The sequence below is a fragment of the Aquamicrobium ahrensii genome (genome assembly GCF_040545755.1).
Classification (GTDB): domain Bacteria; phylum Pseudomonadota; class Alphaproteobacteria; order Rhizobiales; family Rhizobiaceae; genus Mesorhizobium; species Mesorhizobium ahrensii.
Window position 1 is genome coordinate 56,337 of sequence record NZ_JBEPMN010000010.1, and the last position, 56,691, is coordinate 113,027.

Genomic DNA, 56,691 nt, shown 5'->3' on the forward strand with positions numbered 1-56,691 from the left:
TCAGCCAGGCGAGCGCCACAGAAAGCACGGCGCAGGCGGGGACGGCCAGCAATTCGAGCATGATCGTGTTGGCCAGAAGCTCGCCGACACGCGGGCGGAAAACGAGAGCGATGGCGGTTTGCCAGCCGGTCTGCGCGGTCACCCAAAAAATGAAGCCCAGCGGAACGAGCGCCAGCAGCGTGACCAATATGGCGGCGAGCCCGATCCATGACAGACGCAGCCGGGCCGTTATCCGCCGGCCCGGCTGCGATGCGGAAATCAGGGTGCTGTCGGCCGACGCCTGCATGGCCGCTTACAGGAGGCCGGCGTCGGTCATCAGATCGGTCACCTTGCGGGAGTTCAACGTCTGCGGATCGATCTGCGGAGCCTGAAGGTCTTCAAGAGGCACGAGGTCTGGGTTGGACGCCTCGTCCCTGCCCACCGTGTATTCGTATGAAGCGCCGTCGCGCAACACCTGCTGCCCTGCCTCGCCGACGATCCATTTCAGGAAGGCCTGCGCTTCCTGCGGATGCTTGCTGGAAGCCAGCACGCCGCCGCCGGAAATGGAGACGAACGCACCCGGATCGCGATTCCTGAAATAGTGCAATTCGACCTCGTTGCTGTTCTCGGCCGTGCGGGCGCGGTCGCCGAACCAGTAGTAGTGATAGATGATGCCGCCATCGATCTCGCCGGTGTTCACCGCCTTCAGAACCGTGTTGTTGCCGCGATAGGCCTTGAAACCGGCTTTCATGGCTTTGAGCCAGTCAGCCGTGACCTCTTCGCCCTTCAATTGCAGCAGGGCGCTGACGATGGCCTGAAAGTCCGGTCCCGAAGGCGACGCGCCCCAGCGGCCCTTCCATTGCGGATCGGCCAGATCGAGAAGCGATTTCGGCAACTGGTCCTGCGCCAGCTTCGTCTTGTTATAGGCGAAGACGGTGCTGCGCGCGGCAATGCCGATCCATTGGCCGCTGGAAGGGCGATATTGTTCCTCGACCAGCGCCAGCGTGTCGGCGTCGACCGGCGCGAACAGGCCGGCCTGCCCGACCTGCGTCATGGCTGGCGAATTCTCGGTCAGGAACACGTCGGCGGGCGAAGCCTTGCCTTCGGCCACGATCTGGTTGGAAAACTCGCTGTCCGATCCATTGCGCAGCGTCACCCTGATGCCGGTGTCGCGGGTGAAGCCGGCCGCCCATTCCTTCGCCAGGCTTTCGTGCTGGGCGTTATAGACGATGATTTGCTTGTCCTGAGCCATGGCGGGCGTCGCCAAAAGCATGCCGGCAATCAGGCAAAAGAGGGGAGCGGTGACAAGGGACTTCATGAATGGCCTCTCAAGCGGAGCATTCCCGGACGAACCACCGAAAGCTCATACATGATCCTACCAGTCAACATTCAAGCCGGAAAGAACCCCGACGCATCGGTTTTTTTGAATCAGACGGGCTGGCCTTGGAGGCGGCGTCGCCTATATTGCACTGCACCATTTTTCGTCACCGACAGACAAGAGGATCCGTCATGAACGCCCAGCGGACTGCAATCGTCACCGGCTCGACCTCCGGAATAGGGCTCGCCGTCGCCCAGGCGCTGGCGGCGCAGGGCTGCAACGTCGTCGTCAATTCCTTCTCCGACAGGCCAGAGGATCATGAAGTGGCGGCGGCCATCGCCCGCGATCACAAGGTCGAGGCCGTCTATATCAAGGCGGACATGTCGAAGCCCGCCGAATGCCGCGATCTGGTGGCGGGGGCTGCCGAACGTTTCGGCGCGGTCGACATCCTCGTCAACAATGCCGGCATCCAGCATGTCGCGCCGGTCGAGGAATTCCCGGTCGAGAAGTGGGACGCCATCATCGCCATCAACCTGTCCTCGGCATTCCACACCATCGCCGCAGCGCTTCCGTTGATGAAGCGGCAGGGTGGCGGGCGCATCGTCAATATCGCCTCGGCCCACGGGCTGGTCGCCTCGCCGTTCAAGTCGGCCTATGTGTCGGCCAAGCATGGCGTGATGGGGCTGACCAAGACGGTGGCGCTGGAAGTGGCGCAGGATCATGTCACCTGCAACGCCGTCTGCCCCGGCTATGTGCTCACCCCGCTGGTGGAGGCGCAGATCCCCGACCAGATGAAGGTGCACAACATGGACCGTGATACGGTTGTGCGCGAGGTGATGCTGGAACGGCAGCCGACCGGGGAGTTCGTCACCGTCGAGCAGGTGGCGGCCACGGTCGTGTTCCTGTGCTCGCAAGCCGCCGCGCAGATCAATGGCGCGCATATCTCCGTCGATGGCGGCTGGGTTGCACAATAAGCGCCCCCTGCTTTCCATCCTCACATCCTGAAAGAACCGCTCATGCCGGCCAACGGTGAGACTTTGCAGCGCAAGAAGATCAACATCGCGCTGCAGGGCGGCGGTTCCCACGGGGCTTTCACCTGGGGCGTGCTCGACCGCTTGCTGGAAGACGGGCGGCTCGACATCGCCGCTGTTTCGGGCACCAGCGCGGGGGCCATGAACGCGGTGGCGCTGGCCGACGGCTTCGTGCGCGGCGGCGCGGAAGGCGCGCGCGCCAAGCTGGGGGAGTTCTGGCGCGCGGTGGCGCGCAAGGGGCGCTTCAGCCCGGTGCAGCGCACACCATGGGACGTGTTGTGGGGCAACTGGTCGATCGAGAACTCGCCGGGCTATATCTGGTTCGACACCATGTCGCGGGTGGTGTCTCCCTATCTGGCCAATCCGCTCGGGCTCAATCCGCTGCGTGACGTCCTCGAAAACGAAATCGACTTCGACAATGTGCGCTCCTGCAAGGCCATGCAGGTGTTCATCTCCGCCACCAATGTCGAGACCGGTCAGATCCGCGTCTTCTCCGACGGCGAGATCGGCCCCGACAGCGTGATGGCCTCCGCCTGCCTGCCGCAATTGTTCCGGGCCGTGGAGATCGACGGCGTGCCCTATTGGGATGGCGGCTATGGCGGCAATCCGGCGCTGTTCCCCTTCTTCAAGGCGACGCAGACCGAGGACGTGCTGCTGGTTCAGATCAATCCGGTGCAGCGCGAAGGCGTGCCGACCAGCGCCGGCGAGATTCAAAACCGCATGGACGAGATCGCCTTCAACGCCGCCCTGCTGCGCGAATTCCGGGCGATCGCCTTCGTCAAGGACCTGATCGCGGCCGGCCGTCTGCCGCATGGCGAATATCGCGACATCCGCATGCATCGCATCGATGCCGACGAGGCGTTCAAGGGCCTGTCCGCGTCCTCCAAGATCAATGCCGAATGGGCTTTCCTCGAATATCTTCGCGATCTCGGACGCGATGCGGCAAGCGATTGGCTGGAACAGCATTTCGACGCCGTGGGCGAGCGGCCGACGCTCGATCTTTCAGGTCAGCTTGAGGACGGCATGAGGCCGCAGGCGGCGACGCCTCCCGGCAGCCGCGTGAGCCGCTTCCTCGCCACCCGCAAGCGCCCGCCGGGCGCGACACGAATGCCGAACTGATCAGCCCGGCGTCGCCAGATCGAGCGGGTGGACGATCGGCGCGCCATGCGCTTCGCCGAAAAAGGCGTCGACGCCATAGATGGCGCGCAGATTTTCGGGCGTGAGAACGGTTGATGGGAGGCCGTCCGCCACGATGCGGCCCTTGTCGAGCAGGATCAGGCGCGAGCACCAGCGCGCCGCCAGACCCAGATCATGCAGCGAGGCGACCACGCTCTTCCCATCTGCGGCGAGGGAAGAAAACAGGCGCATCAGGGCAATCTGGTGGGCGGGGTCGAGACCGGCCGTGGGCTCGTCGGCGAGCAACAGCGGCGTGTCTTGCGCAAGCGCCCGCGCCACCAGAACGCGCGCCTTCTCACCGCCGGAAAGTTCGGTGGCAATGCGATTGCGGAACGCTTCGATGTCCATGCGCCGCATGGCGGCGTCGACGGCGGCGCGGTCTTTTTCGGTGAGCGCCGCGAGGCCCGGCCGGTGCGGGGAGCGGCCGAGCGCCACCACCATTTCCACCGGCACGGCCCAGGCGATTTCGCGCTCCTGCGCCAGATAGGCGGCGCGGGTCGCTCGCAAGCGGGCGCTCGTCGCGGCCGCCTCCTCGCCTGAAAGGCGCACTTCGCCACGCGCGGGCACAAGGCCCAGAACGGATCGCAGCAGAGTGGATTTTCCGGCTCCGTTGGGGCCGATCAGCCCCACGAATTCCCCGGGCCTGACGGCGAAATCCAGCCCGTTCAGCACCGGCCTGAGCCCGAGTTCCACGACAAGGTTTTTGACGGAAAGCAGCGTCACAGCAGGCTCCTGCGGGTGCGGAAGACCAGCCACAGGAAGAAGGGCGCGCCGACGATGGCCGTCAGAACGCCGAGCTTGAGGTCGCGCTCCGGGGCGAGAATACGCACCAGCGTATCGGCTGCAAGCACCATCGACGCTCCTCCAAGCGCGCTGGCCGGAAGCAGGCGCGACGGCCGCGCACCCACCAGCGGGCGCAGGATGTGGGGCACGACCAGCCCGACGAAGCCTATGGCTCCGGCCACGGCGGTCGCCGCCCCGACCCCGGCGGCGGTGCCGAAAACGGCGAGGAACTGCACCTTCCGCAGTTCGACGCCCATCGTTGCGGCGGTCTCCGAGCCGAGGGTTAGGGCATCGAGCGCACGGCCGAGCGAACCCAGCATCGCCCAGCCGACCAGCATGAAGGGTGCGGCCAGCCATACATGGGTCATGGAACGGTCGGTGAGGGAACCCAGCATCCAGAACATGATCTCGACGGCGGCGAAAGGATTTGGCGACAGATTGAGCGCAAGCGACGTCATCGCACCGGCGAAGCTGGAGATGGCGATGCCGGCAAGGATGACGAGGAGCGCGCCGCCGCGCTGGCCGGCAATCGCCTGCACCACAAGCACCGCGGCCACCGCGCCGGCGAGGGCGGCGAGCGGCAGGGCCAGCAGGAAGGCTGCCGACAGGCCGGTGTAGATGGCGAGCACCGCGCCCAGCGAAGCCGAGGCGCTGATGCCGAGCAGGCCGGGTTCGGCCAGAGGATTGCGCAGATAGCCTTGCAGCACGGCCCCGGACAGGCCGAGCGTCGCGCCGATCATCAGGCCGAGCAGGGCGCGCGGCAACCTGATCTCGCGCATGATCAGGGCAACGCCGTCGGCCTTGTCGGAGAACAACGCCTTCATGCTTTCCGCAAACGCGATGCCGGCCGGGCCTATGGTCAAGGACAGCAGGAACAGCGCCAGCGTGAGGACGGCAAGCAGGGCGATCAACACAGGATAACGGCGACCGGCGTTCATGGCTGGTTCCGCCTTCCGGCGGCATCCTGCAAAAGGAAGGCGGCGTCGAGCGTGAAGGGAGCGCCGCAGATCATCTTCGCCACCGGCAGGTCGATCATCTCCCGCTTCGCGAGGGCGCGGAAAGCGGGATGAACGAGGTTCTCCTGCGCCAGCGCCGGTGCGCCGTAGTCGCTGCTGGAGCGGCCGATCAGATTAGGCCTGGCCATTATGAGCTGTTCCAGCGGAAGGCGGGTCGAGCCGGTGACGCCGAGTTCTTCGGCGACATTGATGAGCCCCGCCGCCCTGAAAATCTCGCTGGCCAGCGTGCCTCCGCCGGCGGTGTAACTGTTCGGCTCATAGAGCGCGATGGTGCGGCCGGAATGCGGACCGGCCCGGAGGCGCGCCAGCCCGTCGTCCATTTCCGCAACCAGTTCGGCGGCGCGCCGCCGCCGGTGCAGGAGTTCGCCGATGCGCACGATGTTGTCGCGTATGTCGCTGAAGGAACGGGCCGGCGCGAACGTCTCCACCCGGAACCCGAGACGGCGCACCAGCCCGATCGTGGCGCGCGCGGAAAATGTTCCGGCAAGCACGAGGTCGGGCTCCATGAGGAAGATTTCCTCGGCCAGCGCGTGATTGGCCGGAAACGCTTTCGCCTCAACGGCCATGGCCGAGGTGCGCGGATCGCTGGCCAGCACGGAGACCGAATGAAGCTGGTCCTTTCCGGCGATCAGCATGGCGAGCTGATCGGTGCAGACATTCATGGACACGACGCGGCGAGGCGCGGGTTCTGCGGCGAGGGCGGGCTGCCCGAAGACGAAAAACGCGACCGCGCCCAGCAGGAAAGCGGCGGCGAAACACGACAATGCTGTTTGCAAGGCTCTCATCGACCACATTTCGCCGCTGGGGACATCGCTTAGAAGGACCGGGTGAAGCTCAGGTTGAGCGTTCGGCCGGGCGCACGGAAAGTTTCCTTCGTTTCATACTTCTTGTCGAAGATATTCTGGGCGGAGAATTTGAGCTGCGACTTCTCGTCGATCGTGTAAATGGCCGAAAAATCGGCGGTTATGTAGGAAGGAAGCCGCCTTGCGTTGAGCTCGTCGGCGTAACGCGACGAGACATAGAGCAGGTCGGCCGACAGGCTGAGGTCTTGCGTCGGGGTATAGGTGAAGCCGGTGCTGCCACGAAAACGCTCCCCATAGGCGATGTATTTGCCGTGCGTGCCGGGGCTCCTGTTCAGGGGCTCACGTATGTCCACCATCGCCCGTACGCTCCATTGCGGGTCGAAGCGATGCTCCAGGCTGGCCTCGAAGCCGGTGATGCGCGCGCGGTTGATGTTGGAAGGTTGCCACAAACCGTCGGGATCGCTCGGGTCGATCGGCGCCCATGCGATCATGTCGTCTATGTCGTTGCGATACAGCGCCATGTCGAGCGTCGTGCTATCGGTCAGCCGCCAGTTCAGGCCGATTTCGTAGGAGCGCGATTCCTCCGGATTGAGGTCCGGATTGCCGCTGAAGGGGTAGTAGAGATCGTTGAAGGTCGGGGCCCGGAAACCCGTGGCGTAGGAAGCGCGCGTAACCAGATTGTCGGTCAGCTCGTAGCTCGCCCCGGCATTGTATGTGGTGACGTCGCCGAATTGCTCGTTGTCGTCATGGCGAAGGCCGGTATCGACGGTGAGGCGTTCATATTCGAACGAATACTGGCCGAATACCGCGACAAGGTCCCGTTTCGACTCGTCATATGGGCTTCCGGAAACGGCGCTGTTCTTCACCGAGTCGCGATAGGCTTCGATGCCGCCCTGGACGACGTGATGCGTTGCGCCGAGATCAAACTGTTTCTGCGTCGTCGCAAGCAGGCCGTAGCGAAGCGTGTCGAAGTCGTCGCCGCGGACACTATCCTGCGAAAGGGCAGAGTAGTCGAGGGCCGTCGACAGCTCGATATTCGAGGTCCAGCTCTCCGAGTGGTCCAGCCGTGCGCCGAGGCGGCCGGAGAAATTATCCGTGTGGGAGATGTTCCCGTACGGATCGTCGTCGTATTCGTTGCGTCCACGCGTATAGAGGCCATCGGTGTAAATCGCGCCGAGCGCCGTTTCCTTCGACAAGGAGAAGTTGACCGAGCCTCTGGTGAAGCCGTCCTTGTCGGGGTCGTGGCCGGGCGAGAGGCGGTAGTCGTAGCCTTGCGTGCCGAGAATGCTGGCGCCGAAGGAATAACTCAGGCCGTCTTGCGTGCTGCCGCCGACATTGCCGGACAACGTGCCGCCCCAAGGATGCATGACACCGGCCGTCACGCTGCCGCAGGCGTTTGTGCCCTCAGGGCAGGAGCCGCCCTGCTTGGTGATGATGTTGATGATGCCGCCGATGGAGTCGGCGCCATACTGGGCCGAGTGGCCGCCTTTGGCGATCTCGATGCGCTCGATGGAATCGAGCGGGATGCTGGAAAGGTTGAGGGTGCCAGCCGTGGCGGATGCCGCCCGCACGCCGTTGACCAGTATGAGCGTCTGGGCCGCGCTGGTTCCGCGCAGCGACAGGCTGGCGTCGGCGCCCAGACCGCCATTCGAAGTCGCGGTGATGCCCGGCTGCGTCTTCAGCAGCGAGAGAAGGTCGATCGCCGGCGATTTCCTGATGTCCTCCTCGTCGATCACGGCGACCGACGAGGTCGAGCGCTCCAGCGACGACGCGCGCCGCAGCGGCGTGGTCACCACGATCGTGTCAAGTTGAATGACGTTGTCGTCGAAATCTGTCGACTGCTGCGCCCAGCCGGTGCCGGTCAGCGCCAGCGAGCATACGCCTGCCGCCAGAATTTTCTTTCTCATGGTCTTGCCCCCGAATGCCGGACGGTCTTCGCCGGCGGTTTCCATTTCAACCGCGGACCGGCAGGGCAGGGGGATCGGTTCCACCCGGCAGCCGTGAGGCACGCGGCAACACTCTGTGGTGTCACCGCAACGGAGCGCCGCGCCTGATCACACCCCGTGACCCGGCATGGGTGACCAGAACCGGCAGGTCTCCTGACTTCCGCTTCGTCGCCTCCCGCCGCCTTCCCGGACCGTTGCGATCCAGTGGCTCATCGGGGGAGGCTCGGCGGTTACAGTTGCGGGGGCAGTCGCGGCTTGGCCGATCGATCGGCTGACCGTGTTCCCTTTTCATCCGTACTCGGAACCGATTCCACCTGCGACGCTAAGCACTGGCGGTCAGGGCTGTCAATTCCGGCTGCGCTGCCCTGTGGTCCGATTGCGGCGCGGTGCGTCCTTGCGGGGGCGCGAAAATTCCGCTACGTCGCCGCTTTGCTGACGGGAGCAGGGCCTTGACCGACCGACAAGCCGATGTCGCCATCATCATGGGCAGCCAGTCCGACTGGACGACCATGCGCCACGCCGCCGATACGCTGGCCGAGCTTGGCGTCTCCCACAAAAGCCTGATCGTTTCGGCCCACCGCACGCCGCAGCGTCTCTACGATTTCGCCACCGGCGCGAAGGCCGCCGGTTACAAGGTGGTGGTCGCCGGCGCCGGCGGGGCAGCCCATCTGCCGGGCATGGCGGCGGCGATGACCTCCTTGCCGGTGTTCGGCGTGCCGGTGGAATCGAAAGCGCTGTCGGGGCAGGACTCGCTTTTGTCGATCGTGCAGATGCCGGCCGGCGTTCCGGTCGGAACGCTCGCCATCGGCAAGGCGGGCGCAATCAACGCCGCGCTTATCGCGGCCGCCGTGCTGGCGCTTACCGATGCGGAACTTGCCGGGCGGCTTGAGGCCTGGCGAGCGGCGCAGACGGACAAGGTCGCCCTCGAACCGAAGGATGAAGGCTGATGCTGGCTCCCGGATCGACCATCGGCATCGTCGGCGGCGGCCAGCTTGGCCGCATGCTGGCCATGGCCGCCGCGCGCCTCGGCTATCGCATCGCCATTCTCGAACCGCAGGCCGATTGTCCGGCCGCGCAGGTGGCCAACCGGCAGATCGTCGCCGCCTATGACGATCCGGCCGCGCTGGCGGAACTCGCCTCGATCAGCGCTGTCGTCACCTATGAATTCGAGAACGTGCCGGTGGAAGCGGCAGAGGCGCTCGCCGTCCGCGTGCCGGTGCTGCCGCCGCCGCGTGCGCTGGAGGTGTCGCAGGACCGGCTGATCGAGAAACAGTTCCTCAACGGCATCGGCATCGACACCGCGCCGTTTCTGGCCGTCGACAGCGATGCAGGTCTCGCCTCCGCCTTGCAGGCCTTCGGGGGAAACGGCGTCCTGAAGACGCGCCGCATGGGCTATGACGGCAAGGGCCAGCGCGTCTTCCGCAACATGGAAAGCGGCAGCTATGCCGGCGTGTTCGAGGCGATGGGATCGACGCCGCTGATCCTTGAGGGCCTGATCTCCTTCGCGCGTGAAATATCGGTGATCGGCGCGCGTGGCGCCGATGGCGAGGTCGTGACCTATACGCCTGCCGAGAACGTGCATCGCGACGGCATATTGCACACTTCCACGACGCCGGCGGCGATTTCGGCGACGACGGTGGATATGGCGCGCGCCGCCGCCGCTTCGATCCTCGACGCGCTTGGCTATGTCGGCGTCATCGGTGTCGAGTTCTTCGTTCTCGACGACGGTTCGCTGCTGGTCAACGAAATTGCGCCGCGCGTGCACAATTCCGGCCACTGGACGGAGGCCGCCTGCGTGGTCTCGCAGTTCGAACAGCATATCAGGGCCGTCGCCGGGCTTGCGCTGGGCGACACGCGCCGCCACAGCAATTGCGTGATGGAGAACCTGATCGGGGACGATGTGGCCCGCTTGCCGGGGCTCGTGGCCGAGCCCGATGTCATGGTGCATCTTTATGGCAAGGCGGAATCGCGTCCTGGCCGCAAAATGGGGCATTTCACCCGCCTGACCGGCCGCATATCGCACGACTGACCGCGTTTGGGGCTTTCTTCTTTTTCCTGTCGCAAAGAGATGTCAAGGAACAGCCTGCAAGGAACCAAGGAGCCCGTATTGCGACGTCTTCGGATGATCATGGCTTTGTTGCTCGGCGCGCCGGCGCTGATGGGCGCCCATATGGGCGTGCAGCAGCTTATCGGTAATTTCCACGAAGTGATTCCCGGAGAGTTCTATCGCTCAGCCCAGCCGGATTATCGTGATATCGCCGCCTATTCGGAGCGTTACGGTATTCGCGCAATCGTCAATCTGCGCGACGAGAAACCCGATGACGAGGCATTGGCCGCGCGCGCCGAAGCGGAACGGCGTGGCATAAAGATCATCGATTTTCCGATGTCTTCGGCCCGCCGCCTGCCGGTGGAGAAGGCGGCTGAACTGGCCCGGCTGATGCGGGCGGTTCCCAAGCCGTTGCTTGTGCATTGCGACCATGGCGCCAATCGCACCGGGCTTGCCTCCGCGATCTACACCGCCGCCGTCGCCGGGCAGGGCGAGATGGCGGCGGAAATCCAGCTTTCTCCCTATTATGGCCATGTGCCGGTCAAGGGTATCGGCCGATACGAGATGTACCGCTCCTGGGACCGTTTCGAGGAAACCCTCGGCTTCTGAAACCGGTGGGGAAACACCTGCTGTTCCGAACGGTTGCTGTCCGTACGCGTACCGGTGCGACATGGTGCCCAAGTGACTTCGCTCGTGACGAGACGTACTGAATTTTCAGAAATTTCTGAAATTACGGTCCGTCATGAATCTCCCGCCTCTCATCCAGTCCTTCGTGCTGCATTTCGGCGAAATGGGCAGCCGCTGGGGAATCAACCGCACGGTCGGCCAGATCTATGCCCTGCTCTATGTCTCGCCGGAGCCGCTGTGCGCCGACCAGATCGTCGAGGGGCTGGGCATTTCGCGTTCCAACGTCTCCATGGGGCTGCGCGAGCTTCAGGCATGGAACCTCGTCATCCTGCGCCATATCCCCGGCGACCGGCGTGATTTCTTCATTGCGCCGGACGACATCTGGCAGATCCTGCGCACGCTGGCCGAAGAGCGCAAGAAGCGCGAGGTCGATCCGACCCTGTCGGTTCTGCGCGAACTCCTCATGCAGCAGCCAGGCAGCGAGGAGGAACGTTATGCCCAGTCCAGGCTTATGGAGATGAACGGACTCATCGAACAGCTCACAAACTGGTACGATGACGTCAAACGACTCGATACGGAACGGCTGGCGACACTGCTCAGCCTCGGCTCCAAAGTGACGAGGCTGCTCGATGCGAAGGATCGCATCGTATCGCTTGGCCGAAAACGCAGGGGGGACGGCCAACCGTGAGCGCGCTCGACACGGCGATTGCCCGGCAGCCGGCGCTGCGCAGGCCGGTTGGCTCCGAAACCCTGACGATCCCGAAGCTGGACACGGGCCCCAAAGCGGACACGGGCAAAAGGAAGCGCCGGCCACCGTCCGGCTCTTCCGTCTCGCCCGGCAGGCTGCCCATTGCGCTGCTGACTGCGGCGTCGCTGATCTGGATCGGGCAGGCGGCGCTGTTGGCCGCCGCCATCGGCGACATTGCAGCCGGGGCCGGCGCTGGCGCCGTGATCTGGCCGGCGGTTGGCGTTTTCCTGCTCGGAGTGCTGCGGGCGGCCATGGACCGGGCCGGCTCGCGGCTCGCTTTCCGGGCTGCGCGCCACGAGCTTTCGCGGCTGCGGGAAAAAGCCGTTTCGGCGCTGGCGACCCGTTCCCCGCTCGATACGTCGCGCCCGTCATCCGGTTTCGTGGCGAGCGCCATGGCCGAGCAGGCTGAGGCGGTGACGCCCTATGTGTCGCGCTTCCAGCCCTTGCGCTGGCGGGCGGTGATCGTGCCGCTCGCCATATTCGCCTGCGTTTTTCCGCTGTCCTGGGTGGCGGCGCTGATCATGCTGATCGCCTTGCCGCTGATCCCGGTCTTCATGGCGCTCATCGGCTGGCGGGCGAAGGAGGCGAGCGAACGCCAGCTTGCCAAGATGGGCGACATGAACGCCTTCCTGCTCGACCGGCTGCGCGGGCTCGCCACCATCCGCAGTTTTGACGCGGTCGACCGCACGGCGCTGCGCCTGCGCGATGAAGCGGATCTGTTGCGCCGCCGCACCATGGCGGTGCTGCGCATCGCCTTCCTGTCCTCGGCGGTTCTGGAGCTGTTCTCGGCGCTGGGCGTCGCCATGGTCGCGGTCTATGTCGGCTTCCATTTCCTAGGCCAGCTCGAGTTCGGCGCATGGGGCGGCAGGCTGTCGCTCGCGCAGGGCGTGTTCATCCTCATGCTCGCGCCGGCTTTCTTCGAGCCGATGCGCGAGCTTTCCGCGGTCTGGCACGACCGTGCGGCCGGCGTCGCAGCTTTGGAAGCCCTTGAAAAAGTGACGACGGCCGGCGAGCCGATCGTCGCCGCGCGTGAAGCCCCGATGGCGAAACCCGGAGGCCGGAGGGCCTCCGGCGTGCTCATCGACGACCTGCATTTCCGCCATGCCGGAAGCGGCCATGCTGCAAAGGACCGAAAGGTGTTCGATGGCCTGTCCCTGCATATTGAGCCGGGCGAGCGTGTTGCCGTCATGGCGGCGAGCGGCGGCGGCAAATCCACCCTGCTCGCGCTCATCGCCGGACTGGCGATGCCGGAGGCGGGCACGATCCGTATCGGCGGCGAGACGTTGCAGCCCGAAACGGCGGCGCGGCTGCGGGCAGGCATGGCGTGGCTCGGCCAGACGCCGCATGTTTTTCCGGGCACGCTTGCCGGCAATGTCACGCTCGGGCGTGCGATGACCGCCGGCGCGGTCGAAGCCGCGCTCGATGCGGCGCGGCTTGACGAGGTAGCGCGTCAACGCCGCCGGATGGTGCTGGGAGAAAGCGGCGTGGGCCTTTCCGGCGGCGAGGTGCTCCGCCTCGCCGTCGCGCGCGCTGCGGCGGCGGAAGGGGCGGGGCTGGTGCTCGCCGACGAGCCCACCGCCCATCTCGACCGTGCGAGCGCCGACGAGATCACCGACATGTTGCTTGAAGTCGCCAATGGGCGCACGCTGATTGTCGCCACCCACGATCCTGTTTTGGCTGCGCGCATGGACCGTGTTGTGATGCTGGACGACCGGAACGCCGGCGGGTGGCCGGCATGAGTTCCCTGCATCATCTTCGCGCCGTCATGACACTGTTCTGGGCGGACAACCGGCTGATGCTTGCCGCCGGCGCGCTGCTCGGGCTTTGCACCGCGCTGGCTGGCGTCGCCCTGCTTGGGCTGTCCGGCTGGTTCATAACGGCCACGGCGATTGCGGGGGCTTCAGTGGCCACGGCAATGGTCTTCGATGTCTTCGCACCCGCCGCCGGCATTCGCTTTCTGGCGCTGGCGCGGACATTTTCACGCTATGGCGAGCGGCTGGTCACGCACGATGCGACGCTCACCGTGCTGGCGCGGCTGCGCGAGCGGGTGTTCCGTGGCCTCGCCGCCGACGAAGAAGCGCGCAGCCTCGCGGCCCGTCCGGCGCGGCTCCTGTTCCGGCTCACCATCGATATAGATGCGCTGGATTCACTCTATCTGCGGGTCGCCGTGCCGCTCGCGGCTGCGCTCGGTTCGGCGCTGGTGACGGCCGCCGCGCTGGGCCTCGTCGCGCCTGTTCTTGGTGTCGGAATCGGGCTGGTTCTGATGCTGTCCGGCCTCGCCATTCCGGCGGTCGCCGCCGCCAGCGCGCGCAAGCCGGCGCGGCGTCGGGCCCATGCGCTGGAGGTGCTGCGTTCGCGCACCATCGACCTCATGCGGGGACAGGCCGATCTGGTGATGGCGAACAGGCTGGCGGCGCAGACGATGGCCGTATCCGACGCCGATGCGCGCCTTGCCGATGCGGACGACGCGCTGAACAGCATCGAAACCAACACCGGTTTCTCGTTCGCGGTCGCCGGCGCGGGCTTGCTGGCCGCCACATTGATCGCGGCCGCGATGCTGGCGGAAAGCGGTGCGATCGGCGCACCCGTGGCGGCTCTGGCGGTGTTCGTGGCGCTTGCCTGTCTCGAACCCTTCGCCGCGCTGCGCCGTGGGGCGCTGGAGCTTGGCCGGGTATTGCTGTCCGCACGCAGGCTGGGCTCAAAACTCGCCGACGTCGCCGACAAAGCGACAAGTCCCGAGTTGCCGTCAAGCCTTGCGAACGCGGTCGAAATTGCGGACGTGACGGCCTCTTACCGCTTTGGCGACCGTCCGGTTCTGGAAGGCCAGTCCCTCTCCATCGCCAAGGGCGAGCATGTGGCCCTGATCGGAACCAGCGGCGCCGGCAAGTCGACGATCCTGTCGCTGATCGCCGGCGAACTGTTTCCTCAGGTTGGGGCGGTCAGGACGCTGCCGGCCGCGCTGCTCACCCAGCGCACCGAGCTTTTCCGGGACACGTTGCGCGGCAACCTTGCTCTTGCGCGCGCCAACGCGGGTGACGGCGAAATGATGCAGGCGCTTCAAGCGGCCGGCCTCGGCGCATTCGCCTCCAGCCTGCCTGAAGGGCTGGACACGATGCTGGGCGAAGGTGGAACCGGCCTTTCCGCCGGTCAGGCAAGGCGTCTGGCGCTTGCCCGCCTGCTGCTGCGCGATACATCCGTGTGGCTGCTCGACGAACCCACTGAGGGGCTGGACGGGCCGACGGCGCGCGATGTCGTCGAACGTGTCGGGGCGCGCGCCGAAGGTCGCACGCTCGTCATCGTCACCCATGTGCGCCGCGAGGCGGAACTGGCCGACCGGATCTTGCTCGTCGAGCAGGGCGGCGTGCGGGCCGATTGCACCCGCGGAAGCGAGGAATACCTCAAGCTGCTCGACCGCCTGCGGCCGGATTGAGGATCAGTTTTGTAAACGCCGGGCGGAGGCGTCACGTCATCCAGGGAGGCCGGAAAAGCCGGAGTAGCCATGGAACTCGATATTGTCGATCTGTCGCGACTTCAGTTCGCGATCACCGCTCTTTACCATTTCCTGTTCGTGCCGCTGACGCTCGGCCTGTCGGTGCTGCTCGCCATCATGGAGACGGTCTACGTCATGACCGGCCGCGACATATGGCGACAGATGACGAAATTCTGGGGCGTGCTGTTCGGCATCAATTTCGTGATGGGCGTGGCGACCGGCATCGTCATGGAATTCCAGTTCGGCATGAACTGGAGCTACTACAGCCACTATGTCGGCGACATCTTCGGCGCGCCGCTGGCCATCGAGGGGCTGATGGCCTTCTTCCTCGAAGCGACCTTCGTCGGCCTGTTCTTCTTCGGTTGGGACAAGCTCTCGCGGCTCGGTCATCTGGCCGCCACATGGGCAGTCGCCATCGGCTCCAATTTCTCGGCGCTGTGGATTCTGATCGCCAATGGCTGGATGCAGAACCCTGTCGGCTCCGCCTTCAACCCGCAGACCATGCGCATGGAGGTGGACGACTTCTTCGCCGTGCTGTTCAACCCGGTGGCGCAGGCGAAGTTCGTGCACACCGTTTCGGCAGGCTATGTCACGGCCTCCATCTTCGTGCTCGGCGTTTCGGCCTGGTATCTGCTGAAGGGGCGTCACCTTGAACTCGCCAAGCGCTCGCTCACCGTCGCGGCCTCGTTCGGGCTGGCCGCATCCTTGTCGGTGGTCGTGCTCGGCGACGAGAGCGGCTATCTCTCCACCGAGCACCAGAAGATGAAGCTCGCCGCCATCGAGGCGATGTGGAAGACCGAGCCGGCCCCCGCCGCCTTCACCGCCATCGGCTTCCCCGATCAGGAAGCGCGCGAGACGCACTATGCGGTCCGCATTCCGTGGGCGATGGGGCTGATCGGCACGCGCTCGCTGACCACCGAAATCCCCGGCATCGAGGAACAGGTGCAACATGCCGAGACGCGCATCCGCAACGGCATGGTCGCCTACCGGGCGTTGCAGGAGATCCGGGCCGCCGGCAGCGACGCCGCCATTCCGGAAGCCGCGCGCACGGCCTTCGAGGAAAACGGGGCGGACCTCGGCTATGCGCTGCTGCTGAAGCCCTATCTGGACGATCCGGCGGAGGCGAATGACGAGCAGATCGCGCAGGCGGCATGGGATACGGTGCCGAACGTGCCGACCCTGTTCTGGACCTTCCGCATCATGGTGGGGCTCGGCTTCTTCTTCATCGTGCTGACCGCAGTGTTCTTCTACCTTTCGGCCCGCCACCGGCTGGACCGGTATCCGTGGCTGCTGCGTGTCGCGGTGTTCGCCATACCCTTGCCCTGGATCGCGGCCGAATGCGGGTGGATCGTGGCGGAGTTCGGGCGTCAGCCATGGGTCATCGAGGGCGTGCTGCCAACGGCGGCGGGCGTATCCAGTCTCGGCGCGACGACCGTGCTCGTCACCATTATCGGCTTCTCATTGATCTATTCGGTGCTGTTCATTGTCGAAATGGTGCTGATGCTGGCCGCGATCCGCAAGGGGCCGGAGAACGATCCGGCGCCGCGCCCGCGGCTCGCGCCTCCTTCCCTCGCGCCGGCGGAGTAAAACCATGGTCCTGCATGAACTCCTCGATTACCAGACCCTGAGAGTCATCTGGTGGCTGCTGATCGGCGTATTGCTGATCGGCTTTGCGGTGATGGACGGCTTCGATCTCGGCACAGGCATGCTTCTGCCGTTCGTCGGCAGGAACGATGTCGAGCGTCGCGTCGTCATCAACACGGTCGGCCCGGTCTGGGAAGGCAACCAGGTATGGCTGATCGTTGGCGGCGGCGCGTTATTCGCGGCATGGCCGCCGCTCTATGCGGTGTCCTTCTCCGGCTTCTATCTGGCCATGTTCGCCATCCTCTTCGCGCTGATCCTGCGCCCGGTGGGCTTCAAATACCGCTCCAAACGCGAAAGCGCCGCCTGGCGCAGTGGCTGGGACTGGGCCCTGTTCATCGGCGGGCTGGCGCCGGCGCTGGTGATGGGTGTCGCAGTCGGCAACGTGCTTCAGGGCGTGCCGTTCCGGCTGGGTTCGGACCTGCGCATATTCTATGACGGCACGACGCTGTTCGAACTGCTCAACCCGTTCGGGCTGCTGTGCGGGCTGCTGTCGGTGGCCATGCTGGTCATGCATGGCGCATCGTGGCTGGTGCTGAAGACCGACGGCGCGGTTGCGGAGCGCTCCCGCAAGTACGGGGCGAGCGCCGCAGGGGCGACCATGGCGCTGTTCGCCCTCGGCGGCTTGTGGTTGTGGGTCGGCGTCGACGGCTATCATATCACCAGCGCCGTGGTGACGGACGGTCCCTCCAACCCCCTCGCCAAGACGGTGGAACGGGCGCCGGGCGTCTGGTTCGAGAACTACGGCCGATATTCCTGGACGATGACCGCGCCTGCGCTTGGCTTTATCGGAGCGCTCGCCAATCTGGCCTTGCAGAAACGTCGGCGCGAGATCGTTCCCCTGCTGGCCAGCGGCCTGTCGGTCTTCGGCATCATTGCGACAGTCGGGCTTTCCATGTTTCCAATGATCCTGCCGTCCTCGCTCGATCCGAATTCGAGCCTGACGGTGTGGGACGCCTCGTCCAGCCATCTCACCCTGTTCATCATGTTGGTGGTGACGCTGATCTTCATCCCGCTCATCGTCGCCTACACAAGTTGGGTCTATCGCGTGCTGTGGGGCAAGGTGGACGAGAAGGCGATCCGCGATGGCGATGGCCACGCCTATTGATGTCCGGACAACCGAACAAGGAGACGTGAAATGTGGTATTTCGCCTGGTTGCTCGGCCTGCCGCTGGCCGCCGCTTTCGCGGTGCTGAACGCGATGTGGTACGAACTCATGGATGACGCCGCCAAGGCGGCGGAGCCTGCGCCCGCAGCCGCTGGAAAGCGATCAAACAAATAGGCGACGGCTGAAGGGAGGCGAACAGCATTTCGCGATTCTAGAACGGTTCTGGTTGTCATTGAATCGGCAGAACCGCCCTATCTCTTTGTTCTGGTCGCATTTCCGGGCGCAAAACCGCTTCACACGTTTGCTGGAAATGCTCTAAAGAAAGCGGAGATGCTTCAGGGAAGGGCGCGTTCTTTTTTTGCACGCGTGATCTGTCGCAGGGCCAGCGCTTCATCGATGGGCAGGGCGGTCGAGAACAGGAATCCCTGCGCGCTGGTGCAGCCCATCGATTGCAGGATGCGGGCTTGCTCGTCCGTTTCGACGCCTTCCGCCATTACCCGTATGTCGAGCGTGCGCGCAAGATCGATGATCGCCTTCATGAGCAGGCGGCTTTCGGCCGCTACAGCGAGATCGTCGGCGAAACTGCGGTCGATCTTCACCTTGGATATACGGCCGTCCTTGAGAGAGGCGAGAGTGGAGAAGCCCGACCCGAAATCGTCCAGCACGATGGAAATGCCCGCCTGAACCAGACGCCCCAGCTTCTCGCCGACACGCTGGGGGTCGACCGGCGCTTCCTCGGTGATCTCGATCTCCAGCATGGATGGCGGGAGGCCGCGCATGGAGAGTCCTTCGAGGATCATGGTGTCGATGTCGGCGGCTTCAAGCTCACGAGGGGAGATGTTTATGGCGACACGAATATTGTCGCGGCCTTCGCGGCGCAGCCGTTCCATCATGGTGCAGCCGTTCCAGAACACCGTTTCCGTCAACGCAGGCAGCAGGCCGGTGGTGCGCGCAGTGGTGATGATTTCCGGCGGAGCGATCTGCCCGTGCTCGGGATGTCGCCAGCGCAGCAGGCTCTCGAACCCGATGACTTCGCGCGTTTCGAGCTGGACGATCGGCTGATACCAGCTTTGCAGTTCACCGGATTCCAGCGCAGCCTTCAGATCGCGCTCGATGCATTGCTGGCGCTTGAAGGCCTGTTCGAGCTCGGCGTCGAATATGGAGAGCTGGTTGCGGCTGCGCCGCTTGGCGGCGTAGAGGGCGAAATCAGCGCGCAGCAGCATGTTGGTCAGATTCGGCTCTTGCGCCACATAGATACCGATGGACGCTCCGACCTGGATTGAATTGATGCCGTCGTAAGGCCTGGAAAGGGCAATTATGATCCGGGCGGCAAGGTCGTTCGGATCGGAAAATGTGCTGGCGGACGGCAGCATCAGGGCAAATTCGTCGCCGCCGACACGCGCCAGGGTGGCGTTGGGCGGGGCTTCGGCGCTGATGCGGCGTGCAATCTTGACGAGCAGGTCGTCGCCGACGCGATGGCCATATGTGTCGTTGACCGATTTGAAGCCGTCGAGGTCGATCAGCATGGCGGTGAACGGACCCTGGCTGGTCCCCATCGCGCCAACCGCCTGTTCGAGCCCGCGGCGGTTGAGCAGGCCGGTGAGAGGGTCCTCCCGCGAGTTTTTCTCCATCTCGTCGGCATGCTGCTTCGTCTCGTATTTGAGACGGCTCGTTTCCCGGAACCGGGCCTGGCCAAGGAAGGAGCTTTTTGTCAGCCCGGTGAAGAAGAGCGTCGTGGTGAAAGCCAGCACATAGTCATCAAGCCCCCCGTTCGCCACCATGCATACCATCACCGCAAGCAGCGGCGGCGCCATGAAGAGGATCGGCAACGCCGCATAGCAGGCGCTGTAGGATACGGAGCCTGCGGAGATTCCGGCCAGGATGACGAGATAGACGGGAGTTTCAGCGACGGTGAAACCGTCCGCCAGAACGGCCACATAAGCCCAGGCCAGGCCGGCCATGAAGGCGAGGCCCATATAGCCTCGCAGCCATTTGACAAGCGAGGGATAGTCGCTTCTCTCAAGGGCCTCTCCCCGCGGCTGCTTCAGCGCGAGAAGGATGCGTGCGCCGTTGATGCTGCTGATGACTGCAAGCCAGACGAGCGCCGTCCAGTCGAAACCGGAAATGAACTCGACGACGACGATCAGCACCGAGAGGATGGAGCTGATGGGCATCGAAAAGAGCAGGCTATCGCGCAGATCGGCAAGCTGGTCACGCAGGACGCCCAGTTCCACTCCGCTTTGTCTGGTCGGAAACGGCATCTTGTCCGCGCGCTTTGAGAAACTCATCCTGCCGTGTCATAGGCGAGCAGGCTGAAGAACGCATTAATGCGTCGCCGCGTGTCATTGCAAGCCATCAGCCTGCCGAAACCGGCGCGGATGGAGCGCCGATGCATTATGCGCCGCCAGACAATCCCGTCCGGCTGAAGCCGTTCAGATGGGATCGGCCAGCGTGTTCTCGATCGCCGCGATGTTCAGTTCCAGATAGGCGACGCGCTGAATTGTGCTGTTGCTGGGCAAGACGCCGTTCCTGGCCGCCGCCAGCAGCAGCGTCGCCTGCTCCTTGCGAAGCGTTTGCGACAGGGTTTGCAGTTGGGATTTTTCTTCGCCGGTCATGCAATGCGTATAACGACATGGAGAGCCGGGCTCAAGCCGCCGGCGCAAGGAATCGGGCAACGCCACCCCGGACGAATGGGCGCGAGGCCGGAGGCCGACGAACTGGCGGCGATGGCAGTTTGGAAAATCCCGAGGCCCACGCCGGAAATGGACAGGGTTGCGCGTCCTGGATGGAAACTTCAGGCGAGAGAGACGTTGACGGCCGGCGCCTTCATGAAGATCGCGAACAGTTCGCGTTGCGAAGATATGCGCATCTTGGCGTAGATGTTCTTGCGGTGGATGCGCACGGTGCCGGCGGTGATGCCGAGAATATTGGCGATCGATTCGGAGGAATGTCCTTCCAGCACCAATCCGACGACCTGCATTTCGCGAGGGGTGAGGGCCGGAATCCCTCTTTTTTCCAGGGCTTCCTGCACGGTCCTTTCCAGCACGGCCTTTTCATCCTGCTCCGAACCCGCGGCCTCGAGCCGTTCGTCGGTCCGCCAGTGCAGGCCCGCGATTTTCCTCATCAGAGGTTCGACGCATCGCAGCGTGCGCAAATCATGCGCATTGAAGCCGGGCTGGCTCGGCGAACGCATCAGCGAGGTGACGATGGTCCAGTTCGCATTGCCAGGGATGAAGAAGGCGATTTCGTCGACCGGTCCCGTCTGCACGTAGTAGGAGCGGTAATATTCGCTTTTATAGAACTGATCCGGCGCAAGCTCGGCCAGGCGGTACAGGCCGGATCGCGTGCCGTTCGCGGTGGCCTTGTAGAACGGGTCCAGCAGATAGGGCCCGATCTCGTAATCCTTCACATGGATGTGAAACTGCTGTGGCTGGAACGTATGGTGAAGGCACACCGGAATATCCGGGCCGTTATAGGCAAAGGTGACGGTATAGTCGAAAGGCGCAAGGGCGTGCACGGCATCGACGAACGCCTGCGGAAAATCAGGCTCTCCCGCCAGGGAAAGCAGATTGCTCACAGTGACGTACCATTCCGGCATCGACAGCAATTTCTTGCCGGCAGGTCTTTGCATGCTTCCCCCTCTCCCAGGAAATCTATCCCAAATGGGATATACCATCCAGCCTATCCCCAATAGGAAATATCCCTTGATTATGGTAGGCATATAAGATTCCATCCATATAAGAAATATGCCTGCGGGAGGAGAAGCGGAGGAGAACGCTGGCTAACGCGGCATAGTTCTTGATGCGGGACCGAGAGGCCGGCGCTTGGCCGAGGGCTCGGAATCGCTTCGGGTTTACCTGGACGGAGCGGCGACGCTTCCGTCCGGAGGAGGAGGAAAAGATGATCCCTGATCGTCCTGCCGTCGATGATGGCGCGTCCGTGAACGCGTTATGCGCTGCCGCGCCACTGCGCCCAGGCAGGCCTCGCCGCCGGATCGGCTCCAACTCACCATTCGCATGATCGCATGAAGCGGCTTCCGGCATCCGGGAGCGGCAAACGGTGAAGGGCGCGATGCAGGCAGCCGGTTATGGCGAGACCTGCATCGGGAGAAACAAAACAAGGGGAGTGCCATGCCTGGATTGAACTCGACATTTCGCATGCTTTCGATGACGGCCGCCTTCGCCACCGTGGCGGGGTTCGCGCATATCGGAAACGCTCACGCATGGTCGCTCGAGGAGGCGGCCGCACCCTACAAGGGAGTGACCATCCGCTCCATCGGCGAGGCGCTGCCGCCGCTGGAAGCCATGAGCAAGCTGGCCCCTGAATTCGAGGAGCTCACCGGCATCAAGGTCGAGATCGAGATGTACGAGCATTCCGAAGCCGTCAACAAGGTCATGCTCGACCTCAACTCCAAGCGCGGCCGTTACGATTTCATCATCCAGCCGCATCGCGAACTTGGCAAATTCGTGACCAACGGCAATGTGCAGCCGGTGGACAGCTTCCTGGAAAGCGCGGAACTGCGCAATCCCGAATTCAAGCCCGAAGAACAGCTCTATCAAGGGCTGTGGAAGGAAATCTCCTGGTATGAGCAGAAGGTCTACGGCTTCCCCTTCACCGCGCTCAGCATGTATATGTGGTATCGTTCTGATCTGCTTGCGGACGAGAAGGAAAAGGAAGGGTTCAAGGCCAAGTATGGCTACGACCTCGCGCCGGCCGCCAACTGGGACCAGTATCGCGACATCGCCGAATGGTTCACCCGTCCCGATCAGGGTCTCTACGGAACGGCCTTGCAAGGCAAGCGCCACGAGGCCCTCTGGTACGAGTGGCTGAATTTCCTTTATTCCTTCGGCGGCGACATGCTGGAGGCGAAGTCGGGCTCTGAATGCGGACCGGTGATCGTCAACAGCCCGCAGGCCATCGCGGCCACCGAATATTACAAGAGCCTGAAGCCGTTCTCCCCGCCGGACACGCTGAACTATTTCTGGGACGACGTGATGGCGCTGATGCAACAGGGCACCGTCGCCCAGCTCATCATGTGGAACGACGCGACATATGCGGTCGCGGTCGATGAGTCCGTTTCAACGGTCGTGGGCAAGATGGGTTTCGACACCGTTCCCGAGGGCGAGGGTGGCAAGATCGCGCAGGCCGAGGGCTGGAGTTATCTGATCCCGACCGAATCCAAGAACAAGGAAGCGGCCTATCTCTTCATCCAGTGGATGATGAACTACGACCAGCAGCTTCGCCAGCATCTGAATGGCGGCGCCACGTCGCGGCCGGACGTCTACGCTTCGGCCGAGGTGCAGGAGCTGCCCTACGCCAAGGCCTCGATGGCCTCGAACGAGGTGGCGAAGCCCAAGCCGACGCTGCCGCAGTCCGCCGAGATGACCGATATTCTGGTGCGCGAGCTCTCTTCCTTCTTGGCCGATGAAAAATCCGCCAAGGAAGCGCTCGACCGCTCGGCCCAGGAAATCTCGGCCCTGCTGGGCTCCTGCGCGCCGATGAAATATCCGGTGGAATGATCCGGCGTCTTTCCAAACCCTAACCTACATCGCCCCCGTGAGATGCAGCCTGCTTCTCACGGGGTGCGCGGCAGTGGCTTCATGAACAGAACAGCACAGATTTCAAACGGCCGTTTCCTGCTGGATCGAGGGGCTTCGCTTCCTCTGATCCTGCCGGCCACCATTCTTGTCCTCGTGTTTCTCGTCGGGCCGTTCGGATACATGACCTACACGGCCATGACCGATCTCAGCTACGCCAACCCGGACCAGAACGGCGCGTTCATCGGCCTTGAAAATTTTCGCCGTCTCGTACGCAACGATCCCATTTTCTGGAACTCGTTCTGGCTGACCATCCGTTTCGTGCTTTTGGCGGTCAGCATAGAATTTGTGCTCGGTTTCGCCATCGCCTGGCTGATCTGGCGGTTCATTGAACGCCAGCGCCTGCTGACCACGCTGCTTCTGGTGCCGATGATGCTCGCTCCCGTGGCCGTCGGCCTCATATGGCGGCTTTTGCTTCAGGGCGATTTCGGCATGGTCACCCATTACCTTCACAAGTCCGGCCTGCTGTCCCAGTCCTCGGCCGTTTTCTCCACGCCGACACTGGTGATGCCCACCATCATCGCCATCGATGTCTGGCAATGGACGCCATTCGTGACCCTGATCATTCTCGCCGGCCTGATGAGCCTGCCGAAGCCCCCCTTCGAGGCTGCGACCATGGATGGAGCGGGACCCTGGCGGCAGTTCAGGGATATTCTGCTGCCGCTGCTGAGGCCGATCATCGCCCTGGTCCTCCTGCTACGCGGAATTGACGCCTTCAAGGAGTTCGACAAGGTCTTCATACTTACCGGCGGCGGCCCCGGCACGGTTTCCGAACTGCTGTCGATCTATGCCTACCGGGTCAGTTTCAAGAACTGGAACCTCGGCTACGGCGCCGCCGTCGCCTTCATGGTCTACCTCGTCGTCCTGATCATGTGCTCGATCTTCTACAAGGCCGTGTACTGGAAGTCCGCCGACACGGGAGCACGGTGAGCGAGATGAACAGATCCTGGAAAATCCTGGCGATCGGCGTGCTGGCCTGCGTTCTGGTCATTGCGCTGACCCCTTATGTCTGGATCCTGCTGTCCTCCTTCAAAGGACGCCTCGACATATTGTCTTCGCAGCCGACCTGGTTCTTCACGCCGACGCTGGCCAATTATCCGGCGGTGTTCATCGACAAGAACTATCTGCCGCTGGTGCTGAACTCGCTCATCATCTCGACTGCCTCCACGGTCCTTTCGATCTGCGTGGGCGCGCCGGCCGCCTATGTGTTCGCGCGCACCGATTTCGCCGGCAAGGAAGACCTTTTCTTCTTCTTCCTCACCACCCGCATGGCGCCGCCGATTTCCATCGCCGTGCCGCTGTTCATGTTTTTCACGCTGCTTGGCCTCACCGACACCATCTATGCGGTGGTCATCGCCCACACCACGTTCAACCTGTCGCTGGTGGTGTGGATGATGCGGGGGTTCTTCGCCGAGATACCCCGCGAGATAGACGAGGCCGCCATGATGGACGGGCGTTCGCGACTGGGCGCGTTCATCCGCGTCATCGTGCCGATGGCCGCGCCCGGGCTGGCCGCCACGGCGGTGCTGTGCTTCATCATGTCGTGGAATGAATTTCTCTACGCCTTCATCCTCGTGGCCTTCGAGGGACGGCCGCTGACGGTCGGCATCCCCGGCCTGATCACGCCGCATGGAACCTTGTGGGGGCAGGTAGCGGCCGTCGCCGTGGTCGCCACCTTGCCTATCCTCCTCTTCACCTTCCTCGTGCAGAAGCACCTGGTGAGGGGCCTGACGTTCGGCGCGGTGAAGGGCTGAGCCTGAAAATGCGTCCTCCGCATCCGGCCACGCGACGCCGGCGGAAGACGCGGTTGAAACAGACGAACAAGGCGGCGCTGTCGCATGCGCAGATGACCGCCGCACTGGAATGCATGGAGCATTTTGATGGCAGTTTCCTTCGTAGGGGTGACCAAGCGTTTCGCCGACGGCACGATCGCGCTGGACGGACTTGATCTGGAGTTCGAACTTGGCGAGTTCGTCGTCCTGCTTGGTCCCTCAGGTTCGGGAAAGACGACGGCATGCCGGCTGCTGGCCGGGCTGGAGACGCCGACAGAAGGCCGCATCGAGGTCGATGGCAAGGACATCACCACCTTGCCCCCGCGTTTTCGCGGCATCGGCATGGTTTTCCAGAACTACGCGCTCTACAGCCACAAGAGCGTCTATGAGAACATTGCCTATCCGCTTCGCATCCGCAAAACCGCCGCGGCCGAACTGGACCGGCGGGTGAAGGAGGTGGCCGAGCTGTTGCAGATCGGCAGCTACCTTCATCGCCGGCCGGGGCAATTGTCGGGCGGGCAGGCGCAACGCGTGGCGGTTGCGCGGGCGCTGGTGTGGGAGCCGACCATCTGCCTGATGGACGAGCCGCTTTCCAATCTCGACGCGTTGCTGCGTCTCCATATGCGCACCGAACTCAATCGTCTGCATCAGCGGCTGAACAAGACGTTCGTCTTCGTGACGCACGATCAGGAAGAGGCGATGACGCTCGCCAGCCGCATCGCCGTGCTCAAGGACGGGAAGCTGGTCCAGTTCGACGACCCCCGCACCATCTACCGCCGGCCCGCCAATCGGTTCGTCGCGGAATTCATGGGCCGGCCGGCCATGAACACGATGGATGGCATGGTCCGGGACGGCACGTTCCGCGCCGGCCAGGTGTCCTGCAAGGTCCAATGCCCCGAGGGACCGGTCACGCTCGGCATTCGGCCGGAGCAGATCGGGTTCGGTCAGTCCGGCGACGGCGACCACTTCACCATGACGCTCGACGTCAAGGAGACGGTCGAGCCGGACGCGCTGCTGATCTTCGCCAATGACAAGGGGACGGTGACGGTGAGAACCCAGCGGGACTGCGACGAGCTGAGGCCGGGCCAGCCTGTGAATCTTCATTTCCCCCTGGACGCCCTGCACTATTTCGACGCCACGACCGGGGAGAGGTTGCGGTGAGCTTCGCCGGTCTTGTTCCCCTGCTGCTTGCCGCCGTGGTGTGGTTCGTCTTCTGGCGCATCAACGCCAGGCGCAAATGGTTCACAATAGGCGAGGTGATCTTCTGGGACGTGATCGTCCTGATCGTCATCCAGCTTATTTGGCTGCGCTGGTTCTGAGCGATCCGGAGGTCGTTTCAAATGTCGGGGCGGGAAAGAAAAGGAGATTTGCGATGACAACTCCTCCTCGTTGGCGTCGCTTCGATGAATGGGACGCGCGCGCTCTTCGTCACGACCAGTTCGCCGCCGAAAATCCCGAAGCGGGGTTCTCCACCTTCCACAGCCCGTGGGATCCGGAGCCATCGGCGAAGCTGGAAGGTGGCCGCATCGTGGAGATCGACGGCAAGCCGGAAGCCGCGTTCGACATCCTCGATTCCTTCATCGCCACGCATTATCTCGACCCGGAAATCGTCGAGGAAGCGATGGCGATGGATTCGACCGAAGTCGCCCGGCTTCTGGTCGATATCAACGTGCCTCGCGAACGTCTGGAGCGGCTTGCCCGCGGCATGACGCCGGCCAAGCTGGCCTCGGTGGTCTCGGCCATGTCGGCGCTGGAAATCACCTTCGCCTATTCGAAGATGCGTCAGCGTCGCACCCCCGGCAACCAGGCCCATGTCACCAACGCCAAGGACGATCCGCTGCAACTGGCCGCCGATGCGGCGACGGCCGTCGCCCTCGGTTTCGACGAGATCGAAACGACCATGCGCGTGGCCTCCAATTCCTGGGCCAACGCCATGGCCTGCGCGGTGGGGGCGGCCGTGGGTCGGGGAGGGGTCCTTTTCCAGTGCTCGATCGAGGAGGCGGAGGAACTTCAGATCGGGATGGCCGGCTTCACCTCCTATGCCGAGACGGTCTCCGTCTACGGCACCGAGGCGGCTTTCGTGGATGGCGACGACACGCCGTGGTCCAAGGCGTTCCTGACGGCGGCATATGGATCACGCGGCATCAAGGTCCGGTGCACGTCCGGGGCTTCCGCAGAGCTTCTGATGGGCTTCCACGAACGGAAATCGGTGCTGTATCTCGAAGCCCGCTGCCTGTGCCTGCAAAGCGCCATGGGCGTGCAGGGAACCCAGAACGGCGGCATAGACGGCGCGCCGCTGACCTCATCCATGGCGAGCGGCATGCGCGAGTTGATGGCCGAGAACCTGATCGCCGTCTGGCTCGGACTTGAATGCGCTTCCGGCAACGACACCCGTGTCAGCGAATCCGAGATCAGGGTAGGCGCCAAGATCACCCCCTATCTTCTGGCCGGTTCCGATCTTGTGTGCTCGGGCTTCGGCTCCATCAAGAAATACGACAACTCCTTCAATCCATCCCTGTTCAATGGAGAGGAGATCGAGGATTACCTCACCCTTCAGCGCGATTTCGAGGTTGATGGCGGGCTCACGCCCGTGAACGACACGCAGATCGCGCATCTGCGCCTGCGCGCCATCGAGGCGATCACAGCCGTCTTCGAGGAACTGGACCTTGCGGAAGTGAAGCCGGAATGGATCGCCTCCGTGGCGGCCGCCTCCGGCTCGCTGGAGACCGAAACTTTCAGTCCCGGCGCGGTGACGAGGATAAGCGACAGCATTCGCAAACAACGGCTGACTTGCGTGGACGTGGTTCGCGCGCTGGCCCGGCGCGGCTTCAGGGAGGAAGCCGAAAACCTCATGCTCATGCTGCGCCAGCGCATTTCGGGCGATTATCTGCAGACCTCGGCGATCCTGCGCGACGGCAAGGTGATCAGCGCCCTTAACGATCCCAACAACTATAGCGGCCCCGGCACCGGCTACGCCATGTCGCCGGAGCGCTGGGACGAGGTGCGCAATGTGCGCGACCTGCAAACGCTCGAAAAGGTCATGGAGCGGGAGGCGAAAGTCGATCCAACGGCCAGGCCCTGGCTGGCGCCCCGGGGCGTGGCCGCCAAAGGAGTGGACAGGCATGAGGTGGTGGTCGGGCTCAGCCCGGCTTTCGGGGTCGAACTGAACCGCACCACGGCGGGCCATGACCTGATCGACGTGGTTCTGGCGCTGACCGAAGGCATTCGCGACGGCGGCGGCGCGCCGAGGCTCGTCAGGATCCGTCATACGGCCGACACCTCGTTTCTCGGCCTGACCGCTGCGCGCCTCTCCGGCTCCGGCTACGGCATCGGCATCCAGGCCAAGGGCACGGCCGTGATCCACCAGGCCGACCGGCTGCCCCATCTGAATGTGGAGCTGTTCTCGAACTCGCCGGTCACCACGCTCGAACATTACCGCTCCATGGGGCGCAACGCTGCTCTCTATGCCCATGGCGAGAATCCGGAGCCGGTGCTGGTTCCCGTGGACGGGCGTTCGCTCGCCGCCCGCTATCATGTGCGCGTATCGATGCTCTACGCGATCGAGACGGGGCTGGTCGAGGCGGACGCCCTTCCGGTCGAGGTGGTCATGGAACTGGGACAGGAAGGGACGCCGTCATGAAAAATGTGCTGGAGCAATATCCCGTCTCCGAGAAAGCCCCGGAGCGCGCCATCTCGGCTTCCGGGAAAACCATCGATGAACTGACCCTCGATGAGGTGCTGTCGGAACGCATAGGCCCCGAGGATATCCGCATCTCGGCCGATGTATTGCAATTGCAGGCGCAAATCGCGCGGGCGGCGGGGCGGGAAGGGCTGGCGCGGAATTTCGAACGCTCGGCGGAACTGGTCGCCGTTCCGCAGGACGTCATTCTGGAGACTTACGAAATGCTGCGCCCGGGCAGGCTGGACGATCCCGCGCCGTTGAGCGCGCGGGCGGAAATGCTGCGGCGTGAATATGGCGCGCACGCGATCGCCGACTTCATCGATGAAGCCGTCGCCGTCTACCGGAACCGCCGGCTTTTTCGCCGTCGTTATTGAACTGAAAGGAACACGCATGATTCTTCGCGGCAAAACAGCAATCGTGACCGCTGCTGGTTCCGGGATCGGAAAGGCGGGCTCTCTCGCCATGGCGCGTGAAGGGGCCTTTGTGGTGGTGACCGACCGCAATCTGGAGGCAGCTCAGGAAACCGCCCGCCTGATTGTCGAGGCGTCGGGCAGGGCGGAAGCCCGCAAGCTGGATATCTGCGACGATGCGGCGATCGTCTCGCTCATCGACAGCGTGGCCGGTGACCACGGCCGCGTCGACATTCTGCACAACCATGCCGGAGTGCAGGTCGCAGGCGGCATCGAGGAGGTGGACGGCGAGGGTTTCGACCGCTCATGGTCGATCAATGTCCATGCCCAGTTCGTCGCATGCAAGGCGGTCATTCCCTTGATGAAGAGGCAGGGCGGTGGCGTCATCCTCAACACGTCCTCCAATTCCGGCGTGTTCCTCGACCGCGAGATGACGGCCTACATCACCAGCAAGGCCGCCTCCATCACCATGACACGGCAGATCGCGCTGGATGTGGCGGGGTTCGGCATCCGCGTCAACGCGCTGTGCCCCGGTTGGGTCGACACCCCCTTCAACGACCCCTATACCAGACAGTTGGGCGGCAGGGCCGCGCTTGAGCATTCCATCGCCAATGTGGTTCCGATGGGACGCTTCGCCACGGCGGAGGAAATAGCCGAAGTCATATTGTTCATGGTTTCGGATCGTTCTTCGTACATGACAGGCCATGCACTGGTTGCCGATGGCGGAGAATCGCTTGCCGGAGGCACCAATGCGGGCGCGTCGCGGGCGCAGGAAGCACTCGCCCTGATCTAAGCCGTCAGCCACGCGACGCGGGACAAGGGAGAGAGACGTTGCGAACCGAACTCTATATCGATGGCCAGTGGGTCAGGCCCGTCCAGGGAAAAACCTTTCCCACCGTAAATCCCGCGACCGAGGAGGTGATCCACGCCATCCCCTCCGCGACGGCCGAAGATGTCGATCGCGCCGTTGCAGCTGCGCGTCGCGCCTTCGACGGGGATGGCTGGCCGAAGCTCGATGCGCGCAGCCGTGCCCGCTACCTGCGCGCGATTGCAGCGGGGATTCGCAAGAGGCTGGATGAACTGGCGCGTCTCGAAGTCGTCGACAATGGCAAGCCTTTGGCTGAAGCGCGGGGCGACATCGAGGATTCGGCTGGCTGCTTCGACTATTATGCGGGGCTTGCCGAAGAACTCGCCGCCGCTCCGGCCGAGGAGATCATGGTTTCCGACGATCGCTTCACCTCGAAAGCGGTCAGGGAACCACTGGGCGTGGTGGGCGCGATCATTCCCTGGAATTATCCGCTGCTGATGGCGGCATGGAAGGTTGCGCCAGCTCTCGCAGCAGGCTGCACGGTGGTTCTCAAGCCTTCGGAGCTGACCTCCCTGACCGCGCTGGAACTCGGCGCGATAGCGGCGGAGGCCGGGTTGCCGGCCGGCGTGCTCAATATCGTAACCGGCACGGGCGGCGAGGCCGGCCAGGCGATCATCGATCATCCGCTGATCGACAAGCTGGCTTTCACCGGTTCCGTGCCGACGGGCTCGAAGGTCATGGCCGCGGCCGCTCGCGACATCAAGCGGGTCAGTCTCGAACTCGGTGGAAAATCGCCTTTCGTGATCTTTGCCGACGCGGACATCGAGCAGGCGGTGGAATGGATCATGTTCGGCATCTTCTGGAACCAGGGACAGGTCTGTTCCGCAACATCGCGCGTCCTCATAGAAGCGCCCGTCTACGAGCAGGTCATGGCCCGACTGTGCGAGGCCGCGCGCGCTATCAGCATCGGCAACGGGCTTGACGACGGCGTGCTGCTTGGGCCGCTCGTATCGCGGGGTCAGTATGACAAGGTTCTCGCGGCGATCGAGGCGGCTCGCGACGCCGGCGCGACGGTCGCGTTCGGCGGAAAGCGACCCGAGGGGCTGGACAAGGGCTATTATCTGGAGCCGACCATCCTGACCGAAGTCCCGGCAGACAGCGCGGCATGGCGGGAAGAGATATTCGGTCCCGTCGTCTGCGCCAGACCCTTCGAAACCGAGGCCGAGGCGGTGGAACTGGCAAATGACAGCCGCTACGGTCTCGCCGCCGCGGTGATGTCGCGGGACGAAGCCCGCGCCGAGCGGGTGGCGGCGGCTTTCCGGGCGGGAATCGTATGGATCAACTGCTCGCAACCCACATTCACCGAAGCGCCATGGGGCGGCTACAAACAGTCGGGGCTGGGCCGCGAACTTGGTCGCTGGGGTCTGGAGAATTACCTCGAGATCAAGCAGATCACCAGCTATGCCAGCAAGGAGCCCTGGGGTTGGTATCTGAACTGAGCTTCCCGGCCTTCCACCGGGATACTCGCCGGGAACGATCATGCGGCACGTGTCCGCCTCATCGCCGCTTCCGCTGCGCTATTGTGTGAAAGCCAGCGCAGGACGAGGGCTTCGTCCTCGTCTAGCCCTTGGCCGCGACGGATTTTCCGTTTGCGGATCGCCTGCATTTCGGTCGCCAGCCGGCCGACTTCCCACGCGGCGATGACCGCGGGATGGATATAGCAGCGGCGGCAGACGGTTCTGGTGTTGCAAAGTAGCCTTGCGACCCTGTCGATCACCCCATTGAGCGCCTTTGTCCTGTCGCGTTTCGACGCCGGCAGTTCGGTCGCTTCGAGCGCCAGCACTGCCGAAACCGTTGCGCCCCAGGTTCGAAAGTCCTTCGAGGTGAAATCCGGGCCCATTGCGTCCGCGATGTAGGCGTTCACATCCTGCGAGCAGACCTGATGTCGGACCCCATCCTCGACATATTGGAACAGATTCTGGCCCGGCAATTCCTGGATCGTGCGGATGAGCTTCGCCATCCGGCGGTCGCGGAGGCTCAAATTCCACTTCTTTCCCGATTTACCGGTGAAGGAGAAACGTATCTCCGTGCCCTCGACCTCAAGATGGCGCGAGCGCAACGTGGTCAGCCCGAAGCTTTTGTTCTGCCGGGCGTACACCTCGTTCCCCACGCGGATCAGGGTGCTGTCGAGAAGCCGCACCACTGACGCCAGCACCCGCTCGCGCACCAGTCCGTGGCGGCGAAGATCGGCGTCCACCCGCTCTCTCAAACGGGGTAAGGCTCGAGCAAAGCCCGTCAGGCTCGAGAACTTGGTGGCGTCGCGACAGGCCGTCCATTTCTCATGGTAGCGATATTGCTTGCGGCCCCGGTCATCGCGCCCGGTGGCCTGAATGTGGCCCGAGGGCTCCCGGCATATCCAGACATCGGACCAGGCGGGCGGGATCACCAGCCCCCTGATCCGGGAAAGGGTTTCCTTATCCCTTACGTAACGACCGCGCGGGGTGAAGTAGCAGAAGCCCTTTCCGGCCCGCCTTCGTCGGTAGCCCGGTTCGGTGTCGCTGACGTAAGTCAGCCCTACGCGTTCCGCCGAAAGGCTCGGCTCTTGCCTGATATCCATGATCGTCCCGGTTTCCGCTGCCATTGTCCGGAAATTACGGTGCGGATGCGTTGGTTCCATCGTTGGAGAGATTCGCCGGTCTACCACGTCAATCGTTCGCCAGACGCCAGGCCCGGCTGAGGTCGCCAATGAAACCGTCCCGCTCCTTCGCACGGCTTTCCGGGTCCCGTATCCGCAGCAGATAGGAGGGGTGGATCGTCGCGATCAGCGGGGTTGCATCCTCAAGCGTGCATATCTTGCCCCGCAACGCAGAGACTGCGGTCGAGCGCCCCATGAGCGCCCGCACGGCCGTCGCGCCCATGGCCAGCAGCACCACCGGCGAAACCAGCTTGCGCTCCTGTTCCAGCCACCAGCGGCATTGTTCGATCTCGCCGACATTGGGGCGCTTGTGCAACCGCCTCTTGCCGCGCCTCTCGAACTTGAAGTGCTTGACGGCGTTGGTCAGAAAGATCGAATCGCGCGGGATTTCCGTTTCCTCCAGCGCCTCGTCCAGAAGCCGGCCGGCCGGTCCGACGAACGGGTGGCCCGCAAGGTCCTCCCTGTCGCCCGGCTGTTCTCCGACAATCATGAGGCGGGCGCGGCTGCGTCCTTCGCCCGGCACGACCTGGGTGGCGGATTTGTAGAGCGGGCAGCGTGTGCATTCCGCCTCCGCCACAGCAAGGCCGGGAAGCGTGCCGGCTTCCGGTCCAGGAATCCTTGTCGCCGGCGACCCCATCCTAATAACCGCCGATGATGGGAATGACCTCGCCGGTGATGTAGCTGGAGCATTGGGGCGAAGCCAGGAACACATAGGCAGGGGCGATCTCCTCTGGCTGGGCCGGGCGCTTCATGGGCGTCCTGGCGCCGAACTGCGCCACGTCGCCGGCCTCCTTGTCGGAAGGGTTCAGCGGGGTCCAGACAGGGCCCGGCGCGACAGCGTTCACCCGGACGCCCTTGCCGACCAGATTGCCCGCCAGCGCTCGCGTGAAGGCATGAATGCCGCCCTTGGTCATGGAGTAGTCGACCAGAGCCTTAGAGCCGTCGATGCCGGTGATCGAGCCCGTATTGATGATCGCCGAACCGTATTTCATGTGCGGCACGGCCGCCTTGGCCATATGGAAGTAACCGTAGAGGTTGGTCTTCACGGTCGTGTCGAAGTGCTCTTCGCTCAGGTCGTCAAAACTGTCGGCGTGAATCTGGAAGGCCGCATTGTTGACCAGGATGTCGAGCGACCCGAATTCCCTCACGACCCGCGCCACGGCCTTCTCGCAGAAGCTGCGCTTCGATACATCGCCACTCAGTACGAGGCAGCGCCGGCCCTCATTCTCTACGGCCTTTCTGGTGACTTCCGCATCGCCCTTTTCGGCGAGGTGGAGGATCGCCACGTCCGCCCCCTCGCGCGCGAACAATACGGCCACCGCCCGGCCGATCCCCGAATCCCCGCCGGTGATGAGCGCCGTCTTGCCCTCCAGCTTCTGCGATCCCTTGTAGAAGGGGGCTTCATACATGGGCGAGGGGTCGAGCACGCGCTCCATGCCGGGCTTTGGGTAATGCTGTTTCGGAAATGGCGGAACCGGATATTTGCGCGCTCCCGCCTGCATCGGCCGGGAAACCGATTTGCGCGCCGGCTTGCCGTCAATGCTTTTCTGGATGCGCCTTTGTTTTGCCGCCGCCGAGCGTGTCTCCTCCGAAGTGTTGTTGGCCATTGTCTGTCTCCATCTCGCGATGGAGGTTCAACGTCCCAAACCCGTGGGAGTTCATATCGGGATGTTATTATTCGCCAGCCAACCGGCTTCGAAGCGGCAGTGGGGCAGGGATGAGGATCGTGATTGATTCGCCCTATAGTCGTCCGCAACCGGACTCGTCGCTGGTCGACCTGATCGCCCCATGTCTACATGAACCGGCTCACCAACTCCTCCGCCATGGTGCAAAAACATCGTATCCTTCGGGTTGATCGTGCCGATGCGGGGCGCATTCTAACCCGCCGAAAAGACGACCTTATTCCGGCTGCTATATGTGGTCAGGGTTTTGGCGGGTAAGATTGGTGGAGCTGAGGGGGATCGAACCCCTGACCTCGTCATTGCGAACGACGCGCTCTCCCAGCTGAGCTACAGCCCCATCCAGCGGGAATGGCGCATTTATGAGCCGAGGGTGGGGAGTGTCAAGCAAGCAATTGCGTCTTTCCCACCATGCGTGCAGAGAGTGGCGGGGACTTGCCCGCTCCGGCCGCAATGGCTACATGTCGGGGACAATCGGAGACCCGCATGATCGCCCTCATCCAGACCATCGTCCTGGCGCTCGACCTCTACTGGTGGATCATTATCGCCTCGGCCGTCTTCTCCTGGCTCTATGCGTTCAATGTCGTCAATCCACGCAACCAGTTCGTCGGCACCATCGGCAACATGCTGTTTCGCCTGACCGAGCCGGCTTTACGGCCGATCCGCCGCTTCATGCCCGATCTTGGCGGCATCGACGTCTCGCCGATCATCCTGCTGCTGGTCCTCTTCTTCGTGCGGCAGTTCCTTCTCATGAGCGTCGCGCCGCTGTTCCTCTAGGACAAGCGTTGAACCTGCCCTGCAAGGTCCGTGACGACGGGCTCGATCTTTACGTGCGGCTGACGCCGAAATCGTCGCGTGACGAACTCTGCGGCGTGGACATGTCCGCCGACGGGAAGATCCACGCCCGGGCGCGCGTGCGGGCCGTGCCCGAAAAGGGCGCGGCCAATACGGCGCTGGAAAAGCTGATTGGAAAGAGCCTTGGCGTGCCCCCAACTACTGTCGAGGTGGTGGCGGGCGGGACGGCGCGCCTCAAGACGGTGCGCATAAGCGGCGAGCCGCAGGACTTGCAGCAGAAATTGAAGCAGGCCCTGTACGGATGACAGGGCCCGCGAAATGTCTCACGATGAAGCGCGGGCGCGCTCGAGACCTTCAAGGATCATCTGGCGGGCGCGTTCCGCCCCGTGCCAGCCACCGATCTTGACCCACTTGCCGGGCTCAAGATCCTTGTAGTGTCCGAAGAAGTGAGCGATCTGGTCGAGCGATATCTGCGGCAGATCGGTGTAATCGTGCACATTCTCGTAGCGCTTGGTGATGTGCGGCGAGGGGACGGCGATGATCTTCTCGTCCTCGCCGGCGTTGTCCTCCATGATCAGAACGCCGATCGGGCGCGCATTGATCACGCAGCCCGGCACCAGCGCGCGGGTGTTGCACACCAGAACGTCGACCGGATCGCCGTCGCCGGAAAGGGTGTGCGGGATGAAGCCGTAGTTTCCGGGATAGCGCATGGGCGTGTAGAGGAAGCGGTCGACGAAGAGCGTGCCTGCTTCCTTGTCCATCTCGTACTTGATCGGCTCGCCGCCGACAGGAACCTCGATGATGACGTTCACGTCCTCCGGAGGGTTGTTTCCGGGCGATATGGCGTCGATGCGCATGTCTGGGCCTCATGGCGTTGCTGACTTCCCGGCAGGGCGCTCCTGGGGGCGGCTGCGGGAACAGGGGTGGAAATCAGGGAGGAGACCGCATCCGGCAGGAAGCAGCATCACGTCCTGCGGGTCGCAATAGCGGGGCTTGATGCAGCGCGCAATGCGACGGAACGCACCGATTGCGCATTCGGCCGGAAATTCGAAGGAGTCGCTGGAGCATTTTGCAGTCAGACGGAATCGTCTGACGATGCACAAATGCGGCCAGGGAAACGAAGCTGGAGCAGCGTGGGTACGGCCGTCAGAACGCCCGCTGCTCTAATCCCAGACGAAGGCGATCTTCTTCAGGGCCTTGTGCTCGAAGATTTCCACGCCCTCGGCGATGTCCCGGCCGCCCGCCCCGGCATAGAAGCCCAGCGCATTGTCGTTTTCCTCCAGCGCCCAGACGACAAGCCCCCTCAGCCCATGCTCGGCCAGACGGCGGCGCGCGGCGGTGAAGAGGCGGCTGCCGAGGCCGATCCCCTGATATTCGGGGCGCAGGTAGAGCTCGTAGATTTCGCCCTGCTGGGGAAGTTCACGGGCGCGGTTGCGGCCGATGGTGGCGTAGCCGGCAATGACGCCACCGATCTCCACCACCAGCACGGTGGCGGCGCGGCGGATGGCGTTGGCCCACCAGTCGCTGCCTCGGCGATTGATCATCGAGGTCAGCGCCTTGTGCGGAATGATGCCGGCATAGGCGCCCCGCCAGGCTTCCAGATGCACACCGGCGATCGCCACGGCGTCGCGCGGTTCAGCTTTGCGGATGTCGACAGTCAAGGTGTTCATAGTTTGTTAACCATAGTCCCCGGTCGCAGCCGAACGCAAGAGCCGCGCCGGATCGCGGCGCGGCTTTCACACAAAGGCGCGAAGGGTCGCTCAGATCTCGATCAGATGATTGTCCAGTTCATTCTGATTGTCGGGCGAGACAGGGAAGTGCGTGGCGAGAATGGCGCCGACAGACTGAACGGCCCGGACGAAGCCGTCGGCCAAGCGATCCTGCCTGGCGTGGTCGGTGAGGTCGGCTACCGTATCTTCCCAGACTTTCGGATCGACATGGGCGCTGATGCCCACATCGGCGATCACTTCCGCGTAGCGCTCCGCCAGCGAAACGAAGATCAGCACGCCGGTGCGCGCTGCGGTCCTGTGGACATTGCGGCCGAGAAACTGGCGGCGCGCATTGTCGCGGGCGGCGCGGTGGCGCATCTGCCAGGGCACCAGATGGATGCGCAGCGCCGGCACAAGCCACAGAATGGCCAACACCGCCGCCACGGCGGCGATCTGCTTCATGATGAAATGCGGCAGGCGGATCGACACCCACCAGTATTCGGATACGAAAGCCACGGCGAGACTGGCCAGCAACACGCCGACCATCGCCATGCAGGCGGCGGGGAAGAAATAACCTTCGCTCTGACGGGCGACGACACAGTAGATTTCGCCGTCCGTACGGGCCTCCGCCTCGCGAATGGCGGCGGTCACGTACTCGCGGTCGGCTTCGCTTATGGGGCGTGTCGTCATCTACCAGCCTCCCGATGCGCCGCCGCCGCCGGACGAGCCGCCGCCGCCCGAGAACCCGCCTCCTCCCGACGACCATCCGCCGCCGCCCGAGGACCAGCTCCCGCCGCCGGAACGGCGCGAGGAGCCGCCCTGATTAACGGTGAACACGATGCCCATCCAGCGATAGCGGCCGGGGCCGACCTTCTCGCCGAACAGGGGCGGCAGGATCGCCATGGCGAAACCGCCGAAGAACAGGATCACCCAGACGGTGATGAAGATGACAGCTATCCAGTCTTCCGCAGTATCGCCGCTTGCCTGGTTGCGGACTCCGCGCGCCTCAAGCTCCTCGGGATGGCCCTGGAGCACCATGATGATGTCGTCGACGGCCTTCTCGACGCCGCCGGCGTAATCGCCCGCACGAAAGGCAGGCACAAGGTCGTTCTCGATGATGAGCTTGCTGTGCAGGTCGGTCAGCGTGCCTTCGAGCCCGTAGCCGACCTCGATGCGCATCTTGCGGTCGTCGCGCGAGATCAGCAGCAGGACGCCGTTGTTCTCTCCGGCCTGCCCGAGCCCCCAGTTGCGGAACAGGCGGTTGGCGTAAGGTTCGATGGCCTCGCCGTCGAGACTGTCGACGGTGGCGACGACGATCTGGTCAGAGCCCTCCGCTTCGAAATCCGCCAACTTCTGCTCCAGCAGCACGCGGGTCGCTGCGTCGATCATGCCAGCCTGATCGACGACGCGTCCGGTAAGTGCGGGAAGCCCCGCCGCAAGCACTGCCGCCGGCAGAGCGAGGCAAAGCAGCAGGACAGCCAGCATTCTGCGGCAACCGGGATCAAGGGTTCGCACGAATGCGAGGGGATGCTGTTTCGTCACGTCAGCCTGCCGGGTCGGGACGCGGGCGCGTTCAGCCGCCCTGTCCGGTACCGAAGTTCACCTGCGGGGCTTCCATCTTGTCCTCCGCGACGGTGAAGTTCTGGAATGGCTCGTTCGAACGGAACCACAGGTTCGCCCAGATGACGGACGGGAAGGTGCGCAGCGTCAAATTATAGTCGCGAACCGCTTGGATATAGTCGCGGCGGGCGACGGCGATCCGGTTTTCCGTGCCTTCGAGCTGTGCCTGGAGGGCGAGGAAGTTCTGGTTCGCCTTGAGGTCGGGATAGTTCTCGACCACGGCGAGCAGGCGCGACAGCGCGCCGGTCAGCCCGGCCTGATTTTCCTGGAAAGCCTTGAATGCGTTGGGGTCGGACAGGTTCTCGGGCGAAACGGTGACCTGCGTCGCCTTGGCGCGCGCCTCGACCACGCCTTCCAGCACGTCGCGTTCGTGGCTGGCGTAGCCCTTCACCGTTTCGACCAGATTGGGGATGAGATCGGCGCGGCGCTGATACTGGTTGAGCACCTCGCTCCATGCCGCCTTGGCGTTTTCTTCCGCCGTTGGAATGGTGTTGTAGCCGCAGCCGGCCAGCAGGGGCAGAAGCAGCGTGAGAATGAAGAAGGCCGGAAGAACGCGCAGGCGGCGGGGAAGTGCGAGATGCTGGGCAGGCATGGAGGAATCCCTCAACTTAGGAGTGTTGGACCAAGAAATAGCACAAAGAGGCGCGGAGAAAATGCCTGCCTTCAAAGTCAGCCATGCTATAGGCGGAAAGAAGCCGGAAAACGGCTTGGGAGCGGATTTTGCCCGAGGGCAAGGGATCAAGGCCATGGCCGCAGACAGGGATAGGCAGCAGGAACGGGAATCACGCCGCATCCTGAAGAGCGTCGCCGGCGAGTCCGATTCTTCGGGAACCTCGCTCGCCGGACGGACGGCTAAAAGGGTGGGCGATCACCTGAGCGCCGCTGACACCGACCCGGAAGACCGAATCGAAACGTGGGGCACGCGCATCGGCCGTGTGCTTGGCATGGCGATCATGATCGGCCTGGCGATCTGGCTGTTCCGTCTCGTCTTCAGTAACGGATAAGGCATGAGCGCGCACCTTCCCGAACCCAAGCCGGCCGTCATCGTCATCTCCAGCCATGTCGTGCGCGGCACGGTGGGAAACCGCGCCGCCGTGTTCGCGCTGGAGGCGCTGGGCTTTCCCGTGTGGGAAGTGCCAACCGTCATCCTGCCCTGGCATCCGGGGCATGGCCCGGGGACGCGGATCGTCGCGCCGCCGGAACAGTTCGTATCGCTGCTGAAGGATCTGGAAGGCTCGCGCTGGCTGGGCGAGGTGAAGGGCGTGCTCTCCGGCTTTCTGGGCGATTACCGGCAGGCGGAAGCGGTGGCTTCGCTGGTGCGGGCGGTCAAGGCGCGCAATCCGGAGGCGCTCTACGCCTGCGATCCGGTGATGGGCGATGTGGGCGGCCTCTATGTGCCGCAACAGGTGGCGGAGGCCATGCGCGACCAGCTCATGCCGCTGGCCGATATCGCCACGCCAAACCGCTACGAACTCGCCTGGCTGGCCGGACGCGACCTTCCCGACCGCGCGGCTCTGGCTGAAGCCGCACGCGCCGCGCCGCCGAAAAAGATGCTGGTGACCTCCTCGCCCGCATCGGTTGCGGGCCGGGTCGGCAATCTTCTGGTGGAAGGCGGGCAGGAACTGTTCGCCGAGCATGATCTGGTCAGCAATCCGCCGAACGGGGTCGGCGACCTCACCGCATCGCTCTATCTGGCGCGCGTGCTCGGCAAAGCCACGCCGCGCGCCGCGCTGCGGGCGACCACCGCCTCCGTCTATGAAGTGCTGCAAAGGGCGGCGTCGCGCGGCAGCAACGAATTGCAGATCGAGACCGATGCGCAAAGCCTGCTCCATCCCTCGGCTGAGGTCGTCATTCACCATGGCGAGCCCGCCACCCACGAATGACGGGGCCGGGTCCGGCATTTTCTTTGCGGCTTTCGCGATTCTTCGTTGATCGCCAGGGCTTTTTGCCGGTAGACCAGCGGCAGCCACTCAGGCTGTCCGCCATCCCTATCGGAAAGCAACCGCCGGCATGACCCATCTTCCCGAGCACCTCCTCAACGGATACCGCAATTTCATGCAGGGCCGATATGCCTCGGAGAGCGGGCGATATACCTCGCTGGCGCGGGAAGGGCAGCACCCCGAAACCATGATCGTGGCCTGCTGCGATTCGCGTTCCGCGCCCGAAACCGTCTTCGATTGCGGTCCCGGCGAACTGTTCGTGTTGCGCAACGTGGCGAACCTGGTGCCGCCTTACGAGCCGGACGGCGAGTTCCACTCCACCTCCGCCGCGCTGGAATTCGCCGTGCAGAGCCTGAAGGTGAAGAACATCGTCGTCATGGGCCATGGCCGCTGCGGCGGCATCAAGGCCGCGCTCAGCAATGGCAGCGCGCCCCTTTCTCCCGGCGATTTCATCGGCAAGTGGATGAGCCTCATCGGCCCCGCTGCGGAAGCCGTGTCGGCAAGCACGCTGATGACGGCTTCGGAGCGGCACACCGCGCTGGAACGCATCTCGATCCGCTATTCGCTGGCCAATCTGCGCACCTTCCCTTGCGTTAACATCCTCGAAAGCAAGGGCAGGCTGGCGCTCTACGGAGCCTGGTTCGACATCTCCACCGGCGAGCTTTGGGTGATGAACAAGGAAACCGGCGATTTCGAGCGTCCGGAACTGGGCTGAGCCTTTTCGCGTTTGGTGCGAAAGAGGATCATTCGTGGAGTTGGCCATGTCTTCGCTCAGGATGGCGATGGCGGCGGTTGCCGTTGTGTCCGTGCTTGTCGTGGGCGCTGTGCGCGCCGACGAGGCGGTGATCGAGCGCTGGTATGAAGCGCTGCTCAGGGCGGACAGCGCCGCTCTGGCCGAGTTGCTCGCCGATGATGCGCGCATCAGCCTCGACGATCTGGACATCATCCAGACAAAAGACGAGTTCCTCGAGTCCATGGGCGAGTGGGAGAACGCCGTCGCCGGCGGCGCCATTCGCCATCGGCTGGAAAAGGAAGAGGATGGCGTCTCGACCGTCATGGTCTGTTACGACTTCCCCAACAACCAGATGCTGATGCAGGAAACATTCGCGATCAGCGAAGGCCGCATCACGGCGGGCTCGCAGGCCGAAGTCGCCGACAACTGCGACGGCTACTGACAGGCGGTTGCGCGGAGCGGGCGGCGGGCCTACATCGGGGCCACAGATTTCCAACCGCCGAATGGTGCCTCATGTCCTCTGCGAAGACCATCGACCTTGCCACCCATCCGCTCACGGCGTGGAAAGGGCCGCTCGGCTTGCCGGATTTTAACCATATTCACGACGACGATTTCGGATCTGTGTTTGCCGCGGCTTTCGCCGCGCATGAGGCCGAGATCGAGGCGATTGCGGAAAGCGAGGCGGAGCCGACCATCGAAAACACGCTCGCCGCGCTGGAGCTCTCCGGTCTGCCGCTGGAGCGGATCTCGTCGATCTTCTGGTGCAAGGCCGGCGCTGACACCAACGAAGCCATCCAGAAGCTGGAGCGCGAGATTTCGCCGAAGATGGCGGGGCACTTCTCCGCCATCTCGATGAACGAGAAGCTGTTCGCCCGCATCGATGCGCTCCATGCGAAGCGCAATGAACTCGGGCTCGACGCCGAGACGCTGCGGGTTCTTGAAAAGAGCTGGAAGGGTTTCGTGCGCTCCGGCGCGAAGCTCGATGCGGCGGCCAAGAAGCGGCTGGCCGCGATAAATGAGGAGCTGTCGTCGCTCGGCACCGGCTTCGGCCAGAACGTGCTGGCCGACGAGCGCGACTGGGCGCTGTTCCTCGACGAGGGCGACCTTGCCGGCCTGCCGGATTTCCTGAAAAGCGCTATGGCCGAAGCTGCCGCCTCGCGCGGGGAGGCGGGGCGCTATGCGGTGACGCTGTCGCGCTCGATCTACGAGCCCTTCACCACCTTTTCCGAGCGGCGCGACCTGCGCGAGGCGGCGTGGCGCGCCTTCACCATGCGCGGCCAGAACGGCGGCGCCGGCGACAATACGGCAGTGGTGCGCGACATGCTCAAGCTGCGCGCCGAAAAGGCGAAGCTGCTCGGCTATGACAGCTATGCGGCGCTGAAGCTCGACGACACCATGGCCAAGACGCCGAAGGCGGTCCACGAACTGCTCGACCCGGTGTGGAAGAAGGCGCTGGAAAGGGCTGGTCAGGACCAGAAGGAGCTGGAGCGGCTGGCGGCTGAAGCCGGCGACAACGAGCCCTTCGCGGCATGGGACTGGCGCTTCTATCAGGAAAAGCTGCGTGCGGAGAAATTCGCCTTCGACGAGGCGGAGCTGAAGCCCTACCTCCAGCTCGACCATATCATCGCCGCCTGCTTCGATGTGGCCGGCCGCTTGTTCGGCGTCAGCTTCGAGGAGCAGTCCGGCATCGCGGCATGGCATGAGGATGCGCGCGTCTTCGTGGTGCGGAATGCTGACGGCTCGGAGCGCGGCCTGTTTCTCGCCGACTATTTCGCGCGACCATCCAAGCGCTCCGGCGCATGGATGAGTTCGCTGCAATCCGGCTACAAGCTGGGTCGGGGCTCGACGCCGATCATCTACAACATCATGAATTTCGCCAAGCCGTCCAAGGGCGAGCCGGCGCTGCTTTCGATGGACGAGGCCAGGACCCTGTTCCATGAGTTCGGCCATGCGCTGCACGGCATGCTCACCGATGTGACGTGGCCGAGCGTTTCAGGCACCTCCGTCAGCCGCGATTTCGTGGAACTGCCCTCCCAGCTCTATGAACACTGGCTGACGGTTCCGGCGGTGCTGGAGAAGCACGCGCTGCATCACCGCGACGGCAAGCCGATGCCGAAGGCGCTGCTCGACAAGATGCTGGCGGCGCAGACGTTCGGCGCGGGGTTCGCAACGGTCGAGTTCACCGCGTCGGCGCTGATCGACATGGCTTATCACGCAAGGCCGGATGCGCCGCAGGAGCCGCTGGCGTTCGAGGCCGAGACGCTGGCCGGGTTTGAGATGCCCGACACCATCGCCATGCGTCACCGCACCCCACACTTCGCCCATGTCTTCGCCGGCGACGGCTATTCGGCCGGCTACTATTCCTACATGTGGTCGGAAGTTCTCGACGCGGACGCCTTCTCCGCCTTTGAGGAGCGCGGCGATCCGTTCGACCCCGAGCTGTCCGAGCGGCTGCGCCGCAACATCTATGCGGCGGGCGGCTCGAAAGACCCGGAGGAGCTTTATACGGCCTTCCGAGGCAAGATGCCGTCGCCTGAAGCGATGATGATAAAGCGCGGACTGGCGTAGGCTTACCGCTTCAGGCTCGCATCGATCAGCAATTCGGCGTTGCGGGCCACCGACTGCGCCGGGCCGCCGGTTCCGAAAAGCTGGCCGGAAATATAAGCGCCCTCGATCAGGAGCAGCAGGCCGTCGCCCAGCGTGTCGGCGTCGGCGGCGTTCATATCGTGCGCCATTGCGCGAAGACGGCGGCGCAGTTCGCGCTTGTTGTCCTCGCTGACCTTGCGGGCCGGATGGTCCGGCTCGGGATATTCCACCGCCGCATTGGTCATGCCGCAGCCGCGATATGAAGGCGTTTGCGTGCGTTTCCCGACACGGGTGAGAAACGCGAGGATCTGAGCGCGCGGATCGCCGGGATGGGCCACCACGGCTTCGTCGAAACGCTCCCAGAATTCGCGGTCATATCGCCTAAGGTAGGACGCCGCCAGTTCATCCTTGGACGAGAAGGCGCGGTAGAGGCTGGGCTTGGCGACGCCGGCCGTCCTCACGATCTCTTCGACGCCGATCGCCCTGATGCCCTGCCGGTAAAACAGGTCGCGCGCGACATCGAGAATTTTCTCGGCCGCCGCCGGCTGGCGACCCCTTTCGGCGCGGTCTTCAATTTTGCTGCTTTGTGTCATCAGCGAAGTTCACTTGACAATGTTACCGGTCGGTACATACAGCTTGCATAAGCGAAACGTACCGATCGGTAACATGATAGCCAGATCCGCTCCCTTTGGCCAGCGCTACGCCTTCGTGGTCGTCGCCGTCATCTTCCTGTGTCTGCTCATCGCGGCGGGTTTGCGCTCCGCGCCGGCGGTTATGATGCTGCCTTTGGAGGAAAGCCTCGGCTGGGGACGCGACAGCATATCCTTTGCGGCTGCGGCCGGCATTTTTCTTTATGGTCTTGCGGGGCCGTTCGCCGCCGCGCTGATGGAGCGCATCGGCCTCAGGCGCGTGCTTTTGGCCGCCCTGGTGCTGATGTCGGGGGCGACGGCGCTCAGCCTCTGGATGACGCAGCCCTGGCACATGGTGCTTACATGGGGCATCCTGTCCGGCGTCGGGTCCGGCGCGGTTGCGACCGTGCTTGGCGCGACCATCGTCAATCGCTGGTTCAAGACCAATCGCGGCCTTGTCATGGGGCTGATGTCGGCGTCCAGCGCTTCCGGCATGCTGGTGTTCCTGCCGCTGCTGGCCGCCCTTGCCCAGTCCGGCGGTTGGCGGCCGGTCGCGCTCACCGTTTCAATCGCCACCGCCGCGCTGCTGCCGCTGGTGTGGCTTCTGGTGCCGGAGCGCCCGTCCTCGATCGGGCAGGTGCGCTATGGCGCGGATGCCGATGATGTGCCGCCGGCGCCGCCCTCGGCACGGGGCAATTTTCTCGTCCATACGCTATCGACGCTGAAGCGCGCCGCCGGCACGCGTGTGTTCTGGTATCTGTTCGCGACCTTCTTCATCTGCGGCTTCACCACCAACGGGCTGGTCGGCACCCATCTCATCGCCTTTTGCGGCGACATGGGGATCAACGAGATACAGGCGGCGGGGCTTTTGTCCCTGATGGGGGTGTTCGACCTCATCGGCACCACCTTGTCAGGCTGGCTGACCGACCGTTTCGATCCGCGCAAGCTGCTGTTCATCTATTACGGCATTCGCGGCCTGTCGCTGATGTACCTGCCCTATTCGGGTTTCTCGGCCACCGCTCTCATCGTCTTCGCAATCTTCTACGGGCTCGACTGGATCGCCACCGTGCCGCCGACGCTGCGCCTCGCCAACGAAGGCTTCGGCGACGCCGCCGGTCCTTTGGTGTTCGGCTGGGTGGTGGCCGGCCATCAGGTGGGCGCGGCGGCGGCGGCCTATTTCGGCGGCGTCATGCACGAATTGCAGGGGGACTATGAAATGGCGTTCCTGATCGCCGGGCTGACCGGTCTTGCGGCCGCCTGCATCTCGCTGCTGATCGACACCGGCAAGAGGGAAGCCGATCCCGAGCCGCAGCCGGCCTGACAGGCGGAAAGCTCAGCCCGGATAGCAGCCGAGCGGCACGTTCGGCCACACCGCCTCGGCGCAGCCAGCTTCGCGCTGGCGCTCGCGGAAGGCGGAGCTGACCGGCCCGGTGACCATCGGGTCGACGCCATCGGGAGCGTCTGAAAAGAGCTGCTGAGCGGCCGTGACGGACAGCACCCTGTCCTTGCCGCCGGCGTTCGCGGTCGCCATGGAGTGCGCCGCGCCGCCCGCAAGGACGGCGCCCGCGCACAGTATGGCGAGGCAAAGTCCGGTCCGGGTCGTCTTCGGCATGGTCATGTCCAGTCGCCTTTCGGAAAGGGTTGCAGGCACCCTTGGTTAACGAAAATTTATCGCATCCAGACCCTTAACAAAGCGTAAGCGCCGATTTCTTTGGCCTGCGCACTTTCGCATCTGCGAAAAAACCTGTATGAGCGCGCCAACCGAAAATGATGGCGCGGGCGGTCGACCCTGTTTCGGCCGCCGCCGTCACTGCCCCAGAGAAGATACTTATGAAACTCCGTAACATCGCGATCATCGCGCATGTTGACCACGGCAAGACGACGCTGGTCGATGCGCTCCTCAAGCAATCCGGCTCGGTCCGCGACAACCAGCGCGTCGCCGAACGCGTCATGGATTCCGGCGATATCGAGAAGGAGCGCGGCATCACCATCCTCGCCAAGGCCACTTCGGTGGAGTGGAAGGATGCGCGCATCAACATCGTCGACACGCCCGGCCACGCCGACTTCGGCGGCGAGGTGGAACGCATCCTCAATATGGTCGACGGCGTCATCGTGCTGGTCGATTCGGCAGAAGGCCCGATGCCGCAGACCAAGTTCGTGGTCGGCAAGGCGCTGAAGGTCGGCCTTCGTCCCATCGTCGCCATCAACAAGATCGACCGTCCGGACGCCCGCGCCGACGAAGTCATCAACGAGGTGTTTGACCTGTTCGCGGCGCTCGACGCCACCGACGAGCAGCTCGACTTCCCGATCCTGTACGGTTCGGGCCGCGACGGCTGGATGGCCGCCAGCCCCGAAGGCCCGAAGGACCAGGGCCTCGCGCCGCTGTTCGATCTGGTGCTCGACCATGTGCCGGCGCCGAAGGTGGGCGACGGCCCGTTCCGCATGATCGGCACCATCCTGGAAGCCAACCCCTTCCTTGGCCGCATCATCACCGGCCGCATCGAAAGCGGCACGCTGAAGCCGAACCAGCAGGTCAAGGTGCTCCATCACGACGGCTCGCTGCTGGAAACCGGCCGCGTTTCCAAGATCCTGGCTTTCCGTGGCATCGAGCGCCAGCCGATCGACGAAGCGCAGGCGGGCGACATCGTGGCCATCGCCGGCCTGTCCAAGGGCACGGTCGCCGACACCTTCTGCGATCCGTCGCTGAACGAGGCGCTGCCCGCCCAGCCGATCGATCCGCCGACCGTGACGATGAGCTTCATCGTCAACGATTCGCCGCTCGCCGGCACCGAGGGCGACAAGGTGACCAGCCGCGTCATTCGCGACCGCCTGCTCAAGGAAGCCGAGGGCAGCGTGGCGCTGCGCATCGAGGAATCGGCCGACAAGGATTCGTTCTATGTGTCGGGCCGCGGCGAGCTGCAGCTTTCGGTTCTCATCGAGACCATGCGCCGCGAAGGCTTCGAGCTTGCCGTGTCGCGTCCGCGCGTCGTCATGCAGAAGGACGAGAACGGCCAGATCCTGGAACCGGTCGAGGAAGTCGTCATCGACGTGGATGAAGAGCACGCCGGCATCGTCGTTCAGAAGATGAGCGAGCGCAAGGCCGAGATGATCGAGCTGCGCCCTTCCGGCGGCGACCGTCAGCGTCTCGTCTTCCTCGCGCCGACGCGCGGCCTCATCGGCTACCAGTCCGAACTGCTGACCGACACGCGCGGCACGGCGGTGATGAACCGCCTGTTCAATTCCTACCAGCCCTACAAGGGCGAGCTGGGCGGCCGCACCAATGGCGTGCTGATTTCCAACGAGCAGGGCGAGGCGGTGGCCTATGCGCTGTGGAACCTTGAGGATCGGGGGCCGATGGTCATCGATCCCGGCGTCAAGGTCTATCAGGGCATGATCGTGGGTATCCACTCCCGCGACAACGACCTTGAGGTCAACGTGCTCAAGGGCAAGAAGCTCACCAATATCCGCGCCGCCGGCAAGGACGAGGCGGTGAAGCTGACCCCGCCGATCCGCATGACGCTGGAGCGGGCGCTGTCGTGGATTCAGGATGACGAGCTGGTGGAGGTGACGCCGAAGTCGATCCGCCTGCGCAAGCTCTATCTCGATCCCAATGAGCGCAAGCGCTTCGAGAAGCAGAAGGTGGCCGGCGCGGCCTGATCCGCGTAGCCACCGTACCGTACGGAAGAAAAACGACCCGGCGCTCTTCGCGCCGGGTTTTTCTTATCGATTTAAGAGGCAGATGGCGTCTGGTCACGGCGGTCCAAAAGGCTATGATCGCCGCATCAGCCGGAGAGCCAGCGCAATGGACATGACATCTTTGCTCATCTTCGCCGCGGCGTTGTTCGTCGCCGCGGGGTCGCCGGGTCCATCGGTCGCCGCACTTGTGGCGCGTGTCATCTCCACCGGATTTCGTGGTGTCTTTCCGTTTCTCCTGGCGCTCTGGATCGGGGAAGCCATCTGGCTGTCTCTGGCCGTTTTCGGGCTGGCGATGGTGGCGCAGACCTTTCATCTCGCCTTCCTTGTCCTGAAATGGGCCGGTGTCGGCTATCTGCTCTATCTGGCGTGGAGGATGTGGACGGCCCCCGTCGAGGCGCGTGGCGAATCCCTGCCGCAGGCCGGTTCGCCCCTGAAGATGTTCCTCGCCGGCCTGGCCGTCACGCTCGGCAATCCGAAGGTGATGATGTTTTATCTGGCGCTGTTGCCGACCATTGTCGACCTGCGATCCGTCACCCTGCTCGGCTGGCTTGAACTGACGCTGACCATGGCCGTCGTCCTGGTGGTGATCGACGTCTCATGGGCGCTGGCCGCCGCACAGGCGCGTCGCCTCCTGAAGAGCCGGCGCGCCATGCAGATCGCCAACCGCATCAGCGCCACGACGATGGCCGGCGCCGCCGCCGCCATTGCAGGGCGTACGTGACGGGCGTCTTGGCATGATCGAAACCGCAGCGTACGTGACCGGCTGAGCCGGTCATCAATAAGCAGCCAGCTGTTGCAACCATACGGCCGTTATTTCGCCAGGAGGAAAAAGCGTATCATGGCTACTCAGAAAGCCGAATCCGGCACACAGGCAACCAGGGGCGGGCTTCTGGACTACCTGCTCGCGCGGGCCCCGGATGAGGACATCGCATCCTATGATCGTGCCGATCTGGAGCGCGCGGCGAGCCTTGCCGAAAAGGCGGTTGGAGGCCATCGCAAGGGAGAGAGCGTCGTCGCCGTCGAAACCGAATCCGGTGTTTCCCGGCAGGAGCGTCCGGTTACGGTCATAACCATTGTCAATGACAATATGCCTTTCCTCTTCGACTCCGTCATCGGCGAGATCAACGAGGCGGTGGGCGAGGCCTGGTTCGTCGCCCACCCGGTGCTCAACGTCCGGTACGGGCCGACGGGCGAGGTGGAGGTTCTTGGCGATACATGCACACCCAGGGGCGGCGAGGGTCGGGACCGGCTGAGCGTCATCCAGGTTCATGTCGGGCGCATGGGCGGCGAGGAGGCGGCCACGCTGGCGCAGAATCTGGCGAAGACGCTGGAGCAGGTGCGCGCCGCCGTACATGACTGGAAGCCGATGCTGGCCCGCCTCGATCAGGCGATCAGCGATTTCCGCTATGCGCCGGTGCCTCTGGAGCAGGATGCGGTGACAGAGGCCATCGCCTTCCTCGAATGGCTGCGTGACGACAATTTCACCTTCCTCGGAATGCGCGAATACAAATACAGCGGCGGCGAGGAGAGCGGCTCGCTGGAACTGGCCGACAAGGCAGGTCTCGGCATCCTGACCGATCCGGACGTGCTGGTGTTGCGTCGCGGCACCGAATCCGTGACCACCACGCCGGAAATCCGCGCGTTCCTGCATGGGCCGGAGCCGCTGATCGTGACCAAGGCGAACGCCAAGTCGTCGGTGCACCGGCGCATCTATCTCGACTATGTCGGGGTCAAGACCTACACTTCCGGGGGCGAACTGGCGGGCGAACTGCGCATCGTGGGCCTGTTCACCTCCACCGCTTATACGCGTTCGGTGATGAAGATCCCCTATCTGCGCTCGAAGGTTGAGACGGTCATCGAGAAATCCGGTCTCAATCCGCATGACCACGCCGGCAAGGCGCTTATCAATGTGCTGGAAAGCTATCCGCGCGACGAGCTGTTCCAGATTCCCGTGGCGCTGCTGCAAAAACATGCCGAAGCCGTGCTGGCGCTTGTCGATCGCCCGCGGGTGCGCGCGTTGGTGCGCGTCGACCAGTTTGACCGGTTCGCTTCGGTGATCGTCTTCGTGCCGCGTGACCGCTATGACGCGGATGTGCGCGAACGGATCGGCGACTATCTGAAGACCGCCTTCGAGGGGCGTCTTTCCGCCTATTATCCGGCGTTCCCGGAAGGTGGCCTTGCGCGCATACACTTCATCATCGGCCGCTCCGGCGGCAAGACGCCGTCGGTCGATCCGGCCGAAATCGAGGCGCGCGTGCGTGACATCGTGCGCACATGGGAAGATGCGTTGCGTGAAGCAGCCGGACCGGCGGGCGTCGATTCGCGGATAACGGCCATTGCGGCCCGCTTTCCGCAGAGCTACCGCAACAGCTTCAGCGCGCAGACCGCCATCGCCGACGCGGAGCGCATCGCGCGGCTTGCTCGCGCCTTCCCGATCGTCATCGACTACTATCGCGACGCCGTGCAGACGCAGCAGCAGGCCTCATTGAAAATCTATCACTACGGCAGCCCGGTCGCCCTGTCGCAGCGCGTGCCGATCCTCGAGAATCTGGGTTTCCGCGTCATCAGCGAACGTACTTTCGAGGTTGAGGACGAAAACAGCGACAATATCTTCGTCCACGACATGGAGCTGGAGAACGCCTACGGCAAGCCGGTCGACCTGTCCGACGGCGGTGCGCTGTTCGACGAGGCGTTCCTTGCCGTCTGGCACGGCGAGATGGACAATGACGGCTACAACGCGCTCGCCCAGACGGCCGGCCTCGCGGCCGGCGAGATTCTGGTGCTGCGCGCCTATGGCCGCTATCTGCAGCAGGCCGGCATCCCGCAAAGCCAGGGTTTCATCGCCGCGGCGCTGAACCGCTATCCCGAAATCGCGCGCGGGCTCTACGCGCTGTTCGTCGCCCGCTTCGATCCGACCTCGCCGCAGGGCGACGAGGTGGCGGCGCGCCATCTCAAGGCCAAGATCAGGGATGCGCTGGAAGACGTTCCCAATATCGACGACGACACGATCATCCGCCGCTATCTGAACCTGATCGGGGCGACGCTTCGCACCAACCATTTCGTCGAGGATAAGCGCGAGCGCGGCCATTCGCTGGCCTTCAAGCTCGACCCGCGCGCCATAGAAGGGCTGCCCGAGCCGCGGCCCTGGCGCGAGATTTTTGTCTATGGTTCGGAGGTCGAAGGCGTGCATCTGCGCTTCGGCCCCGTTGCGCGGGGCGGCCTGCGTCTTTCGGATCGGGCGCAGGACTACCGCACCGAGGTTCTGGGGCTGGTCAAGGCCCAGCAGGTCAAGAATGCGGTCATCGTGCCGGTCGGCGCCAAGGGTGGTTTCTATCCCAAGCGCCTGCCCGTCGGCGGCAGCCGCGACGAGGTGTTCGAGGCGGGTCGTGCGGCCTATGTCAACTTCGTGTCGAGCATGCTGTCGATCACCGACAACATAGGCGTCGATGCGCTGATCCCGCCATCGGGTGTGGTGCGCCATGATGGCGACGACCCCTATTTCGTCGTCGCCGCCGACAAGGGCACCGCGACCTTCTCCGACACCGCCAACGCCATCTCGAAGGCCCATGACTTCTGGCTGGACGACGCCTTCGCCAGCGGCGGTTCCGCCGGCTACGACCACAAGGGCATGGCGATTACTGCGCGGGGTGGCTGGGAAGCGGTGAAGCGCCATTTCCGCGAGATGAACCGCGATATCCAGACGACGCCGTTCACCTGCGTGGGCGTGGGGGACATGTCGGGCGACGTGTTCGGCAATGGCATGCTGCGCTCCGAACAGACAAGGCTGATCGCCGCATTCGACCATCGCGACATCTTCATCGATCCCGATCCGGACGAGGCGTCGTCTTTCGCCGAGCGCAAGCGCCTGTTCGGCGTGCCGCGTTCGAGCTGGCAGGACTATGATAAATCGAAACTCTCCGGGGGCGGCATGATCGTTTCGCGCTCGCAGAAATCGATCACGCTGACGCCCGAAGCGGCTGCGGCGATCGGCATCGGCAAGTCGGTGGCCACGCCGGTCGAGGTGATCCGCGCCATCCTCGCCGCTCCGGTGGACCTGTTGTGGTTCGGCGGCATCGGCACCTATCTGAAGGCGGCCGGCGAAGCCAATCAGGAGGTTGGCGACCGCGCCAACGACGCCATCCGCATCAATGGCGGCGAGGTGCGCGCCCAGGTGATCGGCGAAGGCGCCAATCTCGGCATGACCCAGCGCGCCCGCATCGAATATGGCCTCAGGGGCGGCCGCAGCAACTCCGACGCCATCGACAATTCCGGTGGGGTCAACTGCTCGGACGTCGAGGTCAACATCAAGATCGCGCTGGCGGCGGCCATGCGCAAGGCCACCCTCGAGCGCCCCGCGCGCGACAAGCTGCTGGCCGAAATGACCGATGAGGTCGCGGGGCTGGTGCTCGCCAACAATTACCAGCAGACGCTGGCGCTGTCGCTCGCGCGCCGTCGCGGGCTGGCCGACATGGCGCATCAGGCCCGCTTCATGGCGGCGCTGGAAAGCCGCGGTCTGCTCGACCGCGCGGTCGAAAACCTGCCCCCGGCGAAGGTTCTCGCCGAGCGTGAAGCTCGCGGCGAACCCCTGACGCGGCCCGAACTCGGCGTGCTGCTCGCCTATGCCAAGATCGTGCTGTTCTCGGACATCGTCGCCTCCGACGTGCCGGACAACCCCCACTTCGAGCAGGATCTGATGAGCTACTTCCCGCACGCCATGGCGGAGAAGTTCGGTGACGAAATCCGCACCCACCGCTTGCGGCGTGAGATCATCACCCGCGTGCTCGTCAACGATCTCGTCAATCGCGGCGGCCCGACCTTCGTCAACCGGCTGGTGGAGACCACCGGCCGCAGCGCAGCGGATGTGATGCTGACTTTCGCGCTCATCCGGGAAGGCTTCGAATTGCCGGCGCTCCATGCCGAGATCGACGCGCTCGACAACCGCATCGATGGCGAGGTGCAGCTCGGCCTCTACCAGACGGTCAGCCGGCTGATCTACGTCAATAGCGGCTGGCATCTGAAGAACGAGACCGCCAGCGGCGAACTCGACGAGCGCATCGCGGCCCTGAAGACGGCACGGGCGGAGCTTGAGCCGAAGCTGCTGGAACTACTGCCCGCAATGTCGCGCGACCGTATCGATACGACGCGCGGCGACCTGGTTGCGCAGGGCGTTCCCGAAAAGCTTGCAGCCCGGCTGGCGCTGGCGGAGTCGGCCGATCTGGTGCCGGACATCGCGCTGACGGCTCGCCTGGCCGACGCCGACATGGTGGCCGCCGCCAAGGCGTTCTTCGCCGTCAGCGAGGCGTTCCGCATCGCGCGCATCGAGGAAGCCGCCTATGCGATCTCGCCATCCGACTATTACGACCAGCTCGCCCTGTCGCGCGCCACCGACACCATCGACGCGGCGCGGCGCGGCATCGCGGTGGCGGCGCTGACCGCCCATGGCGATGCGGAAGATCCGGTGGCCGCCTGGCTGGATGCCGGCGGCGCGCGCGTCGGCGCGATCAGGGAGCGCCTGCAGGCCCTGACCGAGGCCGGCGATATCTCCGTGTCGCGCCTGTCCGTCGCCGCCGGTCTGATGAGCGATCTTTCGGGTCCGCGCGGCGTCTGATCGCGCTCATATCCGGACCCGGATGCACAACGAACCTGTCGGCCGGCGACGGCCGGCAGGTTTCGCAACTCCCTCTTGCGTTTTTCAAGCCGCTGACGTAGGCATTGCGCCACCAGGCCGGGCCCCTCTGGCAGTCTTGATGACTGTGATGTCGGACTGGAGTTCAAATCCGGCGGCCTGGCTTCGATGATCCTCTCTTGAAACCGCATCTGATGCTGTGCCGGACCTTGTGTCCGGCGGAAATTATTTGCGAGCCAGATCGCCCAAGCTGAAAGCAAGGGTGCACAATGTCAGAATTCTTCACGCCTGAGGTCCTAACGGCCCTGTTCCAGGTCATCATGATCGACCTGGTGCTGGCGGGCGACAACGCCATCGTCATCGGTCTGGCGGCGGCGGGCCTGCCCAAGGAGCAGCGCGCCAAGGCCATCCTCATCGGCATCATCGCCGCGACCGTGCTGCGCATTGGTTTTGCGGCGGCCACGACCCAGCTCCTCCAGATCGTCGGCCTGCTGCTCGCCGGCGGCGTCCTGCTCTTGTGGGTGTGCTGGAAGATGTGGCGTGAACTGCGTCACAGCGCCGCCGAGGAAACGCAGGGCATGGAAGCGCTCACCGAGTCCGACATGGACCAGGATGGCGCAATCGCAGGAACCGCGCCGCGCAAGACCTTCGCGCAGGCGGCATGGCAGATCGTCATCGCCGACGTGTCCATGTCGCTCGACAATGTGCTGGCGGTCGCTGGTGCTGCGCGCGAGCATCCCGGCGTTCTGGTCTTCGGCCTGGCCCTCTCCATCGCGCTGATGGGCATTGCGGCGTCCTTCATCGCCCGAGTGCTGCAAAAATACCGCTGGATCGCCTATGTCGGCCTTGTGATCATTCTCTACGTGTCCTGCGAGATGATCTATCGCGGCGTTTTCGAGGTGCTGCCCTATCTTCAGGGCTCCTGATCTCCGTACTGGCCGGGGCGCAAACGCCCCGGCCAGTGAGTTCCGCCTGCGCCGGCATCCGGAACAAAGCGACGGTCCCGTCACACACATTTTGCACAGCGCGCAAAAACATGCAGACATGGCGCGCCAGAACGTCGGACCGGGAAGCGTACGCGTTTTTCGGATTATTCCGATGTTCCATCGAGGTGACAGAGCGTCCTTTGTGCGTCCGGCAAGACGCACGGCGCTCCAAACGTGCAGGCGGACGGAGACGGCATGAGCGATACGGGCATCGAGGCGCGCAAGGCATCGCGCGCCGGCGTCTGGGGATGGATGCTGTTCGACTGGGCGGCGCAACCTTTCTTCACCGTGGTGACCACTTTCATCTTCGGCCCCTACGTCGTTGCGCGCATGGCGAGCGATCCGGCCGCCGGTCAGGCGGCATGGGGATATGGCGTGGCCGCAGCCGGTTTCGCCATCGCCATACTTTCCCCCGTTCTGGGCGCGATCGCCGACCAGACGGGACCGCGCAAGCCGTGGATCGCCTTCTTCGCCGCGATCAAGATCGCCTGCCTTTTCCTGCTGTGGCTGGCGACGCCGGGCTCCGGTCTGTTCTGGGTGGTGGCGGTGTTCTCGCTGGCCTCGGTGGCGGCCGAATTCTCCACCGTGTTCAACGATTCGATGATGTCGCGGCTCGTTCCGAAAGAGCAGATCGGCCACGTCTCCAATGTCGCCTGGGGGCTCGGCTATCTGGGCGGCATGGTGGTGCTGATCTTCGTGGTGGCGTGCCTGGCCGCCCTGCCGGACACGGGGCTGACCGTCGTCGGTCTCAAGCCGCTATTCGGGCTCGATCCTGCACTGGGCGAGGACGCCCGCGCGACGGGCCCGCTTTCGGCGCTGTGGTATCTGATCTTCATTCTGCCGATGTTCCTGTTCACGCCAGACGCCGTGAAGGGAATCCCGGTCCGGCCGGCTATCCGGCAGGGGCTGGCGGAACTGAAGTCCACGCTTGGCGAGGTGCGCAGGCGTCCCGGCGTCTTCCGCTTTCTGATCGCTCGCATGATCTATCAGGACGGCGTGAACGCGCTGATCGTGCTGGGCGGCGCTTTCGCGGCGGCGATGTTCGGCTGGTCGATCACCGAGATCGGCATTTTCGGCATCATCCTCAATGTCGTGGCCATTTTCGGCTGCTGGGTGGCGGCGCGGCTCGACACCGCGCTCGGCTCCAAGGTCGTGGTGATGATCGCGCTGGCGCTGCTATGCGCCGCGACGGTCGGCGTGGTTTCAACCGGGCCGGGCTACACACTGTTCGGCGCGCTGCAACTGCCGGCCGCCGATTCGGGCGGTCTGTTCGGCACGGCGGCGGAAAAGGCCTACATCCTCTACGGATTGCTGATCGGCGTCGCCTTTGGGCCGGCGCAGGCCTCGTCGCGTTCCTATATGGCGCGCAGCGTCACCGCCGAGGAAGCCGGCCGCTATTTCGGCATCTACGCGCTGGCCGGGCGGGTGACGAGCTTCGCAGCGCCTTTCACCGTGGCCACCGTGACGGCGCTGAGCGGCTCGCCGCGCCTCGGCATGGCGACGATCGTTCTGTTTCTGGTGGCCGGTATGGCGCTGCTGGCCGGCACGCCCTATCCGGCGGACCGGAAAGGGCGCTGAAGGTCAGCCCCGGCCTTCACAGGCAGGGGGACATATTCCCAACGCAAAACCGCATTGCGGCTTTGCTGGAATTGCTCAGTGGCGGAAGTGGCGGGCGCCGGTGAACACCATGGCGATGCCGTGTTCGTCGGCGGCGGCGATCACCTCGTCGTCGCGCATCGAGCCGCCCGGCTGGATGACGGCGGTCGCGCCGGCCTCTACCGCCGCCAGCAGGCCATCGGCAAAGGGGAAGAACGCGTCGGAGGCCACGACGGAACCCTGCGTAAGCGGTTCTGCCCAACCGGCGGCCTCGGCCGCATCGAGCGCCTTGCGGGCGGCGATGCGCGAGGAATCGACGCGGCTCATCTGGCCAGCCCCAATGCCGACAGTGGCCCTGTCCCTGGCATAGACGATGGCGTTCGACTTCACATGCTTGGCGACGCGGAAGGCGAAGCGCA

The 56,691-nt window shown here is 64.1% G+C and carries 53 protein-coding genes, 1 tRNA gene and 1 riboswitch (2 of these 55 running past the window's edge); of the genes, 33 read left to right on the plus strand and 21 right to left on the minus strand.

Going from position 1 to position 56,691, the window contains the following annotated elements:
- Together ABID44_RS13150 and ABID44_RS13155 are read right to left on the minus strand one after the other, a co-directional pair.
- Positions 1–286, minus strand: the beginning of a protein-coding gene (locus ABID44_RS13150; protein ID WP_354152169.1) for an ABC transporter permease. 1,295 nt of this gene lie to the left of the window's left edge; the window shows 286 of its 1,581 coding nt (coding positions 1–286); the start codon lies at positions 284–286; its stop codon lies off the left edge, out of view.
- A gap of 6 nt (positions 287–292) precedes the next feature.
- Positions 293–1,297, minus strand: a complete 1,005-nt coding sequence (locus ABID44_RS13155; RefSeq protein WP_354152170.1) for an iron ABC transporter substrate-binding protein — start codon at positions 1,295–1,297, stop codon at positions 293–295.
- Between the two features lie 191 nt (positions 1,298–1,488).
- On the opposite strand from ABID44_RS13155, the gene ABID44_RS13160 reads away from it, so the two are divergent.
- Entirely contained in the window at positions 1,489–2,271 is a 783-nt protein-coding gene (locus tag ABID44_RS13160; RefSeq protein ID WP_354152171.1) for a 3-hydroxybutyrate dehydrogenase, read from the plus strand.
- A gap of 42 nt (positions 2,272–2,313) precedes the next feature.
- Positions 2,314–3,447, plus strand: coding sequence for a patatin-like phospholipase family protein (locus ABID44_RS13165; RefSeq protein ID WP_354152172.1), 1,134 nt, complete (start codon positions 2,314–2,316; stop codon positions 3,445–3,447).
- Here ABID44_RS13165 and ABID44_RS13170 read toward each other — a convergent pair whose 3' ends face one another.
- From ABID44_RS13170 to ABID44_RS13185, 4 genes are read right to left on the minus strand one after another with little or no spacing between them, the layout of a single operon-like run.
- On the minus strand, positions 3,448–4,260 hold the full coding sequence (locus tag ABID44_RS13170; RefSeq protein WP_435521460.1) for an ABC transporter ATP-binding protein: 813 nt from the start codon (positions 4,258–4,260) through the stop codon (positions 3,448–3,450). It abuts the gene before it with no gap.
- Positions 4,224–5,225, minus strand: a complete 1,002-nt coding sequence (locus tag ABID44_RS13175) for a FecCD family ABC transporter permease (protein ID WP_354152174.1) — start codon at positions 5,223–5,225, stop codon at positions 4,224–4,226. The genes ABID44_RS13170 and ABID44_RS13175 overlap by 37 nt, the downstream gene beginning before the upstream one ends.
- Positions 5,222–6,088, minus strand: a complete 867-nt coding sequence (locus ABID44_RS13180) for an ABC transporter substrate-binding protein (protein WP_354152175.1) — start codon at positions 6,086–6,088, stop codon at positions 5,222–5,224. The genes ABID44_RS13175 and ABID44_RS13180 overlap by 4 nt, the downstream gene beginning before the upstream one ends.
- A 29-nt stretch (positions 6,089–6,117) precedes the next feature.
- Positions 6,118–8,013, minus strand: coding sequence for a TonB-dependent receptor plug domain-containing protein (locus tag ABID44_RS13185; protein WP_354152176.1), 1,896 nt, complete (start codon positions 8,011–8,013; stop codon positions 6,118–6,120).
- Positions 8,014–8,178: 165 nt separating this feature from the next.
- Positions 8,179–8,376: riboswitch (cobalamin riboswitch) on the minus strand.
- Positions 8,377–8,501: 125 nt separating this feature from the next.
- Between ABID44_RS13185 and purE the strand changes: the two genes are divergently transcribed.
- The 9 genes from purE (at position 8,502) to cydX (ending at position 17,887) form a co-directional block, all read left to right on the plus strand.
- The gene (gene purE, locus ABID44_RS13190; protein ID WP_354152177.1) at positions 8,502–8,999 is read left to right on the plus strand and encodes a 5-(carboxyamino)imidazole ribonucleotide mutase; all 498 of its coding nucleotides are present in this window, start codon (positions 8,502–8,504) and stop codon (positions 8,997–8,999) included.
- Complete coding sequence (locus tag ABID44_RS13195) at positions 8,996–10,081, plus strand: 5-(carboxyamino)imidazole ribonucleotide synthase (RefSeq protein WP_354152227.1); 1,086 nt, start codon at positions 8,996–8,998, stop codon at positions 10,079–10,081. Before purE ends, ABID44_RS13195 begins: the two co-directional genes overlap by 4 nt.
- Positions 10,082–10,180: 99 nt before the next feature.
- Positions 10,181–10,708 (plus strand): tyrosine-protein phosphatase, encoded by a 528-nt coding sequence (locus tag ABID44_RS13200; RefSeq protein ID WP_354152178.1) that lies wholly within the window; start codon positions 10,181–10,183, stop codon positions 10,706–10,708.
- 133 nt (positions 10,709–10,841) lie between these two features.
- Positions 10,842–11,414: a GbsR/MarR family transcriptional regulator gene (locus tag ABID44_RS13205; protein ID WP_354152179.1), complete on the plus strand. Its 573-nt coding sequence runs from the start codon at positions 10,842–10,844 to the stop codon at positions 11,412–11,414.
- Between the two features lie 77 nt (positions 11,415–11,491).
- Complete coding sequence (cydD, locus tag ABID44_RS13210) at positions 11,492–13,213, plus strand: thiol reductant ABC exporter subunit CydD (protein ID WP_354152228.1); 1,722 nt, start codon at positions 11,492–11,494, stop codon at positions 13,211–13,213.
- Positions 13,210–14,904: an amino acid ABC transporter ATP-binding/permease protein gene (locus ABID44_RS13215; protein WP_354152180.1), complete on the plus strand. Its 1,695-nt coding sequence runs from the start codon at positions 13,210–13,212 to the stop codon at positions 14,902–14,904. The genes cydD and ABID44_RS13215 overlap by 4 nt, the downstream gene beginning before the upstream one ends.
- A gap of 69 nt (positions 14,905–14,973) precedes the next feature.
- Positions 14,974–16,551, plus strand: coding sequence for a cytochrome ubiquinol oxidase subunit I (locus tag ABID44_RS13220; protein ID WP_354152181.1), 1,578 nt, complete (start codon positions 14,974–14,976; stop codon positions 16,549–16,551).
- 4 nt (positions 16,552–16,555) lie between these two features.
- On the plus strand, positions 16,556–17,713 hold the full coding sequence (gene cydB / locus ABID44_RS13225) for a cytochrome d ubiquinol oxidase subunit II (RefSeq protein WP_354152182.1): 1,158 nt from the start codon (positions 16,556–16,558) through the stop codon (positions 17,711–17,713).
- Between the two features lie 30 nt (positions 17,714–17,743).
- A complete protein-coding gene (gene cydX / locus ABID44_RS13230; protein WP_354152183.1) occupies positions 17,744–17,887 on the plus strand; it encodes a cytochrome bd-I oxidase subunit CydX in 144 nt (47 codons plus the stop codon).
- 161 nt (positions 17,888–18,048) lie between these two features.
- Here cydX and ABID44_RS13235 read toward each other — a convergent pair whose 3' ends face one another.
- From ABID44_RS13235 to ABID44_RS13245, 3 genes are all read right to left on the minus strand, one after another.
- A complete protein-coding gene (locus tag ABID44_RS13235) occupies positions 18,049–20,001 on the minus strand; it encodes a putative bifunctional diguanylate cyclase/phosphodiesterase (RefSeq protein WP_354152184.1) in 1,953 nt (650 codons plus the stop codon).
- Positions 20,002–20,145: 144 nt separating this feature from the next.
- On the minus strand, positions 20,146–20,328 hold the full coding sequence (locus tag ABID44_RS13240) for a hypothetical protein (protein WP_354152185.1): 183 nt from the start codon (positions 20,326–20,328) through the stop codon (positions 20,146–20,148).
- A gap of 179 nt (positions 20,329–20,507) precedes the next feature.
- A complete protein-coding gene (locus tag ABID44_RS13245) occupies positions 20,508–21,344 on the minus strand; it encodes a helix-turn-helix transcriptional regulator (RefSeq protein WP_354152186.1) in 837 nt (278 codons plus the stop codon).
- A gap of 499 nt (positions 21,345–21,843) precedes the next feature.
- Here ABID44_RS13245 and ABID44_RS13250 point away from each other — a divergent pair, with 499 nt between their 5' ends.
- The 9 genes from ABID44_RS13250 (at position 21,844) to ABID44_RS13290 (ending at position 31,481) form a co-directional block, all read left to right on the plus strand.
- The gene (locus tag ABID44_RS13250) at positions 21,844–23,232 is read left to right on the plus strand and encodes an ABC transporter substrate-binding protein (RefSeq protein WP_354152187.1); all 1,389 of its coding nucleotides are present in this window, start codon (positions 21,844–21,846) and stop codon (positions 23,230–23,232) included.
- A gap of 81 nt (positions 23,233–23,313) precedes the next feature.
- Complete coding sequence (locus tag ABID44_RS13255; protein ID WP_354152188.1) at positions 23,314–24,240, plus strand: carbohydrate ABC transporter permease; 927 nt, start codon at positions 23,314–23,316, stop codon at positions 24,238–24,240.
- A gap of 5 nt (positions 24,241–24,245) precedes the next feature.
- Positions 24,246–25,064 (plus strand): carbohydrate ABC transporter permease, encoded by an 819-nt coding sequence (locus tag ABID44_RS13260; protein WP_354152189.1) that lies wholly within the window; start codon positions 24,246–24,248, stop codon positions 25,062–25,064.
- Between the two features lie 126 nt (positions 25,065–25,190).
- A complete protein-coding gene (locus ABID44_RS13265) occupies positions 25,191–26,243 on the plus strand; it encodes an ABC transporter ATP-binding protein (protein ID WP_354152190.1) in 1,053 nt (350 codons plus the stop codon).
- On the plus strand, positions 26,240–26,401 hold the full coding sequence (locus ABID44_RS13270) for a hypothetical protein (protein ID WP_354152191.1): 162 nt from the start codon (positions 26,240–26,242) through the stop codon (positions 26,399–26,401). Before ABID44_RS13265 ends, ABID44_RS13270 begins: the two co-directional genes overlap by 4 nt.
- Positions 26,402–26,454: 53 nt before the next feature.
- Positions 26,455–28,722 carry a propanediol/glycerol family dehydratase large subunit gene (locus tag ABID44_RS13275; protein WP_354152192.1) on the plus strand — a complete coding sequence of 756 codons (2,268 nt, stop codon included), beginning with the start codon at positions 26,455–26,457 and terminating at the stop codon, positions 28,720–28,722.
- Entirely contained in the window at positions 28,719–29,138 is a 420-nt protein-coding gene (locus ABID44_RS13280; protein WP_354152193.1) for a diol dehydratase small subunit, read from the plus strand. The genes ABID44_RS13275 and ABID44_RS13280 overlap by 4 nt, the downstream gene beginning before the upstream one ends.
- A 16-nt stretch (positions 29,139–29,154) precedes the next feature.
- A complete protein-coding gene (locus tag ABID44_RS13285) occupies positions 29,155–29,967 on the plus strand; it encodes an SDR family NAD(P)-dependent oxidoreductase (RefSeq protein ID WP_354152194.1) in 813 nt (270 codons plus the stop codon).
- 38 nt (positions 29,968–30,005) lie between these two features.
- The gene (locus ABID44_RS13290) at positions 30,006–31,481 is read left to right on the plus strand and encodes an aldehyde dehydrogenase family protein (protein WP_354152195.1); all 1,476 of its coding nucleotides are present in this window, start codon (positions 30,006–30,008) and stop codon (positions 31,479–31,481) included.
- A 38-nt stretch (positions 31,482–31,519) separates the two neighbouring features.
- Here the strand turns inward: ABID44_RS13290 and ABID44_RS13295 are convergent, their stop codons facing one another.
- From ABID44_RS13295 to ABID44_RS13310, 4 genes are all read right to left on the minus strand, one after another.
- Entirely contained in the window at positions 31,520–32,623 is a 1,104-nt protein-coding gene (locus ABID44_RS13295; RefSeq protein WP_354152196.1) for a DNA topoisomerase IB, read from the minus strand.
- A gap of 64 nt (positions 32,624–32,687) precedes the next feature.
- Complete coding sequence (locus tag ABID44_RS13300) at positions 32,688–33,314, minus strand: UdgX family uracil-DNA binding protein (RefSeq protein WP_354152197.1); 627 nt, start codon at positions 33,312–33,314, stop codon at positions 32,688–32,690.
- A 1-nt stretch (position 33,315) separates the two neighbouring features.
- A complete protein-coding gene (locus ABID44_RS13305) occupies positions 33,316–34,284 on the minus strand; it encodes an SDR family oxidoreductase (RefSeq protein ID WP_354152198.1) in 969 nt (322 codons plus the stop codon).
- Positions 34,285–34,620: 336 nt separating this feature from the next.
- Positions 34,621–34,696 (minus strand) — tRNA-Ala (locus tag ABID44_RS13310).
- Between the two features lie 146 nt (positions 34,697–34,842).
- Here ABID44_RS13310 and ABID44_RS13315 point away from each other — a divergent pair.
- The gene (locus ABID44_RS13315; RefSeq protein WP_354152199.1) at positions 34,843–35,133 is read left to right on the plus strand and encodes a YggT family protein; all 291 of its coding nucleotides are present in this window, start codon (positions 34,843–34,845) and stop codon (positions 35,131–35,133) included.
- Positions 35,134–35,141: 8 nt separating this feature from the next.
- Positions 35,142–35,456, plus strand: a complete 315-nt coding sequence (locus tag ABID44_RS13320) for a DUF167 family protein (RefSeq protein WP_354152200.1) — start codon at positions 35,142–35,144, stop codon at positions 35,454–35,456.
- Positions 35,457–35,474: 18 nt separating this feature from the next.
- Here ABID44_RS13320 and ppa read toward each other — a convergent pair whose 3' ends face one another.
- The 5 genes from ppa to ABID44_RS13345 all read right to left on the minus strand — a co-directional run bounded on the left by ppa (position 35,475) and on the right by ABID44_RS13345 (position 39,072).
- A complete protein-coding gene (gene ppa / locus ABID44_RS13325) occupies positions 35,475–36,008 on the minus strand; it encodes an inorganic diphosphatase (RefSeq protein WP_354152201.1) in 534 nt (177 codons plus the stop codon).
- A 306-nt stretch (positions 36,009–36,314) separates the two neighbouring features.
- Entirely contained in the window at positions 36,315–36,821 is a 507-nt protein-coding gene (locus ABID44_RS13330; RefSeq protein ID WP_354152202.1) for a GNAT family N-acetyltransferase, read from the minus strand.
- 90 nt (positions 36,822–36,911) lie between these two features.
- Positions 36,912–37,550, minus strand: a complete 639-nt coding sequence (locus ABID44_RS13335) for a TPM domain-containing protein (protein ID WP_354152203.1) — start codon at positions 37,548–37,550, stop codon at positions 36,912–36,914.
- Positions 37,551–38,345: a TPM domain-containing protein gene (locus ABID44_RS13340; protein ID WP_354152204.1), complete on the minus strand. Its 795-nt coding sequence runs from the start codon at positions 38,343–38,345 to the stop codon at positions 37,551–37,553.
- An 88-nt stretch (positions 38,346–38,433) separates the two neighbouring features.
- Positions 38,434–39,072: a LemA family protein gene (locus tag ABID44_RS13345; protein ID WP_354152205.1), complete on the minus strand. Its 639-nt coding sequence runs from the start codon at positions 39,070–39,072 to the stop codon at positions 38,434–38,436.
- Here ABID44_RS13345 and ABID44_RS13350 point away from each other — a divergent pair.
- The 5 genes from ABID44_RS13350 (at position 39,071) to ABID44_RS13370 (ending at position 43,721) form a co-directional block, all read left to right on the plus strand.
- A complete protein-coding gene (locus ABID44_RS13350) occupies positions 39,071–39,484 on the plus strand; it encodes a hypothetical protein (protein WP_354152206.1) in 414 nt (137 codons plus the stop codon). The two genes, ABID44_RS13345 and ABID44_RS13350, sit on opposite strands and share 2 nt — an antisense overlap.
- Positions 39,485–39,487: 3 nt before the next feature.
- Positions 39,488–40,363: a pyridoxal kinase PdxY gene (pdxY, locus tag ABID44_RS13355; RefSeq protein ID WP_354152207.1), complete on the plus strand. Its 876-nt coding sequence runs from the start codon at positions 39,488–39,490 to the stop codon at positions 40,361–40,363.
- A gap of 127 nt (positions 40,364–40,490) precedes the next feature.
- Positions 40,491–41,135: a carbonic anhydrase gene (locus tag ABID44_RS13360; RefSeq protein WP_354152208.1), complete on the plus strand. Its 645-nt coding sequence runs from the start codon at positions 40,491–40,493 to the stop codon at positions 41,133–41,135.
- A gap of 46 nt (positions 41,136–41,181) precedes the next feature.
- Positions 41,182–41,595, plus strand: a complete 414-nt coding sequence (locus tag ABID44_RS13365) for a nuclear transport factor 2 family protein (protein ID WP_354152209.1) — start codon at positions 41,182–41,184, stop codon at positions 41,593–41,595.
- Between the two features lie 71 nt (positions 41,596–41,666).
- A complete protein-coding gene (locus ABID44_RS13370; protein WP_354152210.1) occupies positions 41,667–43,721 on the plus strand; it encodes a M3 family metallopeptidase in 2,055 nt (684 codons plus the stop codon).
- Between the two features lie 2 nt (positions 43,722–43,723).
- Here the strand turns inward: ABID44_RS13370 and ABID44_RS13375 are convergent, their stop codons facing one another.
- On the minus strand, positions 43,724–44,332 hold the full coding sequence (locus ABID44_RS13375) for a TetR/AcrR family transcriptional regulator (protein WP_354152211.1): 609 nt from the start codon (positions 44,330–44,332) through the stop codon (positions 43,724–43,726).
- A gap of 73 nt (positions 44,333–44,405) precedes the next feature.
- On the opposite strand from ABID44_RS13375, the gene ABID44_RS13380 reads away from it, so the two are divergent.
- Complete coding sequence (locus ABID44_RS13380; protein ID WP_354152212.1) at positions 44,406–45,689, plus strand: MFS transporter; 1,284 nt, start codon at positions 44,406–44,408, stop codon at positions 45,687–45,689.
- A gap of 12 nt (positions 45,690–45,701) precedes the next feature.
- Here the strand turns inward: ABID44_RS13380 and ABID44_RS13385 are convergent, their stop codons facing one another.
- Positions 45,702–45,986, minus strand: a complete 285-nt coding sequence (locus tag ABID44_RS13385) for a hypothetical protein (protein WP_354152213.1) — start codon at positions 45,984–45,986, stop codon at positions 45,702–45,704.
- Positions 45,987–46,198: 212 nt separating this feature from the next.
- Here ABID44_RS13385 and typA point away from each other — a divergent pair, with 212 nt between their 5' ends.
- The 5 genes from typA to ABID44_RS13410 all read left to right on the plus strand — a co-directional run bounded on the left by typA (position 46,199) and on the right by ABID44_RS13410 (position 56,254).
- On the plus strand, positions 46,199–48,025 hold the full coding sequence (gene typA, locus ABID44_RS13390; RefSeq protein ID WP_354152214.1) for a translational GTPase TypA: 1,827 nt from the start codon (positions 46,199–46,201) through the stop codon (positions 48,023–48,025).
- A gap of 145 nt (positions 48,026–48,170) precedes the next feature.
- On the plus strand, positions 48,171–48,785 hold the full coding sequence (locus tag ABID44_RS13395) for a LysE family translocator (protein WP_354152215.1): 615 nt from the start codon (positions 48,171–48,173) through the stop codon (positions 48,783–48,785).
- A gap of 117 nt (positions 48,786–48,902) precedes the next feature.
- Positions 48,903–53,672: an NAD-glutamate dehydrogenase gene (locus ABID44_RS13400; protein WP_354152216.1), complete on the plus strand. Its 4,770-nt coding sequence runs from the start codon at positions 48,903–48,905 to the stop codon at positions 53,670–53,672.
- Positions 53,673–53,959: 287 nt separating this feature from the next.
- Positions 53,960–54,616 (plus strand): TerC family protein, encoded by a 657-nt coding sequence (locus ABID44_RS13405; protein WP_354152217.1) that lies wholly within the window; start codon positions 53,960–53,962, stop codon positions 54,614–54,616.
- A 255-nt stretch (positions 54,617–54,871) separates the two neighbouring features.
- Positions 54,872–56,254, plus strand: coding sequence for an MFS transporter (locus tag ABID44_RS13410; protein ID WP_354152218.1), 1,383 nt, complete (start codon positions 54,872–54,874; stop codon positions 56,252–56,254).
- Positions 56,255–56,329: 75 nt separating this feature from the next.
- Here the strand turns inward: ABID44_RS13410 and purH are convergent, their stop codons facing one another.
- Positions 56,330–56,691, minus strand: the end of a protein-coding gene (gene purH / locus ABID44_RS13415; protein ID WP_354152219.1) for a bifunctional phosphoribosylaminoimidazolecarboxamide formyltransferase/IMP cyclohydrolase. Its footprint extends 1,255 nt past the window's final position; only the last 362 of its 1,617 coding nucleotides appear in the window; its start codon lies off the right edge, out of view; the stop codon is at positions 56,330–56,332.

Coding starts and splice junctions, on each gene's coding strand:
- ABID44_RS13335 (WP_354152203.1), bottom strand. CDS start 37,550: ATGACGACACGCCCCATAAGCGAAGCCGACCGCGAGTACGTGACCGCC.
- ABID44_RS13175 (WP_354152174.1), bottom strand. CDS start 5,225: ATGAACGCCGGTCGCCGTTATCCTGTGTTGATCGCCCTGCTTGCCGTC.
- ABID44_RS13180 (WP_354152175.1), bottom strand. CDS start 6,088: ATGAGAGCCTTGCAAACAGCATTGTCGTGTTTCGCCGCCGCTTTCCTG.
- ABID44_RS13275 (WP_354152192.1), top strand. CDS start 26,455: ATGACAACTCCTCCTCGTTGGCGTCGCTTCGATGAATGGGACGCGCGC.
- ABID44_RS13285 (WP_354152194.1), top strand. CDS start 29,155: ATGATTCTTCGCGGCAAAACAGCAATCGTGACCGCTGCTGGTTCCGGG.
- ABID44_RS13235 (WP_354152184.1), bottom strand. CDS start 20,001: ATGAGTTTCTCAAAGCGCGCGGACAAGATGCCGTTTCCGACCAGACAA.
- cydX (WP_354152183.1), top strand. CDS start 17,744: ATGTGGTATTTCGCCTGGTTGCTCGGCCTGCCGCTGGCCGCCGCTTTC.
- ABID44_RS13240 (WP_354152185.1), bottom strand. CDS start 20,328: ATGACCGGCGAAGAAAAATCCCAACTGCAAACCCTGTCGCAAACGCTT.
- ABID44_RS13260 (WP_354152189.1), top strand. CDS start 24,246: ATGAACAGATCCTGGAAAATCCTGGCGATCGGCGTGCTGGCCTGCGTT.
- typA (WP_354152214.1), top strand. CDS start 46,199: ATGAAACTCCGTAACATCGCGATCATCGCGCATGTTGACCACGGCAAG.
- ABID44_RS13245 (WP_354152186.1), bottom strand. CDS start 21,344: ATGCAAAGACCTGCCGGCAAGAAATTGCTGTCGATGCCGGAATGGTAC.
- ABID44_RS13300 (WP_354152197.1), bottom strand. CDS start 33,314: ATGGGGTCGCCGGCGACAAGGATTCCTGGACCGGAAGCCGGCACGCTT.
- cydB (WP_354152182.1), top strand. CDS start 16,556: ATGGTCCTGCATGAACTCCTCGATTACCAGACCCTGAGAGTCATCTGG.
- ABID44_RS13200 (WP_354152178.1), top strand. CDS start 10,181: ATGGCTTTGTTGCTCGGCGCGCCGGCGCTGATGGGCGCCCATATGGGC.
- ABID44_RS13255 (WP_354152188.1), top strand. CDS start 23,314: ATGAACAGAACAGCACAGATTTCAAACGGCCGTTTCCTGCTGGATCGA.
- ABID44_RS13345 (WP_354152205.1), bottom strand. CDS start 39,072: ATGCCTGCCCAGCATCTCGCACTTCCCCGCCGCCTGCGCGTTCTTCCG.
- ABID44_RS13215 (WP_354152180.1), top strand. CDS start 13,210: ATGAGTTCCCTGCATCATCTTCGCGCCGTCATGACACTGTTCTGGGCG.
- ABID44_RS13205 (WP_354152179.1), top strand. CDS start 10,842: ATGAATCTCCCGCCTCTCATCCAGTCCTTCGTGCTGCATTTCGGCGAA.
- ABID44_RS13385 (WP_354152213.1), bottom strand. CDS start 45,986: ATGACCATGCCGAAGACGACCCGGACCGGACTTTGCCTCGCCATACTG.
- ABID44_RS13380 (WP_354152212.1), top strand. CDS start 44,406: ATGATAGCCAGATCCGCTCCCTTTGGCCAGCGCTACGCCTTCGTGGTC.
- ABID44_RS13315 (WP_354152199.1), top strand. CDS start 34,843: ATGATCGCCCTCATCCAGACCATCGTCCTGGCGCTCGACCTCTACTGG.
- pdxY (WP_354152207.1), top strand. CDS start 39,488: ATGAGCGCGCACCTTCCCGAACCCAAGCCGGCCGTCATCGTCATCTCC.
- ABID44_RS13375 (WP_354152211.1), bottom strand. CDS start 44,332: ATGACACAAAGCAGCAAAATTGAAGACCGCGCCGAAAGGGGTCGCCAG.
- ABID44_RS13405 (WP_354152217.1), top strand. CDS start 53,960: ATGTCAGAATTCTTCACGCCTGAGGTCCTAACGGCCCTGTTCCAGGTC.
- ABID44_RS13155 (WP_354152170.1), bottom strand. CDS start 1,297: ATGAAGTCCCTTGTCACCGCTCCCCTCTTTTGCCTGATTGCCGGCATG.
- ABID44_RS13400 (WP_354152216.1), top strand. CDS start 48,903: ATGGCTACTCAGAAAGCCGAATCCGGCACACAGGCAACCAGGGGCGGG.
- ABID44_RS13165 (WP_354152172.1), top strand. CDS start 2,314: ATGCCGGCCAACGGTGAGACTTTGCAGCGCAAGAAGATCAACATCGCG.
- ABID44_RS13360 (WP_354152208.1), top strand. CDS start 40,491: ATGACCCATCTTCCCGAGCACCTCCTCAACGGATACCGCAATTTCATG.
- ABID44_RS13160 (WP_354152171.1), top strand. CDS start 1,489: ATGAACGCCCAGCGGACTGCAATCGTCACCGGCTCGACCTCCGGAATA.
- ABID44_RS13365 (WP_354152209.1), top strand. CDS start 41,182: ATGTCTTCGCTCAGGATGGCGATGGCGGCGGTTGCCGTTGTGTCCGTG.
- ABID44_RS13340 (WP_354152204.1), bottom strand. CDS start 38,345: ATGCTGGCTGTCCTGCTGCTTTGCCTCGCTCTGCCGGCGGCAGTGCTT.
- ABID44_RS13220 (WP_354152181.1), top strand. CDS start 14,974: ATGGAACTCGATATTGTCGATCTGTCGCGACTTCAGTTCGCGATCACC.
- ABID44_RS13295 (WP_354152196.1), bottom strand. CDS start 32,623: ATGGCAGCGGAAACCGGGACGATCATGGATATCAGGCAAGAGCCGAGC.
- ABID44_RS13410 (WP_354152218.1), top strand. CDS start 54,872: ATGAGCGATACGGGCATCGAGGCGCGCAAGGCATCGCGCGCCGGCGTC.
- ABID44_RS13265 (WP_354152190.1), top strand. CDS start 25,191: ATGGCAGTTTCCTTCGTAGGGGTGACCAAGCGTTTCGCCGACGGCACG.
- ABID44_RS13305 (WP_354152198.1), bottom strand. CDS start 34,284: ATGGCCAACAACACTTCGGAGGAGACACGCTCGGCGGCGGCAAAACAA.
- ABID44_RS13280 (WP_354152193.1), top strand. CDS start 28,719: ATGAAAAATGTGCTGGAGCAATATCCCGTCTCCGAGAAAGCCCCGGAG.
- ABID44_RS13350 (WP_354152206.1), top strand. CDS start 39,071: ATGGAGGAATCCCTCAACTTAGGAGTGTTGGACCAAGAAATAGCACAA.
- ABID44_RS13250 (WP_354152187.1), top strand. CDS start 21,844: ATGCCTGGATTGAACTCGACATTTCGCATGCTTTCGATGACGGCCGCC.
- ABID44_RS13185 (WP_354152176.1), bottom strand. CDS start 8,013: ATGAGAAAGAAAATTCTGGCGGCAGGCGTATGCTCGCTGGCGCTGACC.
- ABID44_RS13330 (WP_354152202.1), bottom strand. CDS start 36,821: ATGAACACCTTGACTGTCGACATCCGCAAAGCTGAACCGCGCGACGCC.
- ABID44_RS13395 (WP_354152215.1), top strand. CDS start 48,171: ATGGACATGACATCTTTGCTCATCTTCGCCGCGGCGTTGTTCGTCGCC.
- ABID44_RS13370 (WP_354152210.1), top strand. CDS start 41,667: ATGTCCTCTGCGAAGACCATCGACCTTGCCACCCATCCGCTCACGGCG.
- ppa (WP_354152201.1), bottom strand. CDS start 36,008: ATGCGCATCGACGCCATATCGCCCGGAAACAACCCTCCGGAGGACGTG.